Source organism: Microvirga makkahensis (genome assembly GCF_009830105.1).
Lineage (GTDB): Bacteria > Pseudomonadota > Alphaproteobacteria > Rhizobiales > Beijerinckiaceae > Microvirga > Microvirga makkahensis.
Window position 1 is genome coordinate 1 of record NZ_WURB01000013.1, and the last position, 57,505, is coordinate 57,505.

Genomic DNA, 57,505 nt, shown 5'->3' on the forward strand with positions numbered 1-57,505 from the left:
TCATCGTGTTCGAGAGCGTCTATTCCATGGACGGCGATGTGGCACCCATCCGCCAGATCTGCGACCTGGCCGAGCGCTACAACGCCATGACCTATCTCGACGAGGTCCATGCAGTGGGCATGTACGGGGCACGCGGGGCAGGTCTTGCGGAGCGGCTCGGGGTCATGCACCGCATCGACGTGATCGAGGGCACCCTAGCCAAAGCGTTTGGCGTTATGGGCGGGTACATGGCCGGTGCCGCTTCCGTCATCGATGCCGTGCGCAGCTATGCGCCGGGCTTCATCTTCAGCACGGCTCTGCCGCCGGGCGTGGCCGCCGCCGCAACAGCCTCCGTGCGCCATCTCAAGACGTCACGTGTCGAGCGTCAGGGACAGCAATGCCAAGTCGCGCGGCTCAAGGATGCACTGATCAGTGCCGACCTGCCCCTGCTTGCCACCCCCACCCACATCGTGCCGGTGATGGTGGGGAACGCGGAAGCCTGCAAGGCGGCTTCCGACCGTCTGCTGGAGAAGCACGGCATCTACATCCAGCCGATCAATTATCCCACCGTGCCCCGCGGCACCGAGCGCCTGCGCATCACCCCAGGACCGCTTCACACGAGCGCGCATGTCGAGGCACTTGCTACGGCTCTCGTCGAAACATGGAAGGCACTCGATCTGCCCTTCAGTGGTCTCGTGCTCGATGCACATGAGCGCAGGTCGGCAGCTCGGCCAATGGAGCGAAGACAGTGATCCGCAATGTTCTTCTCCTTCTCACGGTCGTATCCACGGGAGGTCTCTGGTATGTATTGGTGGAAGCGGAAGGACAGGCGTCAGCTTGGATCTCAAGAGCCAAAGTACCAGGGACCTCAAGTCCGTCTCCCGAGCCTCCACCGTCAGTTCAGACCGCACTCCTCCAGAAGAGCCCATCCCCAGTCGCCGTGATCACCGCTCCTGTCCGCGCAAGGGTGATGCCGATTACCCGGACGAGCGTTGGCTGGATCGAGCCAACCGCGCGAGTCACTGTGCGGACCCGCATCGACGGAACCATTGTTGAGCGGCGCATCCATGACGGCGCAGAAGTTGCAGCCGGGGACCTTCTGTTCCGCCTCGATGATCGCGAGCTTCAGGCGCAGATTGCCCGCGGTGAGGCAGCCCTGGCCCGCGACCAAGCTGTGTTGGCCAAAGCGCAGGCCGCACTCAAACGGACTCAGGAGTTGCTGTCCCGATCGGTCGCCACCCAGGCCCAAGCCGAAGAGGCCGCCGCCGAGGTCAGGATCGCTGCCGCCAATGTTGCCGCAAGCGAAGCGGCCCTGTCCATAGATCGGACCAGGCTGGCGCATACCAGGATCATTGCTCCGATCAGCGGACGTGCCGGCATCGTGCAAGGGAGCGAAGGTCAGGTCGTGCGCAGCTCCGACCTGTCCGGCAATGGGCTGGTCACCATCACACGAATGTCGAACCTGCAGGTTTCGTTCTCCTTGCCGGAGCGCGACCTTCCTTTGTTGCGCGCAGCCCTCGCAGGCTCCGGGAACACAGGCCGCGTGGCGGTTTTTTCCGGTCAGGATGGTCAGGTCTCGGCAGAGGCGGATCTGACATTCATCGACGCGTCGGTCGAGGTCAGTTCAGGCACCATTCTTGCCAAGGCCACCCTGAAGGCCGACGAGGAGCTGTGGCCGGGTCAGTATGTTCGGGTTCAACTGACGCTCGGCAAGCATCCCGAGGCGGCGGCCGTTCCGCTCGTCGCTCTGCAGACGGGACCTCGTGGCCATCACGTCTTTGTCGTTCGACCGGGCGGTATCGTCGAGCTACGGCAGGTTAAGCCTCTCGACACCAACCAGGACGAGGCCGTTATCGCCGAAGGACTCACTCCCGGCGAGCGCGTGGTGGTCGAAGGCCAAGCACGCCTGCGCGACGGCAGCCTGATCATCGAGACAGCCCCAGCGCCGCTGGCGCAGGCCCCCCGCACCGCCGATGCCCGATCCGTGCGCCCATGAATATTCCGGGCTTTTTCATCAGTCGTCCCGTTGCCGCACTCCTGCTGACGGCAGCCCTGACCCTCGCCGGGCTTGTGGCCTACCGGCATCTTCCTGTCGCTGCCCTGCCCCGCATTGACATCCCCACCATTTCCGTCTCGACCGCGTTGCCCGGTGCCACCCCCGAGACCGTGGCGACCACCATCTCGACGCCGTTGATCAGAGAATTTTCGGCCATCCCGTCTGTTCGGGAGATCAGCGCAACCAACATTCAGGGCGCGTCCGCGATCGTTCTGGAGTTTGCGCTTGAGCGCGACATCGATCTGGCGGCGGCCGACGTGCAGGCCGCCATCGCCCGCACCCAGCCGCACCTGCCGGTCGAGATGACGGGCTCGCCCGTCTACCGCAAGCTGAACCCGGCGGATGCCCCGGTCGTGCTGATCGTCCTGAGAAGCGATACGCATCTCCTCCAGCAGCTCGACACGTTCGCTCGCACCGTGATCTCACCACGCCTGTCGGCCATCGCCGGCGTCGCTCAGGTCACCATGTCCGGCAGTCAGAAGTATGCCGTGCGCGTCCAGCTCGATCCCCTGACACTCGCAGCGCGTGGCATCGGCGTCGACGAAGTGGAGCGCGCCGTCCAGGCCGCCAATGCCCATACGTCTGCTGGCGTCATCAGGAGCCCCGACCAGCATTTCAACCTCGAGGTCTCGACCCAGCTCGGCGATGCACAGGCTTGGCGCGATCTCATCATTGCACACCGGAATGGTCGGCCGCTTCGCCTGGGAGATGTGGCCAGGGTGATCGACTCCGTCGAGGACGATCAACGCGCCAGCTGGCACAACGGCTCACCTGCGCTGATTCTGGCGGTACAGCGCCAGCCCGATGCCAACACAATTGAGGTAGTGGACAAGGTCCGGGCTGCCCTGCCCCGTATCCGGGAGGAGCTCGGGCCTGGCGTATCCCTCACCACAATGAACGATCGTTCAATCTCGATCCGCACCGCCCTCGACGATGTCACTTTCACCCTGGTGCTCACCATCGGTCTTGTCTGTGCCGTCCTTTATCTCGGCATCGGCCGTCTCACCACGACCTTCATCCCAAGTGTCACCATTCCGGTCTCGATTGTAGCCACCTTTGCGGCCATGTACGCCCTCGACATGTCCCTGGACAACATCACCCTTCTCGCCCTGACCCTCTCCGTCGGCCTCGTAGTGGATGATGCCATCGTGGTGACCGACAACATCGTGCGCCGCATCGAGGCCGGAGCGCCTCCTCACATAGCAGCCCTGAAGGGAGCCAAGGAGATCGCCTTCACGGTCATCTCCATCACAGCATCCCTTATCGCCGCATTCATTCCGCTCCTGCTGATGGACGGGGTGGTCGGACGCATCCTCAGCCCATTCGCCATCACAGTCTCGGTCGCTCTGGCGATCTCCGCTCTGGTGTCCTTAAGTCTCACGCCAATGCTCACCGCTCGTATGCCCGGCACCAGGGGGCGGGTGGCCGGCCGCCAAAACCTCGCGGATCGTGCGATGTCAGGGCTGACACGCGGCTATGGCGTATGTCTGGACTTGAGTCTGCGGGTCCGCCCGTTGATGCTGATCCTGTTTCTTATCAGCCTTATCGGCTCCGGCTGGCTGCTCCGCACCATTCCGAAGGGTTTCCTCCCACAGGAGGACATCGGACAAATTCTGATCTCGACCCGCGCACGCCAGGACGTCTCCTTCCCGGCCATGGTCGAGTTGCAGCGTCAGGTCGAGCAGGTGCTGCGCACCTCCCCGCATGTGAGCGAGATAGTCTCGGAGATCGGAGCAACAGGGACCACAAGCCTCAACGAGGGGCGGCTGTCTGTGGAGCTGAAAGCCAAGGCTGAGCGGCCCTCATTGGCGCAAGTGCTAGCGGATCTGCGGCGGGATCTGGATCAACTGCCCGGTATCGAGAGCCTTGTCACAACGGCCCAGAACGCCCGCATGGGAAGCCAGTCCGGCCGGGGTCCATACCAGATGACGGTGCAGGCCCAGACCCTTACCGAGCTTCAGCACTGGTCGGCGCGGCTGGCTCACCGGATGAGCCAGGATGCCATGTTCGTTGGCGTCAGGAGCGATGCGCAGGAGACAGCCCTTCAGGTCGCCATCCGCGTCGACCACGACAAGGCCCGCCAGTTCGGGATCACGTCCGAGCAATTGCGCTCAACCCTGCGCACCGGCTTCGCCGCCCGGCAGGCAGCGACGATCCATGGCGATACGGACAGCTACCGGGTTCTGATCGAGTTTGATCCTCGTGTCGCTCGAACCATGAACCCGCTCGAACTCGTTAGCATTCGGTCGGCAAGCGGCGTCTTGGTTCCGCTCTCGTCCTTCGCCACGATTGAGCGAACGGCGGGCCCGCGCTCCATCGCCCAGCTTGGGCAGCGGCCGGTGGCGACGATCTCCTTCGATACACCGGCTGGTATTGCGCTTAGCGAAGCCGTAAACCGGATCGATGCTCTTAAATTCGAGGAAGGCGTTCCTGCCACTGTGACGACTGGCTTTGCCGGAACAGCTCGCGTCTTTCAGGACATGGTGCACAATCAGCCGCTGCTGCTCGCGGCAGCGATCCTGACGATCTATCTCGTCCTGGGCATGCTGTATGAAAGCCTTGTCCATCCAGTCACGATCCTGGCAGGTCTTCCGGCTGCCGCCTTTGGGGCGGTCGCCGCTCTCCAGCTAGCTCAGATGGAACTGAGCATCATGGGGCTGATCGGCATCCTGTTGCTGTTCGGGATCGTCAAGAAAAACGCCATCATGATGGTTGATCATGCGATCGTGCGTCAGCGTGAAGGTCTGTCCCCATCCGCTGCGATCCGGGAGGCCTGCCTGATCCGCTTTCGTCCGATCATGATGACCACTGCCGTGGCTTTGGCCGGCGCCATTCCCATTGCTGTCGGCCATGGCGCCGGCTCCGAGTTGCGTCAGCCGCTTGGGATCGCGGTGATCGGGGGCCTGATCGTGTCGCAGTTGCTGACCCTCTTCATCACACCTGTGCTGTATCTTTACCTGGAGAGGCTCGCCGGGATTGGACGGCGACTGGTCTGGATCAGCAAACGACACCCTGCATAGCTCAGCTAGTGAAGGTCTTGCCTCGGTCAATCTTGCACATTCCGGCCGCAGGCGAGAAAGGCGGCGGCCAGCGGCGAGCCGCGTAGGTTGCGCTCATCACCGCCGGACCGCCGCCGCAGCGGTGGCCCCTCTCGGCGTGGCGCTGTTCGTATGGAAGGCCGCGCGGCAACCGACGAACGCCACGCCTGCGACGCCGAGCCCGATGTCGCGTTAGGGGGGCTCGGGGGCGGCTCGGCAACCCTGCCTCCGCACAGAGGAAGCCCGTCGTCGTGAACCTGTGGGCGAGGTGGTGCCCAGCGTGTCGGCGCGAGATGCCGATGGTGGCGGGCAAGGCCGCAGCCAGGCACGACGTCACGTTCCTGTTCGTGAACCAGGGCGAAGGGCGGCTTCGGTCAGTGCAATGTCGGCGAGATCTCGCGAGAAGCGCTGACGGCCAGCAGTCAGCCGGATCGTCGCGGAGCAGTATTGAGGAAGAGGCCATGCGGCGGCTTGTGCCGAATGGCCTGAACCGAAGGCGAGAACAGCGCATCGACGTAGGGCGGGTCGCAGATCGGCTTGCCTCCCTTCCCGGGACCTGGCGTCGGCACACTCCTTGACTTGGATCCCTTGACTTGGATCGCCCTAAATCACATATTTCAGAAAATACTGAAACTTCAGGACTTCCCGTGAACCTCCCTCCCCTCGTCCAAACCTTCGTGCTCCACTTCGGCGAGATGGGCTCCCGCTGGGGCATCAACCGCACCGTCGGCCAGATCTACGCCCTGCTCTACCTCTCCAAGGAGCCGCTGAACGCCGAGGACATCGTCGAGCGCCTCGGTGTGTCCCGATCCAACGTCAGCATGGGGCTCAAGGAGTTGCAGGCCTGGAATCTCGTGCGGCTCCAGCACAAGCCGGGAGACCGGCGCGATTACTTCTCGACGCCCGACGACATCTGGCAGATCGTCCGGACCTTGGTCGAGGAGCGCAAGAAGCGCGAGATCGACCCGACCATGACCCTCCTGCGCGAAGTGCTCATGCAGGAACCGGCCAGCACGGAGGAGCGCCATGCGCAGGAGCGCATGCGCGAAATGCACGACCTCTTCGAGCTGCTCACCGGCTGGTACGCCGACGTGCAGCGGCTCGACACCGAACGCCTCGTCCAGCTCCTGACGCTGGGCTCGAAGGTGCAGAAGATCCTGGAGATGAAGGATCGACTCTTCGTCGTACCGGGATCGAAGAAGAGCCGCCGCGACGACCCCAAGGACAAGTAGCATGTTTGATCAGTTCGACGCCCTTCTCCTGGCGCGGTTCCAGTTCGCGTTCACGGTCTCCTTCCACTTCATCTTCCCGTCATTCTCCATCGGGCTGGCGAGCTATCTCGCCGTGCTGGAAGGGCTGTGGCTGTGGACCGGGCGCGAGGTCTACCTCAACCTGTTCAAGTACTGGCTCAAGATCTTCGCCCTGGCCTTCGCCATGGGCGTGGTCTCGGGCATCGTCATGTCCTACCAGTTCGGCACCAACTGGTCGGTGTTCTCCGACAAGGCCGGACCGGTCATCGGGCCGCTGATGGCCTATGAGGTCATGACGGCCTTCTTCCTGGAGGCAGGCTTTCTCGGCATCATGCTTTTCGGCATGGGGCGTGTCGGCCGGAGGCTGCATTTCGCCGCTACCCTTGCGGTCGCCGTCGGCACCTTCATCTCGGCCTTCTGGATCTTGTCCGCCAACTCCTGGATGCAGACTCCGGTCGGCTACACCGTGAACGAGGCCGGGCAGTTCGTGCCCCAGGACTGGTGGGCCATCGTGTTCAACCCCTCCTTCCCCTATCGCCTTGTGCACACGGTGCTGGCCGCCTACCTCACGACCGCGCTGGTCGTGGGCGGCGTCGGCGCCTGGCACCTCCTGCGCGAGCGCACCAACAAGGGCGCCCGCGTGATGTTCTCGATGGCCATGGGCATGGTGGCGGTTGTCGCCCCGCTCCAGATCCTGGCCGGCGACATGCATGGCCTCAACACGCTTGAGCACCAGCCCGCCAAGGTCATGGCGATGGAAGGGCACTTTGAAAGCCACCCGGATGGCGCACCCCTGATCCTGTTCGGCATCCCCGACCAGGAGGCTGGCACGGTGCGCAACGCCATCGCAATCCCGAAGGCGTCCTCACTCATCCTCAAGCATGACCTGAATGCGCCTTTGGCTGGCCTCGATACGGTCAACCGCGCCAACTGGCCCTATGTGCCCGTGGTGTTCTGGTCGTTCCGCATCATGGTGGGCCTGGGCTTCGCGATGCTTGCCCTCGGATTGCTCAGCCTGTGGGCGCGCTTCCGCGGCCGGCTCTACGACTGGCGCCCGCTGCATTGGCTGGCGCTGGCCATGGGTCCCGCGGGCTTCGTGGCGGTGATCGCCGGCTGGGTCACCACCGAGGTCGGACGGCAGCCCTTCACGGTTTATGGCCTGCTCAAGACAGCCGCGTCGGCCTCACCCCTTGAGGCTCCGGCCGTCGCCGCCTCGCTGCTGACCTTCATCGTCGTCTACTTCATCGTGTTCGGAGCCGGCACCGGCTACATCCTCAAGCTCATGGGCAAGGCCCCGCATCCTGGCGAGAGCGGACCCGAGGCCGGACGCGAGCCGATCCGCACCGCCGGCATCACCCCGGCGCCCGCCGTCAACCCGGCCCGCACCCTCGGCGCGGAGGCTTAAAGCATGATCCCCGTTCCTGATCTCCCCACCCTCTGGGCCCTTGTCATTGCGTTTGCGGTCTTCGCCTACGTGGTGATGGATGGCTTTGATCTCGGCATCGGCATCCTGTTTCCGTTCTTCGCCCCGGGACCGGAGCGCGACAGCGCCATGAACTCGGTCGCCCCGGTCTGGGATGGGAACGAGACCTGGCTCGTGCTCGGCGGCGGCGGCCTGATGGCGGCGTTCCCGCTGGCCTACGCGATCATCCTGCCGGCGCTCTACGCACCGATCATCGCCATGCTGCTGGCGCTGATCTTCCGCGGGGTCGCCTTCGAATTCCGTTGGCGCGATCCCGGTCACCGTCGCTACTGGGACTTCGCCTTCACCACGGGCTCGGTCGTGGCGACGCTGGCGCAGGGCATCACGCTCGGCGCCCTGCTCCAAGGCATCGCGGTCGAGGGCCGCTCCTATGCCGGCGGATGGTGGGACTGGCTGACGCCGTTCAGTCTGCTGGTCGGGGTCAGCCTCGTGGTCGGCTACGCGCTTCTTGGCGCAACCTGGCTCGTGATGAAGACCGAGGGCATGGTCCAGAACCACAGCTACCGCCTTGCCGGCAGGCTCGCCATCAGTCTGATCGTGTGCATCGGGCTCGTCAGCGTGGCGACGCCCTTCCTGAGCGGCGCCTATTACGAGCGCTGGTTCGCCTGGCCGCAGGTGCTGTTCACGGCCCAGGTGCCGCTGCTGGTGGGTCTGTGCTCGGGAACGCTGCTGGTGAGCCTGGTGCGCCGCTGGGAGTACTGGCCGTTCCTGCTGACGCTGGGGTTGTTCGCCCTCTGCCTGCTCGGGCTGGGCATCAGCATGTTCCCGTACGTGGTGCCGAACGCGGTCACCATCCATGAGGCCGCGGCCCCGAACGTGAGCCTCCAGTTCATGCTGGTCGGCGCGAGCGTGCTGATCCCGATCATCCTCGGCTACACCGGGTACTCGTACTGGGTGTTCCGCGGCAAGACCGGACACGAGGGATACCATTGATGACCAACGATCTTGAACAAGGCTCCGCCCTGCGCCGCTGGCTGTGGTTCGTAGGCCTTTGGGCCGCCGGCGTCGGCACGACGGCGGCCGTGGGCCTCGTCATCCGGTTCTGGTTGAAATCGTAATCGGACACTTCGCAAGAGCTCGACGTCACAACGAATGGAAGCCCAGGCATGAAGGATCAGACATGACCGCGAACGTTGGCGCAAAGGATGCCATTCTCAAGTACGGCCTCAGGTGCCGGTGCCCCGAGTGTGGGCAGGGCCGTCTGTTCAACGGCTTTCTCACGCTTGCACCTCGCTGCGAGGCATGCGGCCTCGATTACTCCTTCGCCGATCCGGCTGACGGACCCGCCTTTTTCGTCATGATGACGATGGCCATCCCGGCGACGGCATTCGGCGTGTGGATCGAATTGGCCTACGAGCCGTCCGCGTGGGTGCATCTGCTCACGACCTTGCCGTTCATGCTGCTGAGCTGCATTCCACCGATCCGTCCCTTCAAGGGCATGCTCGTCGCGAGCCAGTACTTCCATAAGGCCGAGGAAGGCCGCTTCGCCGCTCCTCGGGAAACCACGGCCCAGGGTGGATTGGTGCCGGTGGAGACCATCGCCGCTCGGGAAGAGCCATTTTTGACCTGAGCGACGTGATCACTTAACGCGACGTCGTTCTGCGTATACCGGCCGCTTTCCGCAGAAAGGCCTGGGGGAGCGTCGTCTCAGTCGAGGATCCGGCATAGATCAAGCCTGACTGACTCCAGGGAGGTGCCTGGGAGGAGAACGTGGCTTCGAGCCTTGCGCCATCCGCGCAGGCGTAATGAACCGATTGATGCTCTTGGGCAGCCCCTCCGGCGGCGCCTGCCGGGAACAGTACGGTCACTTTCGCCTGAGCCAGAACAGGGGGTACGCTGTGCGCGAGACAAATCCTTACCTGAATCTGCGGCAACGAGCTGCTGGCTATTCTGCACATGATGAAGCGTGAGGATTATCGCATGAGATTCGGTAGTTCATAGAGGAGGCGGAGGGGTTCACTTCGTAACGAGCGGCAGCCCGGCGGATCGAGCTGCCTGTCTCGACCGCACGCACAATGCACCGGCGCACGTCCTGGAACCATGCTGCCGTCAGGCGAGCCTCTGTGCTCGCGCCCCTGGCCGACGGGGCGTCAGATCTTCCGGTTCCGTTCAACCTCGAACCGCTCTAGAGCATCGGACCTGAACGTGGCCCCACCTTCGGGATCCACTCCGATGCTCCACTTTTTGAAGAGCGCATCGTTCGACGCGACCCTCCGGGTCCGCACGAGGCGCTAGGTCGAGAAACGCGTGCACCTAATCCAAGAATTCGCATCCCAGACGCGCGAGGGACTTGTCCACCCATGAACGGTCCACCGTTCCGGCTTCTGTCGCTTCCATCTGACGGTTCTCCGCCTCGTGCTTGGCCTTCGCTGCAACATAGACGTTTTCGACCTGATCCTGCGGCACCACAACGATACCGTCGCAATCGCCGAGAACCAGATCACCCGGTTCAAAGATCATCCCGTCGATCGAGATGGGGAAGCCAATCTCGCCGGGACCGTCTCGATACGGCCCTCGATGCGTCACTCCCGCTGCAAACACCGGAAGGTTGCGCTCGTACAGGGCCGCTGCATCGCGGATCGCACCATTGAGGACGAAGCCGGCAACCCCGCGCCGGATCGCATGCGCCAGCATCAATTCGCCCATGAGTGCATTGGTGAGGTCGCCTCCCCCGTCCACAACGATCACGTCGCCGGGGGCTGCAATGTCGATCGCCTTGTGGAGCATTAGGTTGTCGCCTGGGCGCGTCCTCACCGTGAGAGCCGGGCCGGCGAGCACCCCGCTTCGGTGCATTGGCCGTATCCGCGGCCCGGCAGCGCTGATGCGCGACATGGAATCGCTCACATTCGCCACGGGCAAGGCCCTGAACCGTTCCACCACCTCGGGGCTCACTGTTCGCGCGTTGCGTCGGATTCTGAACCCGATCGTCATGGAAGGCTCCCTCAGGCTTCGTCACGGTATCTCCGCCCGCAGCCGATCATGCTTCTCCGCTCACCACGCCGGATGCGACGAGGTCCGCGTAACCGGCATCGTCATATCCGATCTTGGAAAGCAGTTCCCGGTTGTGCTCGCCGAGCTTGGGCGCTGGCTTTCTCACCGAACCGGGCGTGCCACCGAACCGGGGCACGACGTGGTGCATCGGGAGCGCACCCATCTCGGGATCGGGATAGTCCGCGACGACCTCGCGCTCGATGAAGTGTGGATCCTCCAGGATCTGCGCGGTGTCGTAGATGGGGCCGATGGTAACTTCCGCCGCCTCGAAGAAGGCGACGTTCTCCGCCTGCGTCCGCTCGGCGATGAAGGCACCGATGATGGCGTCCAGTTCCTCGGCATTCCTGACGCGGTCGGCGTTTGTCCGGAACCGGGGATCGTCGATGAGGTCCGTCCGACCAATCGATCGGAACAACCTCTCGGCCATCTTCTGGATCGAGGCCGAGAGGCTGACGTACCTCCCATCCCTGCAGCGATATGCATTGCGCGGGGCCGAGTTCGTCGAGCGGCTCCCCGTCCGTGGCTTGACCTTGCCCGTGAGGCGGTAGTTGGCGGACTGGGGGCCAAGGATGGAGAAGAGCGGGTCGAGCAGCGGCAGGTCTATGACCTGCCCTTGGCCGCCTCTCATCTCGACCTCGCGCAAGGCGATCATAGCCGCCGAGGCGCCGTAGATGCCCGCAACGCCATCGGCCAGATACATCGGGGGAAGAACCGGCTCCCGATCGGCAAAACCGTTGATTGCGGCAAAGCCGGAGATTCCCTCCACCACAGTGCCAAACCCGGGGCGCTGGCTATAGGGGCCGTCCTGGCCCCATCCCGAAATCCGCACGATAACGAGCTTAGGATTGAGCGCCAGCAATGCGTCGGGGCCAAGGCCCATCTTCTCGAGCACGCCCGGCCGGAAGCTCTCGACGAGCATTTGGACGGACGGCACGAGCTTCTTGATGATTTCGGACGCGCGAGGGTTCCTCAGGTCGAGACAGAGGCTCTTCTTGTTGCGGGCGTAGATCTTCCAATGCGTGCTGACGCCCTCGGTCTTCCAAGCCCGCAGCGTGTCGCCCTCGGGCGGCTCGACCTTGATCACCTCGGCTCCGAAGTCCCCTAGCATCTGCGTGAGTACGTTGCCCGCGAACAGCCGCGAGAGGTCGAGGACCCGCACGCCGTCCAGGGTGCCGCGCGCCTCGGGAGTGTAGTCACGCTGGTGAAGTTTCGAAGAAGCCATGTCAGCGCCCTCCCCCGGCACGGGCCGGATCGAGTTGCTCGGCGAGCGCGACGACGGCCCGTGCGCTGACGAGGAAGGGTTCGTCGATCATCTGGCCATCGACGACGAAGGCTCCGACACCCTTGGCGGCGGCCTCCTCGGCGGCGGCCAGGATGCGACGGGCCTTCTCGATCTCTGCCGGGCGCGGCATGAAGCATTCGTTGGCAATCGGCACCTGCGTGGGATGAATGCAGCTCTTCCCCGCGAACCCGAGGCTGCGGGCCTCCTCGCATTCCTCGCGGTACCGCTCCGGCTTCGCCACGACGGCATAGGCCCCGTCATAGGCGGGAAGCTTCGCCTCCGCCGCCGCAAGGCGGATCGCCATGCGGACGTAGTTCAGGGCGCCGGGATCAGACCGATCGATGCCGCACGGCTCGAAGAGGTCGGCATAGCCGATCTGGAGGCCGACGACGCGTGGATCCGCTGTCGCGATCTCGGCCGCTAGGCGCAGTCCCTTGGGAGTCTCGATATTGGCAAGGATGCCGACGGGGCGCTCGACGCCCGCTGCCGCCTCGAGACGCGCAAGCACGCGCGCCGCCTCCCGGACCTCCTCGCCGCTCTCGACCATCGGCAGGTTGAGGACGTCGAGGCCGGGGCCGACGATTACCCCGAGATCGTCCTCGAAAAGCCCGCTGGCCAGACCGTTCGCGCGGACCACGACGACCTTCCGGGCATCCGCCGGACGGTTCCGCAGGAAGTTCCCGACCGCATCCCTCGCCTCCGCCTTGCGGTCCTTCGCGACCGCATCCTCAAGGTCAAAGGACAGCGCGTCGGCGGCGGACGCGGCGGCCTTCGCGAAGAGCTCCGGTCTGGAACCGGGCACGAAGAGCTTGCTGCGCATCAGGTGTTGCATGGGAGTTTCCCGAAGTCGCTGGGTGTCGACATGACCGCCGGACCGGAGATGGGAGACCGCAAGTGCGGTCATGGTCGCCCGCCCGGCCCGGCCATCAGTTCACGTGCCGTTATTTCAGGAGGCCGAGTTCCCCCAGCGCGGTCCTCATCATGTCCTGTTCTCCCTTGAGGAAGGCCGCGTATCCGTCGGAAGGCTCGTAGGCGGGGATCCAGCCGTACCGCTCGAGGCTCGCCTTCCATGCCTTGGTCTCGACCATCTTCCTGATCGCGTCGCCAAGTTCCTTCATCTCGGCCTCGGAAGCTTTCTTGGTGGTCATCAGCCCACGCCAGGTCCCGTAGGCGACGTCGACGCCCTGTTCCTTCAGCGTCGGGACGTCGAGTCCCTCGAGACGCTCAGGAGACGAGACCGCAATTGCGCGGAGCTTACCGGACTCAATCTGCGAGGCGAACTCGGGAACTCCGCCGACACCGACGGTGACGTGCCCGCCGAGAATCGAGGCGATCTGCTCGCCACCGCCGGCATAGTTGATCGCGTTGGTCTTGCTCGCGTCACCTGAGACGGCCTTGGTGACCTGCCCCGCGATGATGTGGTCGATGCCGCCTGCCGATCCAACGGCCCATGTCACGCTGGCGGGATTCGCTTTCAGCTTGGCTGAGAGGTCGGCCATCGTCTTAATATCGGAGTTCGCCGGGACCACCAGCATGCTGTATTCCTTCAACAGCAGGGCCACGGGTGCGGCATCCTCCAGGGTTACGGGCGGCTTGTTCGCGAGGATGGCACCGACCGTGGTCGCGCCGATCGTCAGAAGCGTGGGGCCGCGCTTCTGGCCTGAAACGAGCTGGGCCAGACCGATGGTGCCCCCGGCGCCGGGAACGTTCAGGACCTGGATGTTGGTGGCCAGTCCCGCCTCCATGAGGGCATCCCGTACCGCACGGGAAGTCTGGTCGAAACCGCTGCCCGGATTGGCCGGGGCGATGATCTCGAGACCCTTGATCTGGGCCTGGGCCGGAGCGGCGGATACCATGGCCAATGCTGCGAGTGCGAATAGGGCGGTTCGGCGGTGCATGCGCGTCATGCTTTCTCTCCCATCTATGCGGGGTCTGTTCGTCAGACCCCTTTTGAGCTGGCTGCGGGTGGGCGCTCCAGTCCGGTCAGAATACCGACCTCGGATACGATGGGAAAAGCTGGCCTTTTCCACCTTAAGAAGATAGTTTTTCCATTTAATGGATACCGAATTCCTCAGGACCTTTGTGATCGTCGTCGAAGGTGGCTCGATTGCGGAGGCTGCCCGGCGCCTCCATCTGACGCCGGCCTCTGTTGCCTTACGCATGCGCACGCTCGAAAAGGAATTCGGGACGCGCCTTCTCGTCCGATCCGGCCGAACGGTGACGCCAACAGAAGCGGGTCGGGCTCTGACCGAGCTGGGACGCAACCTGCTTCGCGACGTCAGCAACCTCAAATCAGCTCTGACGACCGAAACGCCTGCAGGAGAGATCCGGATCGGTGCGGTTCCAACCGCCATTACGGGATTGATGCCGAGAATCCTGACGGCTGTGCAGGAAGCTTACCCCGGGCTGGAGATTCATATCGTTCCTGGCCAATCGGCTGAGCTCCATTCCAAGGTGCTGAGCGGCGAGGTGGACGGAGCCATCATCATCGAGCCCTACTTCGCCCTGCCCAAGGCCTGCGGGTGGGCCGTGCTGCGAGAGGAGCCTCTCCTCGTGATCGCACCTTCATCGATGGGCGGTCTGGACGCTCATACGGTTTTGGCGACCGAGCCATTCATCCGCTATGGCCGCAGCTTCTGGGGTGGCCGCCTGGTGGACAATTATCTCACCCAGGCCAAGATCCGCCCCCGGGAACGGTTCGAGCTTTCCACGCTGGACGCAATCGCAGTCATGGTTGATCGGGGGTTGGGGGTGTCGCTCGTCCCCGACTGGTCGCCCCCTTGGCCAGAAGGCCTGTCTTTGGCGAAACTGCCCCTCCCGTTTCCGACCGAGCCGAGGCGGCTTGGCTTTCTCTGGATGAAGGGCTCGGCACGGATCCGCCTCCTGCGGATCTTTCTTGAGCAGGCCATCGTATCACTCTCGTGAGCCTTCAGGTCTCGTGCCGTGATGTCAGCTTGGCTCTCCATCCTCGTCCGGCCCTGCTCGTTAGCGCATCGTGCGAAAAAGTGGACCCGGATTTTCCCTGACGTGGCCCTTCGTGTCGCGTCGAACGATGCGCTTTTCAAAGAATGGAGCATCGGAGTGGATCCCGAACGTGGGTCCACGTCCAGGTCCGATGCTCTAGGAGCCTATCATGTTGTCTCTTGAACAGGCTGAAATCGCTCGTTCACGCTTCAAATCCGCATGAACGAAGCGCAGCGCGAGATGACCCTGGCCCCTACGGAGACATGGTTGCATTGATGGCCGCGGCAACGAGGCTATGTGGTGGTTGGCTTGACCCCTGCATCAAGCGTGCCGATGACCGCCCGGTTAACTTCGCCAACTATGATGGCAGGCGTCATGGGCTTGGAAATGAAAACAGCATTCGTCGGAAGGTCCCCATGTTCCGGCTCTGTCACTCCGGACATGATGACGACCTTGATCTTCGGATGGCGGCTGTAAATTTCGCGGGCCAAATCGTAACCAGTCGCGCCTGGCATTCTCACGTCCGTCACGACGGCCAGTACGTCGGGACGGGCGCCGAGATGTGTGAGGGCCTCATCGGCGTGCGCGGCCTCCAGAACCCGGTAGCCCTCGTCTTGGAGCACATCGAGCAGGAATAGCCGGACCAGAGGGTCGTCCTCCACGACGAGAACGGTCTTGGCATCCAACGAAGACGATGCAGTAGGGTCGGCAAATGCTTTCGAGACCCGCCTCTCGCGGCGACTTCTCCTGTGTGTCAGTTCCGCAGGAAGCCGCTCCCCGGTATTGTTGATCCTCCCGACAACCCATGCAATGGCCTCCGCCAGACTAGGGAGTGCCTGGCGAACCGGATTGGTACAAGGGCCAAAACCCGCCGCCACGGACCAGGCACCGCTGAGCTCGGAAAAACCGGCCTCTGACAGCCAAGTATCATCAGCACCCACAGTCCGGCTCGGATCTGGAACTTGAACAAGGACGGCAACGAGCCTCCCTCGCCACATGACGAGGAGTCCCTCGCCATCAGCGATGTCGGTGGCAACGCGCATACGTTGATAGGTTAGGTTCACGTCCATCGCGGGAATAGCATACGCCGATTTCGGAGGTGCACATTCACATGCATCAATCGACCGACGGAACCGGACTTCGCTTTCGACGGGAGCACCGTTGCTGCGTATTTTTGGGCTGACAACATTCCGCGAATCACGGACCAGGAAAATGGTCCTCGCCCGACCATCGTTATCCGGGCATCTTCCTTTGCGATTTCTTCCGGCCCGATCATCTGGGAGCCAGGTTCGCAGTGCTCAAACGGGTTATTTTTCGCAAGCCAGGAGAGGATTTGAACTAGCGCGTCCGCCAAATGACGCGGTATATTTATGGCCGCGCGCAGGTGACATCAGAGGTAGTCATGACCTCCATCCACTTACGGGACATGACGCTCGAGGAACGCACCACGATCGAGAAGATCGCTCACTCCCGCACAGCTCCGGCCTGCATGGTGGAACGAGCACAGATTATTTGGCAAATCAGTTCTGGAGTTGCGCCGGCCAGCATTGCAAATCGACTGCACATCGATGTCGATACCGTTTACAGGCGCATTCAGAGATTCAACATGATGGGTCTCGATGCACTTAAGGACAAGCCTCGCTCCGGCCGCCCTACGCTGTATACCGCCGATCAGATCGCTACTGTCCTCGACACAGCGCGCACGAAGCCATCCGCGCTGGGACTACCGTTCGACGCTTGGACGCTGGATCGTCTCGCAGGTTATCTCCATCAACAGAAAGGTATCGCGATCCAACGCAGCCGGATTGATGAAATTCTTCTGCGCGAAGGACTGCGCCGGCAAAGAAGCCAGAGCCGGAGCTCTGTCGGGCGACACCCCACCTCTTCTTCCCTCGCAAACGCGAATACCAGGGAAACCAAGCACGAACTGGCGAAGCACCTTTCATCCAGCAAAGATACTGATGCGCAGTGACAGGCATCGAATCTAACCACGTTGCGCAGGATCGCTGTGGTAGCACAAATCATATCAACGCGTTCAGCTGCCACAACCCGTCCGCTCTCCAGCGCATAAACCGCGTAGACATTACCGTGCCAGAGCATCAGACGTGAAAAGTGGCCCCACTTTTGGGATCGATCCGATGCTCCTTGTAGTTGGCGCATCATCTGGTGCGACCCGAAGGGTCAGGTGAGTGAAAATCCGATCCCGGTTTTCGCACGATGCGCTTAGAACCGCAGAACTTACCGGATGAGCAGCGGTAACCGGCTCGGTCCTGCTGCATCGTATTCCGATTCTTTTCTTGACAGCATTCAGGTCACAGGAGCATTTTGGTTGTGCGAGTCCGGTATCCCAAGATCTTCAGTTGCAAGCCGATTGAACTTTGGAAGTGTGAGAAGAGACCGGTAAAACAAGCCCGAATATTGTCATGGGCTTGGACGTATATCTGCATCGGAAAATTCAGGATCGTCAAGTCGCGTGCACTGCGCGTTTGTACCTAAGCGAGCATATAGCTCCGAAGGATACACGCTTGCTCTCCCGCCCAGCCCATCCTGAACGGATAAACCGATGCGCTGACTATTACTCTGCGGAAGGGTCAAAGCCATGAAGCGTGCCCTACTGATCGGAATCGACCAATATCCCGACCCGCGAAATAATCTGAACTCCTGTATCGCGGATACCCTGGCGTTCAAGAACCTGCTGATGGGAAGCTATGGGTTCGACGCTACCGACATACGATTGCTGCACAACAATGCCGCGACACTCGCCAATGTTCGGGCGGGTCTCGACGATCTCACACGTGGGGCGTCGGCTGGAGACCAGATCATATTCTTTGAATCTTCTCACGGCTATCGTTATCCGCAGGGTGATACGATGGTCGAAGTTCTCTGCCTGTATGACGCATTCCTGTCTGATTCAGAGCTTGCCGCGCGGACTCAGGCCATCCCACCTGGAGTGCTCACTGTGGTTCTGGATGCATGCCACTCCGGCGGTATGGACAAAGTGTTCTTCGCTCCCGACGGCCCTGTCGTGGCGCAAACCAAGGTCTGGCAGCCTCCTCTCAATGAAGCGGCCAGCAAGGCCGCACAGATGCAACAGATCACCCGATTCAAGTTCTTCGGACGCTCGATCGTCTCGCAGCCTGCTGATGTGGCGAAGAATTTCTCGACCGGCGAGGCCGCCATCGACAGATTTAGCCAGTGGCCGGACGCCGTCCCGCTACGGAAAGGTTCCGGTAATAGCGCAAAGTATGCGGACAGCATTCGCAATCGTTGGATGCGTAAATCGTACAAAGCAGGAGCGGTGGAGCTGAACGGCGCATTGTTCACCGCCTGTCGAGCGGACCAGACTGCAGCGGCCGGAACGCCAGCGACGGATAACCTGTCGGCATTCACTTATGCCCTGCTTGATCAGCTTGACACGACGATCTCCCTGAACAGCCTATGCGCCCGCACGGCGTCGCGGCTGCAGGAACTCAACATGTCCCAGATACCGGTCGTGGACACTCCGGCGACGCAAACGGACCTGGCTGACAGGACGTTCATCACGATGCAGCAGGTCGGTACTCCCGTCCCATCCGATATTTGGGAGCAGATATTCGGAGTGCCATCGCCAACATCGGCGCCGCCCCCCGCACCCCAGCCGCAGCCTCAAGACCAAATACGGGCCCTGTTCGACCAGATCTTCGGCAAGTCAATACAGCAAGCGGCCTAACGTTCATCAGTAACGGAGGTGCCCGAGATGGATCGTACCCTTCCAGACACGGACACGAACAAGGAGAAGTCTGGACAGCGCAAGGCAGCTTCCCGGCGCAGGAAGAAGGAGACACACATGAGCATGACAGCAGCCCCTGCAGATCCCGTCGTTGCGTTTACGGGCACAACAACCTCATCATCTGACCCACTCGCTCCCCTCAAGAGCCAGATCGTCGCGGCCCTAAGCTCGCCCGGATCGAAGTCGATTATCGGCCCGTCCGCCTCCGGGCAATTCGGCGGAGCTCAACGTGATTCCGCGATTGCTGCGTGCTCACTGTTCGGCTCCCTAGCAGCATCGCTCGCCCAGAACCCCAACTTGATCTCTCAGGTACAACCTACCATCAGTAAGGCATATACGACACCAGCCCTGCAGGACTCGAGCAGGATGACCGACAAGGCCTGGTGGAACGATGTGCTGTCTGTTGTTCAGCAAGCGGCACCGATTGCTCTGCAGATATTCAACGCTGTTAGCGGTGGTCGGAAGGACTTCAACGCCGTCGTCAACAGCCCAGCCGCGCAGCGGCATGCCAATGACAAGGATTGGCAGAACTTCGTCGCGGATGTGCTGACTCAAGTAACGCCTATGCTGGTTCATGCGCTTCGTGGCACAAAGGACTTTACCCAGCCTGGAGCCGTGACACTCAACATCCGGCCGCCAGCCAATATCCAGGGTGATCAGAAGGGCTGGTTCGACGATGCCATGTCATTCGTTGGCGACGCCCTTCCGGTGGTACTGCCGATCGTCATGTCACTGATCTAACTAATCAATGAGAATCATCATGAGCGACAGCAGGAATCCGCAGAACAATCTCAGCAACTGGGCTGACCAGTTGCTGGAAAGGATTACAGCTGCCGCTCGTGAGGCTATTGAAGAAGGAGGGCCGGCCCCATCTGGTCCGGCCTCTCCAGATTCTAGTCTGTCGTCCAATCCAGCCAGAGCACCGCACGATAGTCCCATCTATGAGGCCATTGCCGAAGGGCTTGCTCATTTGAGGCAACCAGCTCTCGATGGGTACAGCACTGAGGACGTGAGACAGGCACTAGACAGAATCTTCCCGAACAAAAGCGGGCCACCTTCCGCAGAGTGGCTAAGGTGGCTCCATCACCGGGTGAGCGAACTCAGCGGTGGGCTCACGGTCGTGCGCGATGACGAACATCCGGCGGCTTCGGGAGGCGTTCTGTTTAGAGTTTATTATGGGAAGCTGGAAGGCACGCTCCTGAACCGGAGGTTCGTTCTGTCGCCTGCCGGCGTAGAGTACACAAGCTAGGACCTCCCGCGAAGCGAGGGTACGGAGTCGCAGCGGTGGCGCGTATTCAGGAATGATGCCGTCCGTTCGATGGCACTCCAGTGGGTAATCCCTTGTACGATGAGCCAAGGCCACACAACGAAACGTGTCCAAGGCGAATGCCTCCTCGCCCGGTCTAGCCTCTGCCGGGATCGAGCACCGGTCTCGAACTGATATCTTGGAGGAAGTCATGGCTTATTGGGTAGAGGTGCAGCTTGATAAGGTCATCTGCCGGGATCCGGAAAGTGTGACGACAGGCGACTTGTTCTTTTCACTTGTGCAGGTCGTCACCGACAGTGACACGCGGATCATACTAACGCCTCTGAGGCGCCTCAGGTCGAATGAGTCTGCGACGTATTTCGAGAGCGTGTACAAAGGTTTCGTCAACGAACCGGCGATCGGCTTGGTCATCAGGGCCTGGGACAAAGACGTCAACCGGGACTGGTGGGAGAACAGCATCGCGGTCAGGCAAGCTATCGACTCCGCCGAGAACGCTCTCAAGAACACGCCTGCATTCGGCACCGTGGTGGGTGCGGTCCTGAATTTTGCAGCGGATTTCGCTCTCGGCGTGGTCGATCAGATCGTAATGCGGGACTCGGACGACGAATTGGTCAACTACACCGAGATTCTCCCTCTTGCCGGAGCTGGATACGGTTCAGCCAACAAGCACACGCAACAGCACGAGATCAAGTTCCGTCGCAGTGATCCGACAGGCTACAGCGACTGGGACTACTCACTCTTCTTGACGATCTCACATTATCAGACAGAGCCGAGCTTCGGGACAACGACGCCGCCGACATGGGAGAACTTCTCGGAGCCCTCCAAGCCATCACGTCCGCAGAATTGGATCGGCACCTGGTCGTCTCCCGAAGCAGGACCGGTAGTTTCGGCCGTGATCAAGAAGGGCTCGCGGAGTCATCTTCTCGATGTCTCGATCACCGAGAACGTGAATGGCCGCGATGTCGTCACGACCACGAACGATGTACCCATCTCACGGGTCTTCCTTGAGGCAGGGCACCGGACTCTGGAATCGGACGGAAGTCCCTACTTTGATGAGTGGCTGGGTGATCGGGGTTTCAATCTGTCCCATGCAAGGGCCGCCACGAGAGCGGACGCGCCCATGAATCGCTTCAACGATCTCGCGCTCCTCACGAGTAGGTCCTTGGCCAGGGAAAGCGAACCCGTGACACGATTCAGCCTCGAAAGATCACACGGCACCAGAGTTGTGGCACGAGAAACGCTCTATGGTGCAGCATTCGAGCCCTCACGTGTCGTGTTCAAGCAGCAAATCGGAACCGATTGCATTGTTCTGAACAACAGAGCCGTCCTTGAGGCCTATCGCCTTCTCCATGATGGCCAGGACGTCGGCGATGTCGCTCTCCGCTACCTGCGCCCGGTCACGAACATTCTGTTCCGGGAGACCGGTTCTGAGGTAGCAGCTTATCTATTCTGGGTTGTGACTGATATTCATTGAGGACATGAGTGGCCGCAATTCCATGATTCTGTTGTAGGGAGTGCGGCTGCAGGGGAGATCTGTCGGCTCGAACCTCCCGCTTGCTAATCGGGAGGTTCGTCGCGGGCAAAGGCCGGGCCCGCTTTCGCTGACGGGGACCTCCGGTTCGCATGACCCGCTGAAGAAACCATGATCATTCTTGTGGATGCCTCGGGTCAACCATACACCTTCCGGCAGCCAATGAACGCCGGCTCCTAAGCGACGAGGCAGACCAAGCGCTAGCGCACCATGCGAAGAAGATCCGACCCTTCGCACCAGACGATGCTCTAGCGATGTGATGGAGCGCCGGATTTGCCTCGAAAAGGGCAAGTCCGCTTTTCACGCCCGATGCTCTGGGCGGCCTTCGATCTGCTATATGTTTCCCGGGTACGATGGAAAATGACCATATGCAGGACTACATACCCGGAATCCCGGCTGAGGCGCTGAATGCGCTCAAGATTGTAGAGGAGCTGTTCGACGGCTCTCTCTTGGCCGTCTATCTCCACGGATCAGCCGTCTCGGGCGGTCTGCGGCCACGGAGCGACGTGGATCTGCTGGTTGTCACCGAATGTCCGATGACGGATGTCATGCGGAGTGACCTTGTAACCTCCCTATTGCGGATCTCCGGCCGCCATCCCGCCAGCCCGGCCGGCCCGCGCTGCATCGAGCTGATGGTATTCCTGAAGTCCGATCTTTCGGCATCGGCCTATCCGGCGCGCTCCGAGTTCGTCTACGGCGAATGGATGCGGGAAGCTTTCGAGGCCGGCGATCTTCCAGAGCCCGTTTCGAATCCTGAACTGACCCTGGCGTTGGCGCAGGCCCGGCAGGAGGCGAGAGCCTTGATCGGTCCTGGGGCGGAGGAGCTGCTGCCACGAATCCCGGATGCCCACGTCCGCCAGGCTATGAGCGATGCACTTCCTCCACTGCTCGACAACCTGGCAGGCGACGAACGGAACATCCTGCTCACACTCGCCCGCATGTGGCGGACGGCGACCACAGGCGGGTTCGTGCCGAAGGACGTCGCCGCCGAATGGGCTATCCCCCGCCTGCCAGAAGACATTGCGGAGGTGCTGATCTGCGCACGAGACGCATATCTCGATAGAATCAATGACACCTTGAAGGCCCGCCAAGTAGAGGTGCGGCGAGCGGCAAGCTACTTGCATCAACAGATAACACGAATGCTGTGACCGCTAAGGCCAAGGTTCATTGCGGGAGCTTCGCTTCAGGAACTCTGCAAAGCAAGATCGCATCGCTCATCCTACCTGCCGAACCACCACAGGTTGGAACGAAAGCAGGCTGATCGGACCCAAGCCGCCTCTCAAGGCCAATGAGATCCGGTCCATTCGGGTCAGGCTCCGGGTTGCGCGGCGCGCGAGAGCACTGTTCGGTATGCTGCGAATCGACGTCGACGATGCCCTTCTGATTGCGGAGCAGGGCGAGATCCAAACGCCAGGGGCGGCATACCTATGAACCGCCTCACCTCGGCAGTCATGAGACAAGGTCTGGAATCAGACCTCAAGCGGTCACACGGTATATCGCGAAGGAATGCCAGAAGGTGACATTGCACGTAGCGCTGAATGGCTCCTTCTGGACACCGAAAGGATCCAGATACCGCGGCCGCTAAGCTGCTGAGAGCAATGAACCAAGCACAAAGCCAAGCGTTGACTGCCATTATTCCCAGTGCCGGAGTGCCAGTGCCCCGCTTCTTCTTCGACACCTATGACGGCAACCTCCTCATCCCCGACGAGCAGGGGCAGGAGCTGGAAAATATCGAAGCTGCTAAACTCGTAGCTCAGGAGGCCCTGCCCAACATGGCCAAGGACAAGCTCCCCGACGGCGACCAGCGCGTCTTTCTCGTCAGCGTCAGGGATGAAGCCGGACAGGTGATGGTGCGTGTCGCTCTCTCGCTGGTCGTGGATTATCCGTCCAATCCCGAGGATTGAGGCTGCTCTCAGCTCATGCAACTGGCTTGGATCTCAGGCCAGCTCGATAGCCCCAACCTCGCGGCCCTTGCGCCCCTCCACGATCGCGACGAGGACCCGCTGCCCCGGCTCCAAACCGCCAAGGCCAGCCCGCTCAAGCACCGAGACGTGAACGAACAAGTCCTTGCTCTCGCCCTCCACGGCAATGAACCCGAACCCTTTTGCCCCGTCGTACCATTTGACGGTTCCCAGGGTGTCCGGCACCGCGGCCGGCGAACCTCCCTGACGGAGGCGATTGGAAGATTGCCCCGGCGCGCGAGGGCCACGCCGAGCTGGCTCGGGCTCGGCAGTGCTGGTGTCGGCACTGACGATTTCATTGACCTGCGGGCCCTTCTGCCCCGAACCGACCTGGACCACCAGGGTGGTGCCGGACGGTAGGGTACTGTGGCCTGCCGCCTCAACCTGCCTGATATGCAGGAAAGCTTCGCCCGATCCGTCCGTCAGCTCGACGAAGCCAAACCCCTTGTCAGGATTGAACCACTTCACCCGAGCCTCGGCCTGGCGTTCGGAGGATGCTCGCGAGGCCTGGGGGCGCGGCGTCCGCTCGTAGGTCGGCTGTGGAGCGTAATCGCCCCAGGGATCGGCTGGTTGCGCGCCGAACTGGCGCTGGCGATTGCGGTGCTCGTTACCCCGGCCCATAGGTCTTGCCTTCTGTCATCGATCGTTTAATGCCTGCCGAGAGACGTAACGTTTCAATCGAAGAAGAGCAAGATGGTTGCCCGCCGCAGATGATGTCTCGGATGAGGTATCCAGAGATCGGCGTCCTCATGCCACCTCGCGGCTGCTCTGTTGGCCTTGGACAATGAAATCCGTGCCACCGCCCAAAATCATGCTAAGGTCCGGCCTCGCCAAGAGGGCAGGAGCCCTCTTTTTCAGCCGGCCCACCATCGACTCTGGCATGCGCCAGGTCTGTGCTTCAGGTCCGCCGGCCCGTTCACAGCATGGGATTGGATACCGTTTTGCAGGTACTGGTACGCGACAACAATGTCGATCAGGCACTCAGGGTGCTCAAGAAAAAAATGCAGCGCGAGGGCATCTTCCGCGAAATGAAGCAGCGCAAAGCATATGAAAAGCCCTCCGAGCGCAAGACTCGCGAGAAGGCCGAGGCGGTCCGCCGCAACCGCAAGGCCGCCCGCAAGCAGGCCATCCGGGAGGGCCTGATCGCCGCCCCTAAGCCCAAGCCTCGCTTCGCCAGTCCGCGCCGGCCTGCCCTTGCGCCGAATTCCGGAACTCGGGCTCCGACGGCGGAGCCGAGAGCCCCGCAGATCGAATCGTAAATCCGGGCATTCGGCTCAAGATTTGCCAGCGGCGCACCGGACCTCGTGCGCCGCTTCGCGCTTTGCTTTCAGCAGGAGCGCATCGCAGGTTCTCGCATCAGCCGATCATCTCGATGACGATATGGCGGATTTCCTCCCGGGTCAGCCCGGACGGTTGCGGCTTGGGTGCGGCTTTGGCCGGTGGAGCGGCCTTTATCGGCTGCGGCTTAAGAAGCGAAAGCTGGATCCAGGTAGAATGGATTTGGGTAGAAGTAGACATAGGTTTCCTGTTGCCGCGTCGGCTCAATAGCCGAGCAGCATCTCGTGTTTAAGGTTGTCGAAGGCAGAGCAACGACGGACAAGCGCCTGCCCGAGGCGGGCTAGGGTATAACAATCGATTGGAACGGAAAGCGGGCTCGGCGCTCGATCACGAGCTTACGAAGAGCAGGCCGAACATGTCGGTTGATCAATTCAAGATGGAGGACGGTTTAGCCTTTTACAAGCCCGAACTCCATCTTGAGGACGATAATTTTCCTTCATGCCCGCGTGCCTTGTATTCGCCTCAAGTGAGCACTAAATACCCTTCTATCGACATTTGGCCGGACAATCGGGCCGTACCGCCTTGGCCTGCCGGGCGCACGTTCAGACACTCTCCCAAACATCGACGAACCGAGCGGGGCCGTGCTGTGGCACGTCCAGTCGCTCACGTGCACTGACGCATACCTAAGGACACTCCCATGATTACGGGCACCGTTAAATTCTACAATGACCAGAAGGGCTTCGGCTTCATCCAGCCGGACAACGGCGACAAGGACGTGTTCGTCCACGCCACCGCTCTCGAGCGCGCCGGCCTGCGCGGCCTGCGCGAAGGCCAGAAGGTGGCCTTCGACACGGCTGAGGACCGCCGCTCCGGCAAGGTCGCCGTCAACAACATCCAGACGGCCTAAATCGCCGTCACCATCAGGCGGCGCGGTGTTCCACGCCGCCTGATACAGCCGCCCTTCGGGAGCGGCTTTTTTGTTTTCAACTGAAGGATTTCCCAAATGGCCAAGGAAGAACTGATCACCTTCGAGGGCGAAGTCGTCGAGATCCTGCCGGATGCGCGCTATCGCGTGAAGCTTGAGAGCGGACACGAGATCGTCGCCTATACTGCGGGCAAGATGAAGAAGAACCGCATCAAGACACTGGCCGGCGACCGCGTCACCGTCGAAATGTCGCCCTACGATCTCGACAAGGGACGCCTCATCTTCCGCCACAAAGACAGCGGGTCGGGCGCTCCCCGTCCGGCAGGCGCGCGCCGTCCGCAATTCCGCCGCCGCTAAGCGGCGGTGCGGCTGAGCATTTCAGCCGAGCAAAGGTTTACAATGCCTGAAAAGACTTGGACATTCGAGGCCGGCGACTTGGTACCGGAATGGCTCATGCGCCAGACCAACTGCGTGTTGCGGTTCGGCCGTGACGCGGTTGTTGTCGAGAGCAACAGCGAGTTCCAGATCTACCCGGCCAGCGCCATGGATGCCGACGATACGATGGTGCTGGCCGAGATCATCGACCAGCAGTTCGATGCGGAAGTCGAGCATACCCTCCCTATCAAGGCCCATACGGCGCCCCGGATGATGTCGCTCAATTGATCGTAGGATAATTGTCTTCATGAGCCACAACTATTCCGTTGGCCAGTTGGTTCGTGCCGCTGGCGCACACTTCGCTGATCGCACGAGCGGCATCTGTGAAGTCATTCGTCTGATGCCCGAGAGCAACGGGGAGTTCGGCTACAGGATCAAGAACACCGCAAGCGGGACCGAACGGGCCGTCGGCGAGTCACAGATCCGCGCTGTTGCGGTCGGACAAAGCATTCCGGCACCGGCCTCGGATGAACACTAAGCCACCTTTGATGAAGCCATCGACCATGCAGCGCGTCCGCTCGACTCTATTTGACCTTCTGCTGGCCCTTTGGACGGGACTGTTCGTGCCCGTCTTGGCCATTCTGTGGCTATGTGGCTCTCCCGGGCGCGGCGTCCGGCTGACATCCCGGGTGTGGGCTCACGGCATTCTCGTCAGCCTGAAGTGGCTTGTCGGCCTGACCTACATCGAGCGGGGTCAACACAATATCCCTGATGAACCCTGCCTCATCATTGCCAATCACCAGTCGACCTGGGAGACGCTGGCGTTCCTGATCCTGTTTCCGGATGTGGCGATTGTCGCGAAGCAGGAACTGCTGACGATTCCTGTCTTCGCCTGGTTCCTGCGCAAGTCGCCGATGATCCTGATCGATCGGGAGAGCGGCTCGAAGGCGGTCCGCAAGATGGTGGAGGAGAGCCAGGCGGCGCTGGCTCAGGGCCGTTCCGTGCTGATCTTCCCTGAAGGGACCCGAAAGCTGGCCTCCGAACCGATCGAGTTCAAGCGCGGGGTGGAGCTACTCTACGCGAAGCTCGACAGGCCCGTTCTCCCGGTAGCTCTGAACTCCGGCCACTTCTGGGGTCCCGGCCGGCCGTATAAGCGAGCGGGGACAATCTCGGTTTCCTACCTCGATCCGATTCCTCCGGGTCTTGCCGCCCGCGAATTCATGCGCCAAGCGGAGCAACTCCTGGAGGCAGAGAGAAGGGCCTCATGGCTCCAGGCGGCCTGAGGCCTCACTCCGGCAATTGCTGAGTGCCACGGAATGGCAATGCCCAATTGCTTCCTGGCGCGGAACCGAAAGACGTTTAGAGGTCCGCTTATCTCCCACGATTGCGGCCTCTAGACCTATTTCGGTTCCGTGCCAGAGCCCCACGAGCATAGGCCAATCCGCGCTTCACGGCATGAAGAAATCACAGCCGATCGGAGATAAGAGGAGCGCACGCCTCATTGAGGTATCGACACCTCCCCAGACGAGGGAAGAGATTGCGATCGTGCCGGACGAGCACTTGCGCGCCTGGACCCGTTGGGCTTCGGTGATTTCAGCTTCATCCGTTCTGACGATTTCGCCTCAGACGCCTGTTGCGCAGGAGACTTTGGCGCCGCCGGCGATGCACTCGATTTCGCTCCCGCTCAATAAGGGCGGAAAGTCTACTTCGCGTCGCGCACCGAAATCCCTGACCCCTTCGGACCGTCTGCTACGTGAGGCTTGCTGCTCTCAGACTACCATCTCGGGAGGGCCAGAAGCGGACCTTCGCGGAGGAGCTGGATGAATCTGGGTCTAGGTCCTCGGCCGCTCCCTGTTCTCGAGCCACCGTTCGGCCGGTGACGCGAGCATTGTGGTTGAGACCACGATGGCTGCGCCGAGGCACAGAGACGGCGACGGAACCTCTCCGAAGAAAAGCCAGCCTGCAAAACCTGAGAAGATGATGGACAAGTACCCGATCGGAGCCAAAAGCCGCGCCTCTTGCTTCTGATAGGCCTGAAGCCAGCAATATTGTCCCATCTGTGCCAGGACGCCGACGAGGATGATGTTCGGCGCCTCGGTCCAGGGGATCGGTACCCACACGATGGCAGCGGGGACGGTCGTCAATACGGTCAGGCCAACCGTGTAGAACAGCATGAGCACGACGGTGCTCTCACCGGCAAGGCGCCTCGTCTGAACAACCGCGAGAGAGCCGAAGAATACCGATCCGAAGGCCGCGAGGAGTCCCATGTTCCACGGGATCGCGTCCGGCTGCACCATGATGATGACCCCGAGGAAACCGAGTGCCGTGAAGACATAGCGGGTCTTGCTGACTGTCTCTCCAAGCATGAAGGCTGCCATCACCAAGAGCACGAGCGGGCGAGTGAATCCGATAGCCGTGACCAAAGCGAGGGGCAATGCCGCGAAAGCGGCGAAATTGAATGTCAGTGCGATGGAGTTGAACCCGACCCGAGTGAGATGACTTCGGATGTTGGACAGGTTCGCCAGCTCGGCCCGGTGACGCCACAGCAGCGGCGCTACCGAGATGAACCCGACAAGCGAGCGCAAGAAGACGAGCTGGACGGCCGGATAAGTTTGGCCCTCGGACTTGACGACGGCCTGCATGGTGGTGACCAGCGCCATGTCGAGCAGCAGCCAGCCCGCGCTCCTCCATAGCGGAACCGGAGACGGGAGCGCGCTGGTGTCGGGTTGCGCCGCCATGTCTCTCACGGGCTATCAGGCGGGTTGAACCAGATTCGCCAACAGGCGGAAGGCGCCTGGAACCAGCTTATCCAGTTGATGGTGCAGCGCGAGCGCCACATGGGTATGGCGTCCCCGCCCGATGCGAGCCGAGATGAGCGAACCCTTGAGCGGGTTCTCGCCTGGATCGTTCAGGGCAAGAAGTTCCTCATAGACGGGGTCGTACTCTGCCGCGAAATAAAGCCCTCTCTCCTTGTCCCAATCCTGCCAGTCTCCCGCCTCGATCCGGTTCGGACATGTGAGCAGAGAATTCTCCGGCTTCAGAACCGTGACCGGAGCGGAGGGATCGGTCACGCGCCACCGGAGCGACGGCGAACCGATGGCAAGGCGGCGTGGCGGCGTCTGATCGGGGTCCCAACCATCCGTGGGACGGTGGTAGAGGGTCACCAGATGTCCGCCCTCCTCCACGAAGCGATGCAGGTGCCCCCTCGCAGCCCGGAGGTCCCGCCGCAGCCCGAACGCGAAGATGCCGACGACGATGGTCGTAAACTCCGAAAGGGAGCCTGTCTTCAGATCGGCTTCGGCGAGATCCGTCACGGCGAGTCCGAGGCGGCGCATGTGAGCGCCGACATTGTCGCTTCCGCCTCCCACATATCCGATGCGGGTATTGGGGGGGAGAGCGACATCGAGCGTCAGAATCGTGAGTTCCGCCGGTGCTGTGAAAGATGCGGATCCGATATGGGGATAGGCGACAATCTGGAGCTGGCTTGCCGGCCTGCCATCGACGATCGGGATGAGCTTGACAACCCCGGTGTCTGCCCTTTGTGGCGGATCGACGATCCAGTCGCCACTCTCCATTCGGATGCTCCAACCTTCGGGCACCTGCCACCCTGCAGGATCGGCCCCTATGGCTTGAACCCGGATACCGTATGGACGATCTTTGGCCTTGATAACCGCAATGGCGGGATCGAGGGACAGGGATTGCCGAGGGCCGATCTTCAGAGGCTCCTCAGGATCCAGATGAACTCGGATGGTGCGTCCTTCCACGTCGCCCGAAACAATGACCCCGATCTCGCCATTGCCGCCCATGGGGTCGTAGGCCTCAGGGTAGTCGCCCGTATAGGATGCCGATGCCGGAATAGTGATCCCATACTGGACATGTCCCGGCCCTCCGGCCGTCTTGACGGCTTCTATCCCATCGGGAAGACGAGGTGAGACCCTGAAGTTAGCAAGACCCGGCGCATCGGCGTGAATGTCCAGGGTTATCCGCGCTCCGGGATGGCACCGGCCATCGAAGGCTGTGCGCGCCGCATTCGCATGCACCTCGAAGAGGGTGGCATCGATCTCGCGCAGCTTGCGGTCGAGGCGATGTCCCACCTGATGGATGATCTCCCGATTCAGATCTTGTTTTGCCGCCTCGATCAGGAGCGCAGCCTGGCCGACCGCCTGGCTGATCCGCTTGCGGTCCGGAAACGCCGCAATGGCGGCATCAATGCGATCCTGCGCCTCCCGCAGAGAAGCGGCCGCGGCCTCCGTCAGCCCCGGTGTGGCCGCAAGGTCCGCGAGGCTTGCAGGCAGGTGATCTCGAATGTCGCTCTCAGCCTCCGAGGACCCGCAGGCCCAAAGCTTCAAGTGAAGGCTCCACTGGTCCACGGAATCGTCGCGCCATATGCCCATGCCCTGGGACGCATGCGCCGACCGGGACCACTCACCGAGCTGCCGGTACGCCAAACCGGTGACCTCGTCGCCTCCGGCGATCCGGATGCTGAGTGTCGCGGGTGGCGGGGGCACTTCGTCGTCATACGCGTAGCCCGCTCCCGACCATGCCGGCAGATAGAACTTGGAAACCTGCCACGGCCGAAGGCCCAAACCCGCATGTTCCGGAAAGGCGGCGGGATCGGCTGCCAGGACGAATGCTCGTTCGGCTGCCCGGGTCATCGCCCGATGATGGCCATGCTGCCCCGGCACGTCCAGGAAGGTTGGAATGACGATGTCCGGCCGGTACTGCCGATAGGTCCGAACGAGCCTCTCCACGATGCGTTCCCTGCCCCATCGCCGGAGCGTATCGTCCCCGTTCTTGGAGAAGCCGAAATCATGAACCGGATCGTCCGGCCCGTGGCCCAACCACGCCACATCGGCATCCATGCGGCGAGCAGCTTCCGCCATTTCTGCGGTCCTGAGCACCCCAAGGGCCCCTCCCCGCTCCGGCCCGAGAGCGTTCTGGCCGCCCTCTCCCCTTGTCGAGCAGGCCACGACGACCCGCATGCCATAAGCAAACCTCAAGGCCGCCAGCAGGCCGTTGGCCTCGTCGTCCGGGTGCGCCCCGGTGTTCATCACGGTTACGACGGACCGCAGCCGGCTTAAGGAGCGATGAAGGCGGACAAGGGCCGGCTGATGGACCGCACGAGCAAGACGTCTATGGTCGTCCAACAAGAGAAATCTCCTCGTTCGGCTGCTCCCGGTGGGCCACATGGGCGGTATCGAGCCGAGGCGTCATCGCGTCCAAGAGCGGCAGGGCGGCAGCGCCGAGGGCGGCTGTGAGCCGGCCCGTCCGCCCGTGGATCAGACGCGCTTCGGTCCGGTTCCTGCGACGTGCGACCGAAAGGGGCAGCGGCTGCATGGTTTGGACGAGTTGCTCCAGAAGGCTCAGTGGAAGGGCGCCGCCAATCACGACAGCCTCGGGATCGAAGAGGTTTTCGAGCATCGCGACCTGAGGCGCCAGATAACCGGCCGCCTCCTCGATCCATGCTTCGACGACAGGATGCTTGTCGTGATGGAGCCGTTCAAGCTGCGCATAATCGACGTTCTGGATCCCGGCCGCGTTCAGCCGCTCGCCAAGGGCATGAAGCGACGCATAAGCCTCCAGGCAGCCGTGCTGCCCGCACGAGCAGAGGCGCCCGCCCTTCTCCACCAGCACATGTCCGATCTCGCCTGCGTTGCCGTTGGCGCCGCGATACGGGCGGCCATCGATCATGATTCCCAGGCCCAACCCTTGCCCGAAATAGATCAGGCAGAAGTCTTTCAGGTCCTTGGCCGCCCCATGAAGACGTTCGCCGACGGCCGCGGCGGTGGCATCGTTCTCGAGCGTGATGGGCGAACCCAGCACTTGCCCGATGCCGGCAACCGGGTCGAAATCCAGCCACCCCGACAGGGTCGTCGGCCCGACGGAGGTCATGCCCTCGACATTGAACGGACCCGGCATGACGACTCCAACCCCAATAAGCTGCGGGACAGGAGGCCTCAGCTGCGCCTGCGCCGCCTCGATCTCCGCCTTGATGGCTGGGAGCACGGTTTCTGGATCGTTGCGCCGGATCGGCAAGGTCCGATGGGCGCGGACACGGCCGCCGATATCCACGAGCAGGGTCGAGATATGCTCCGCGGCAATCTCGATTCCAGCGGTCATGCCGCCGTCGGGATTGACCGCAAACTGGATCGGCGGCAGGCCGCGCCCGGCCCTGAGCCGGCCGGTCCTGATGAGCAGGCCGTCTGCGACGAGATCGTCGACGATGTTCGAGACTGCCTGAGTGCTCAGATGCGCATGGCGCGAGATCTCCATCCGCCCGACCGGACCGAGCTGCCGCACGACATCCAGCACCACACGGCGATTATGAGAGCGGTTGCGCTCCGGATTGCTTCCGATTGTCGACGGTGTCCCGCCTGTGGATTTTCTCGGCATCTCCGCCACTCCATACGGGTACGATGCCGCGGGCCAAAAAATAACTCAAGTGAATTATCTTATTGACAGGTTCCTCGCTCTAGAGGAGCCTTGAGGCCGGAACGGTCCTTCCAAAGGCCGGCACCAGAGAAATGTCGGCGCCCTGCGCCCGCAATAATGGAGAGGGATATGCGTTTTCGTCATCTGCTCGCGAGCGTCGCCATCAGCTTCGCCACCCTGGCTGCTTCCGGCGCCAAGGCCGTCGAGATCGAGTACTGGCAGTACGTGTTCGACACGCGCGTCAAGGCGATGAACCAGTTGATCGCCAAGTTCCAGGAGGCCAACCCGGATATCAAGGTCAAGCAGACCACCTTCCCCTATGCGGACTACCAGACGAAGGTCGCTGCTGCGATTCTGGCGGGCCAGGGACCGGACGTGGTGCAGCTCTTCTATGGCTGGACCGACAATTTCATCGCCGGCAAGATGATCCGCCCCCTACGTGCCGAAGCATTTCCGGCCGCCGATATCGAACGGGATTTCTTCCCGATCGTGAGTGCGATGAAGCGCGGAAACGACTATTACGGCCTGCCGACGGCCGTCCGCTCACTGGCATTGTTCTACAACAAGAAGGCCTTCAAGGATGCGGGCCTCGATCCCAACAATCCGCCCAAGACCCTCGACGAGCTCGTCGCCGCCGCCGAGAAGACCACCAAGCGCGACGGCAGCGGTAACATCGTTTCCGCCGGCATAACGCTCGACATGGCCGGACAGGATCATCATTGGTGGCGCGAGGTGCTGGTCCGTCAGTTCGACGGCGCTCCCTATACGAATGACGACACCAAGGTCGCCTATAACGACGAGGCCGGCCTGAAGGCCCTGACCTTCTACACGGACCTCCAGAAAAAGCACAAGGTCGGCCAGGTTGGCTTCATGGACGAAGGGCAGGCCGCCTTCCGCGCGGGCCTTGCCGCCATGACCATCGACGGCACCTTCCGCCTCGGCTCCTTCAACACGATCAAGGGCTTCGAATGGGGCGTGACCGAGCTTCCCGCCAATGCCGAAGGCGTGCGCAGCAACTACGCCAGCTACTTCGCCAACGCGATCACCACGAAGGCCGAGGGCGAGAAGCTCGCGGCCGCCGAGAAGTTCCTGGCCTATGTCTCTTCGCCCGAGGCCATGAAGATCTGGCTGGAGGTCGTGGGTGAGCTGCCGGCCCGCCGCACCGCGGCTCTCACTCCCGAGAACATCGGCCACCCGGTCTACGGCCCGTTCCTCAAGGGGCTCGAATATGCCCACACGACCCAGTTCAAGGACGAGGCGGCCCAGCGTCAGGCGGCCATGGACATGGTCAACCGGGTCCTGATCCAGGGCGAGGAGCCGAAGGCATCGCTCGCCAAGGCGGCCGAGGACGAGCAGGCGATCATCGACCGCGCCAAGCGCTGAGACGAAGTCAGCGAGGATCAAACATGTCCGTTGACGCACATCGGGAGGCCGCCTCAGGCGGCCTCTGGTCAAGGATGAGCCTCGGCCGGAAGCAGGTGATATGGGCGTGGGGCTTCCTCGCGGTTCCGTTGCTTTTCTATGCGGTGATCCGCTTCTGGCCGACCTTCCAGGCCTTCTACCTGTCGGCCACGGACTGGTCTCTCATGCGGCCGGCCGCTTTCGTCGGGCTGGAGAACTACAAGCGACTGTTTGCGGATCCCCTCTTCTGGCAGGTGTTCCGCAACACCTTCATGTACCTGATCCTGGGCACGCCGATCAGCCTGCTGATCTCGTTCGTCGTGGCCTATTATCTCGACCGGGTGCGGTTCATGCACTCGTTCATCCGCGCGCTTTACTTCCTGCCGTTCCTCACGACGGCGGCGGCGATGGCGTGGGTCTGGCGCTGGTTCTACCAGCCGGTGCCCATCGGCGTGATCAACGACATACTTTCGAGCTTCGGAATCCCGCAGCAGCCGTTCCTTCGCTCCACCTCGCAGGCGTTGCCGGCCGTGCTGGCGCCCGCCGTTTGGGCGGGTCTCGGCTTCCAGATCATCATCTTCCTCGCCGGCCTGAGAGCGATCCCCGTCACCTATTACGAGGCCGCACGCATCGACGGCCTCTCGGAAGGTGCGATTCTTCGGAGGATCACCATCCCGCTGCTCAAGCCGACCTTGGTCTTCCTGGTCGTATTCTCCTCCATCGGCTTCCTGCGCATCTTCGATCAGGTCTACAACATCAATACGAACGACCCCGGCGGCCCTCTGAACTCGACCAAGCCCCTCGTGCTGATGATCTATCAGACGGCGTTCAGCTCCTACGAGATGGGATACGCGGCCGCCCAGACGGTTGTCCTGTTCCTGATCCTGCTCGTGATTTCACTTGTTCAACTGCGCCTCATGAGAGACCGCTGATGAGAGCTGTCGCATCTTCCCAAGGTCTCCCCATGCCACGGATCAGGCCCGGCAGGATCGTCGCCTGGACGCTCCTGTTCATCGGTGGCGTCATCATGGTGACGCCCCTCCTCTTCATGCTGTCGACCTCCCTCAAGGACGCCTCGCAGGTCTACGATCTGCGCGTGATCCCGGAAGCGCCGACGCTCGACAACTATATCGAGATCCTGAGCGACGGGCGATTTACGCGCTGGTTCGTCAATTCGATGATCGTGGCGGTCGTCGTCACCCTCTCGAACGTCTTCTTCGACAGTCTGGTCGGCTACACGCTGGCGAAGTTCCGGTTTCGGGGCCGATACTTCGTCTTCATAGCAATCCTGTCCACCCTGATGATCCCGACCGAGATGCTGGTACTGCCCTGGTATCTCATGGCCAGTCAGTTCGGTTGGCTCGACAGCTACTGGGGCATCATGTTCCCGGGCATGATGACGGCTTTCGGCACGTTCCTGATGAAGCAGTTCTTCGAGGGCGTGCCTGACGACTTCCTGGAAGCTGCGAGGATCGACGGTCTCAACGAGTTCACCATCTGGTGGAAGATCGCCATGCCGCTGGTGACCCCTGCCCTGTCGGCGCTCGCGATCTTTACCTTCCTCGGCAACTGGACGGCCTTCTTCTGGCCGCTCATCGTGACGACGAGCGCCGATCTTTACACGCTGCCCGTCGGGCTCTCCAGCTTCGCGGTCGAGCAGTCCATTCAGTGGGAGAAGATCATGACCGGTGCGAGCATCGCGACGCTGCCGACCCTCATCATCTTCCTGTTCCTTCAACGCTACATCGTCCGAGGCGTGATGCTGGCCGGACTTAAAGGCTGAAGCCCATGACAGCAGGCACCTACAAAGACACCTCCGCCTTCCCGGATCCGGTCTACAAGGAAACCGTCCTTCGTCCGCTGTTCGACGGGGCGAAGGATCACCACATCGAAGGTTTTCGCCTCATCGACCGCGCTCACCTCGTCATGCTCCATGAGACCGGCATCCTGACCATTGAGCAGGCTCGCCCCATCGCCCAGGCGCTCGAGGCCATCGACCGGGAGGTCGACGTCAGCACCCTAACCTATACCGGCGAGGTCGAGGATTTCTTCTTCCTGATCGAGAAGGAACTGCGCAAGCGCCTGGGACCGGACCTCGCGGGCCGCCTTCACACGGCACGCTCGCGCAACGATATCGATCACACCCTGTTCAAGCTTGGCCTTAAAGATCGGATTGATCCTCTGCTGGAACGCCTGGTCCGGCTGGCCGAGACCCTGGCATCGGTGGCGGAGCGAGAGAGCAATACGCTCATTGTCGCCTACACCCACGGGCAGCCGGCGCAGCCGACCGTGTTCGGCCATTATCTTTCCGCCGTCCTGGAAACCCTGCTGCGCGACATCGCCCGGCTGGAGGCCGCCCGCGATATTGTCGACCGCAGCCCCATGGGAGCCGCCGCCATCACCACGAGTGGCTTTCCCATCGACCGGGACCGGATGGCCCGCCTCCTCGGCTTCAGCCGCCCCCTGCAGAACTCCTATGGGTGCATCGCGTCCATCGACTACATCACCTCGACCTACTCCGCGATTCAACTGATTTTCCTGCATCTCGGCCGTTTCATTCAGGACCTGCAGTTCTGGACGAGCTTCGAGGTTGGCCAGATCTACGTTCCTAACGCGTTCGTGCAGATCAGCTCAATCATGCCGCAGAAGCGCAATCCCGTTCCCATCGAACATATGCGGCATCTGGCGTCGCAAACCGCCGGACGGGCGCAGGCTATGCTCACCATCATGCACAACACACCGTTCACGGACATGAACGACAGCGAGGGCGAGAGTCAGGGCTTCGGCTATGGCGCCTTCGAGAGCGGCGCGCGCGTCCTCGACCTGCTCGCGGCTCTCGTTCCGGCCCTGCGCATCAATCCCGACAGGGTTCGCCAGAACATCCGCCGCAGCTGCATCACGGTGACAGAACTCGCCGACAGCCTGGTGCGCCTGGAGGGATTGTCATTCCGCGAAGCACACGAGATCGCAGCGGAAGTCTCCCGCTCCGTTGTTGCTGTCGAGGGAGACATCGCCGCCGATGGCTACGAGGTCTTCCAGGGGGCTTTCGAGCGCTGCACGAATCGTCAGACGGGGATCGACAAGGCCCAATTCGCCAAGATCGTCTCACCGGAGAACTTCGTCGCTGTTCGCGACCGGTTCGGCGGGCCAGCCCCAGGGGCGCTGTCTCAGGCGATTGAGGGATACAATCAGGAGATCTCCGCGATCCGCAACCGCATGCAGGAAACGGCACAGCGCGCCCGAACCTCTGCGCAGGATCTTCAATCCCGTTTCGCTGCACTTCTTGGAGGCCGCTAATGGCGACCATTGAACTCAATGGACTCATCAAACGCTACGGTCAGACGACCGTGGTCCATGGGATCGACCTGTCGATCCAAGATGGTGAGTTCGTCGTGCTGGTCGGCCCTTCGGGATGCGGAAAGTCCACGACGCTGAGGATGATCGCAGGGCTTGAGGAGATCAGCGGTGGCGAGATCCGGATCGGCGGGCGCGTCGTCAACGACTTTCAGCCTAAGGACCGGAACATCGCCATGGTGTTCCAGAACTACGCCATCTATCCGCACATGACCGTAGCCGACAACATTGCGTTCGGCCTCTATCGCTCCAAGCTGTCGAAGAGCCAGAAGCGTCAGCGCGTCGAGCAGGTCGCCGAAATGCTCGGCCTGTCGCAGCTTCTGGAGCGCCGTCCGTCAGCCCTTTCGGGTGGACAGCGTCAGCGCGTCGCCATTGGACGGGCGATGGTCCGCGATCCCGCCGCATTCCTGTTCGACGAGCCCCTCTCCAACCTCGATGCCCAGCTCCGTACCCAAATGCGCATCGAGATCAAGCGGCTCCATCACCGGCTCGGCACCACTTCGGTTTTCGTCACCCATGATCAGGTCGAGGCCATGACCATGGCCGACAGGATCGTGGTGATGCGCGACGGTCGAATTCTCCAGGTAGGAACCCCTCTGGAGCTTTACGAGAAGCCCATTGACGTCTTCACCGCGCGCTTCATCGGCAGCCCGACCATGAACCTGCTGCCCGCCCGTCTGCGGGACGGCGGGGCGGATCTGGCGGTCGGCGGCTCGGTTCAGGTTCCGTCTGCATCGGCGACGACATCCGACATCCTGGTGGGCGCCCGCCCACAGGATCTCGTTCCGACTGCCGCCGGCTCGCAGGGACTGACCGTGTCGGGCACGGTTGCCGTCGTAGAAACCTTGGGTTCTGAGACGCTCGTTTACATCGAGAGCGCGGGCCAGACCGTCATCGGCTCAGCACCGGGCCGGCAGATCCCGCGGATCGGCGATCACCTGACCCTCCATGCCCCCTTGGAGAGGCTCTACTACTTCGACAAGGTAACAGAGAAAGCATTGGCAGCCCAATGAGCGGAATGCTCTCCGAGCGCAAGGTTGTATGCCTTGGGCGGATCTATTGTGACATTATCTTCACGGGCCTGCAGGAAATGCCGGTGCTCGGCCGGGAACGCTTTGCTCAAGACGTAACGATCGTGGCTGGCGGCGGCGCCTATATCACGGCGGCCCATCTCGCCTCTCTTGGCCGTCCGACAGCGCTCCTGACCCGTCTGGGAACAGACCCCCTGTCACGAGGCCTGGATCCGGAGCTTGAGGCCAGCGGAATCGACCTCTCCTTCGTCGAACGGTCGAGCGATGCCGGCCCCCAGCCGACCGTCGCCCTGGTCAAGGACGGAGAAAGAGCCTTCGTGTCCCGGCGCGCGGGCGGCTCCCGCCCGTCGACCCTGGAGCAGGCCCTCTCGGCGCGTGACGTCGCTCATTTGCACATCGCGGAATTTGCTACTCTCAAGGACAACCCGGACGTGATCGCCTTCGCGCGAAGCCTGGGCCTGACGGTCTCACTCGACCCGAGCTGGGACGATCAGCTGATCCGCCGAGACGCGGACCTCTTCGAGATCTGTGCAGGAGTTGACATCTTTCTCCCCAATGTCGAGGAGGGAAAGGCGCTGACCGGAGAAAGCTCGGCGGAGGCTATCCTGCGCAGCTTACGAGAGAGATTTCCTCTGGTCGTGCTGAAGCGCGGTGAACATGGCGCAATGGCGTCGGATGGGTCGACCTGTCTTTCGGCCGAAGCGCGTCCCGTCAAAGTAGTCGACACGACGGGAGCAGGTGACGCTTTCAACGCCGGGTTCCTGCATTCCTGGCTCAGAACCTCGGATCTTGGGAGGAGCCTAGCGGCTGGGATCGAAGCGGGCGCGCTCTCCGTCCAGTCAGCAGGCGGAGCTCCATCACGCCTGGCCTGAGGCGAGCTCTGGAACGCCTAACCCAAACTGCTTCCGGACGAGTTCGCTGAAGGGCCCGGGTCCCTGGATTCCCCTTTGACGGCACTGGCTATGAGCCCGGCCACAATCCGGCGCTGCGCGAATGCTGCCAACTCGAGCACCGGCGACGTCGCGATCAGCGCCGCGGCAGCCAGGCCCCGGCTCAGCCGCTCGAAGGATGGCATGGTATAGACCACAACCAGCAATATGCGTGTCTCGCGCTGCAAGCCTGCAGGCGATCCGCTCACCACTGGAGTTGCGCCATTTGGGAACGGCCAGGCTTGTTTTTCTCACAATATGGCAATATGACTCCCAAATCGTGAGAATTTTGGGCATCGAATGTCAGGCGCTGAACGGGTTTTGGACGTACTGGAGACGGTCGCGACCGCCAAAGAGCCACTATCCGCAAAACGGGTCAGCGAGCTGGCCGGCATTCCGCTGTCGAGCGCCTATCGGCATCTCACCTCGTTGAAAGAAGCCGGCTTCATCGTCGATCTCGGACGCGATGTAGGTTACGGCCCGGGCCCGGTCTGCATGCGGATCGCGCAGAATTTCGATCGGACATCGCATGTTCTGGCCGTGGCATTGCCCGAGATGCAGCGCCTGTCCCTGCGAACGCAGGAGAGCGTCGGCCTGATGAAGGCGCTGGGTACCGAAGTCTACTGCGTCGAGATGGTCGAAAGTCCGCTGTCCCTGCGCTGTTCGTACAGCAAGGGACGCTCGCAGCCGCTGAGCCGTGGCGCTTCGGCGAAGGCCCTGCTGGCCTTCCTTCCCCAATCTGTGCAGGACGAAGTCTGCGACCGGCTCCTCGGTGAGGATCCTGATGCGCGTTCGACCCTCCTCCGGGAGTTGAGGGCGATCCGCTCGAACGGCTATGCCGAGAGCGAAGGCGAAATCGATCCCGGCGTCTGGGGCGCGAGTGCGCCGATCTTCTCCCAGGGCGAGCGCCTTGAAGGCAGCATCAGCCTCATGATCCCGAGCACGCGCGTCGGCAATCGGCGCGATGAACTCATCAAGCAAACCATCGAGACGGCGAGGGCCATCTCAATGCGTCTCCACCAAGCATGAATGTCAACAACAGAGGGGTATCACATGACTTTACTACGTAAGCTGGTTCTTGGCGTCGTCGGAGCACTGGCCTGTGCGAGCGTTGCGCAGGCGCAGACACCTGACACGCTGCGGGTCGCGACCGATGCGACCTTCATGCCGTTCGAGTTCCAGAAAGACGGCAAGCTGACGGGTTTCGATATCGAACTCGTCGAGGCGGTGGCACAGAAGTTGGGCAAGAAGGTCGAGTGGACCTCCATCGACTTCAAGGGTCTCATCCCGGGTCTGCTTGCCAAGCGCTTCGACATGGCCGTCTCTGCCATCTACATCACTGAAGAGCGCAAGAAAGTCGTCGACTTCACGGACTCCTATTATCCAGGCGGCCTCGTGATACTCGTGAAGAAGGACAACACAGCAATCAAAGGTCCAGAGGATCTCGAAGGCAAGAAGGTATCGGTCCAGGTGGGAACCAAGTCAGTTGCCTATCTGCAGGAGAAGTTCCCGAAGGTGGAGCGTGTCGAAGTCGAGAAGAACCAGGAGATGTTCAGCCTCGTCGAGATCGGCCGCGTCGACGCTGCCGTCACCGGCAAGCCCGCCGCGAAGCTCTTCGCCCAGAGCCGTCCGGGCGTGAAGGTGATCGACAAGCAGCTCACGGTCGAGGAATACGGCATGGCGGTTCGCAAGGATCTGCCTGAGCTGACGAAAGAGCTGAATGGGGCCCTCGCCAAGATCAAAGCCGACGGCACCTACGACAAACTCGTCCAGAAATGGTTCGAGGCTGGCAACTGATCCCTTAACCGCAAACGAGTGTGTCCCGGATGAATCTAGATTTCACCCCCGTCTGGCAGGGCTGGCCCCAGCTGATGCACGGCGCCGTCGTCACAATTGAGATAACGGCCGCCTCGCTCCTGCTCGGCTGTGTGCTCGGCCTTCTCGTCGGCATCGCCCGGCTCGATCCGAGCAAGAAGCTGATCTATGGGCTTGCGACGGGTTACGTCACCTTCATCCGGGGCACGCCGCTCCTAGTGCAACTGTTCCTCCTGTTCTTCGGCCTGCCCCAGTTCAACATCCTGTTGCCCGCATTCGCCTGCGGTGTGCTCGGCCTCGGCATCTACTCAGGTGCCTATGTGTCGGAGATCGTCCGCGGCGCCATTCAGTCGATCGACCGCGGCCAGATGGAGGCCGCGCGCTCGCTCGGAATGTCCTACCGGCAGGCGATGCGCATCATCATCCTGCCTCAGGCGGTGGTCCGCATGATCCCGCCGCTCGGCAACGAGTTCATCGCGCTCATCAAGAACTCGGCCCTGGTTTCACTGCTGACCATTGCTGATCTCATGCACGAGGGACAGAAGATCATTTCGGTCTCGTACCGCTCCCTTGAGGTCTATCTGGCCATCGCTTTCGTGTACCTGATCCTTACCAGCCTGACCGGCCTCCTGCTGCGCCACATGGAAATGCGCCTTCGCGCTGGGGGAGTTGTGCAATGAGCAGTACCGCAAGTCCTATCGTGGCGGTGCGCGGCATCGGTAAGAGCTTCGGCGCGCACCGGGTCCTGTCTGATGTCGCCCTGTCGGTTCAGCCGTCCCAGGTTGTCGTCATCATCGGTCCATCCGGCTCGGGCAAGAGCACGCTCCTGCGCTGCTGCAATGCGCTCGAGGTGCCCCAGGAAGGATCGATTACGATCTGCGGAACGGACCTGGTCAAGAACGGTCAACTCATCCCCGATCGCGAGCTCAACGCCCTGCGGATGCAGGTTGGCATGGTGTTCCAGTCGTTCAATCTGTTCCCGCACCTGACGGTCCTCGAGAATGTCACCGTCGGACCGCGCCAGCTGCGCAAGATGTCGAAGAGCCATGCCGACGCTCTGGCGCACGAACTTCTCGCCAAGGTTGGCCTTTCCCAAAAGGCAGCCGCCTACCCGGCGACGCTCTCGGGCGGCCAGAAGCAGCGGGTGGCGATCGCCCGTGCGCTCGCCATGCAGCCGCGCGTCATGCTGTTCGACGAGCCGACTTCGGCCCTCGACCCCGAACTCGTGGGCGAGGTCCTGCAGGTGATGAAGGCGCTCGCCCGGGAAGGCATGACCATGATCGTGGTGACGCACGAGATGGGCTTTGCCCGCGAGGTCGCCGATGTGGTCATGGTCATGGATGCCGGGCAGATCATCGAGGCCGGCCCTCCCGAGCAGGTGTTCAGCGCCCCGCAGAACCCGCGCACGCGCTCGTTCCTCCAGGCCGTCATCTCGCGAGACTGAGCTCTCATGACATTCAAGAAATCTGAGGCGGCGCCTGCGGGTCTGCCAGGCGACCAGGGCGAGGTCGGGCCGGTCTTCCGCGTCAAGGATGTAATACGCCCCCTCGCTTCCAATATCCGGGGTGGATCTGTCCTCATCGGCTTTGCCAGCGACGAAGGCGTGCGCCGCAACTTCGGCCGTGTCGGAGCCTCTCAGGGGCCTTCCGCCATCCGTCGTGCGCTCGAACGTCTGCCGGTACATCACCCCGTCGAGATCGTCGAGGCGGGAGATATCGCCTGCACGGATGGAGACCTTTCAGGCGCACAGGAGCGCCTCGCCGATGCCGTTGCGACACTGCTCGACCGCGACATGCGCCCCGTCATTCTCGGCGGCGGACACGAGGTAGCCTATGGCAGCTTCCTCGGTCTGGCGAAGCATCTGAGCGGCCGGCTTGCCACGACAAACATCCTCGTGGTCAATCTCGATGCGCATTTCGACCTGCGTCTCGCACCTGTTCCGAACTCGGGCACACCGTTCCGCCAGATTGCCGAGTTCTGCTCGGCGCATGGCACCGCGTTCAATTATCTTTGTCTCGGCATCAGCGAACTTTCCAACACGACGGCGCTGTTTGAGCGGGCCCGTCAGCTCGGTGTCGAGTACCGTCTCGACGAGGAGATGCGGCCAACCGACAGCGCAGAGCTGCGCGCAAGGCTGGCGCAGAAGTTGATGGCGGCGGATACAGTCTATCTCTCGATCGATCTCGACGTGTTGCCTGCCTCGGTCGCCCCTGGCGTGTCGGCGCCAGCGGCGAGCGGTGTGGCGCTCGAGATCATCGAGGATCTGGTCGATGACGTCATATCCTCCGGCAAGCTCGCGCTATCCGACATCGCGGAATTGAACCCGGTTCTTGATCGCGACGATCAGACGGCGCGTGTCGCAGCCCGCCTAGCCTATCGGCTTCTTCTGGGTCGCGGACGCAAAAGCATCATCCGTTAGGCAGCGAACTCGATGGCCTTGGATCCTCAAGGAGATCAACGGGCTTGATAGGCATGATCAGGGCAGGTTGTGCGAGGACGGCACTCTGCTTAGGGACTACGTGCCGGGCAGACATTCGACCGTTTTCGCAGATGCGCCAAAACGTGACGTTACCAAAAGCGGAACACAAAGCGGGCACCGAGTGACACAAGTTGGATGGCCGCAAACGTCACCAAAGCAGTCATTTGCTACAAGCACCTGATTCATCGTTCCCGGTCCTGACGGAGTTGCACGACCCGGAGGTTGTTGGTTGTACCTGGGATTCCGAAGGGTACGCCCGCGACGACGACGATGAGTTCGGGGGGACGGGCCAAGCCCTCAACCCGCGCATGCGCCTCGGCCTGCTCCACCATCTCCTCATAGGTGTGGATGTCCTCTGATCGAACGCTGTGAGTGCCCCAAAGAAGGCACAGACGCCGTGCCACACTCTCATCCAGCGTGACGGCCAGGATTGTCACATCCGGACGGGTGCGGGCGACGCGGCTCGCGGTGGTGCCGCTCAAGGTGTACGCGACGATGCAGGAAGCGGAGATCGCCTGAGCCAGATCGGCCGCCGCGCTGGCAACGGCATGGGGCGGGCTCTCTTCGATCTCTGATCTGAGAGCCGTGACGATGGACCGGTAGGCCTTGTCCTGCTCGGTTCTGCTGATGATGCGGTCCATCATCGAAACCGCCTCAACCGGGTACTGCCCCGAGGCGGATTCGGCCGACAGCATCACCGCATCGGCCCCATCATAGATTGCCATCGCAACGTCGGAAGCTTCTGCCCGGGTCGGTGTCGGGGCGCCGACCATGGAATCGAGCATCTGGGTCGCAATGATCACGGGCTTGACTGCCAAACGGCAGATGCGCACGAGTTCCTTCTGACGGCCGGGCACCTCCTCCGGCGGGATCTCGACGCCAAGATCGCCGCGGGCGACCATGACCGCGTCGGACAGGCGGACGATATCTTCGATGTGGTCCAGCGCCGAAGGCTTCTCGATCTTTGCCAGAAGCCCGACACGATCACCGATCAGGGCACGGGCCTCGATCAGGTCTGATGGCCGCTGGACGAAGGACAGGGCGACCCAGTCGACACCGAGTTCAAGCCCGAAGGCGAGATCCGCCCGGTCCTTCTCCGTGAGAGGCGACATATTCAGCACCGTGCCCGGCAGGTTGACGCCCTTCCGGTTGCTGATCCTGCCACCGGTCACGACCCTGGCCTCGATGGAGTCGGTGTCGAAACCCGTCACCTTGGTCCGGACCCGGCCATCATCGATGAGCAGGTCCTGCCCCGGGAGGATTGCCTCGAAGATCTCCGGATGCGGGAGAGGGATCGAGGTCCTGTCGCCTTCCTTGCCCTCAAGGACGAACCGGACCGTCTCGCCCTCGGCCAAGGCCAAGGCGCCGTCCTTGAGCGTGCCGATCCTGATCTTCGGACCCTGCAGATCCTGAAGGATGCCGATGGGCCGTCCGAAATCCTTCTCGAGCGCACGAATTGCGGCGTGGACGGCGGCATGGTCCTGGTGGGTGCCGTGGCTGAAGTTCAGCCGGAAGGTGTCGACCCCCGCAAGGAAAAGCTCCCGCAACTTGTCCGGCGATGCGCTCGCCGGTCCGACGGTCGCTACTATCTTGGCATGGCGTTGTCGGCGCATGGTTCAATCGGCGCGTCTGGCCGCCTCCTCGGTGATGAGTATCGCGCGGAAGTCATTGACGTTGGTAAGGGTCGGCCCAGTCACGACGCCGTCGCCGAGCGCCTCGAAGAAGCCGTGTCCGTCGTTCTCGGCAAGGCTCCTCTTGGCACTGATCCCCTTGGCCCAAGCACGAGCGATGCTGTCCGGTGCGAGGTAGGCCCCGGCAATCTCCTCAAGACCATCGACCCCATCCGTATCCCCCGCGAGAGCATGGATCTCGGGGTGACCGTCGAGCGTGGTGGCCAGCGCCAGCAGGAACTCGACATTGCGCCCGCCGCGCCCCTGTCCTCGCAGCGTGACCGTCGTTTCGCCGCCGGACAGTAGGACGCATGGCGGGGTGAAAGGCTGACCCCGCCGGGCCACCTGGAGCGCGATGCCGGCCATGACCTTGCCGACGTCGCGGGCTTCCCCCTCAATGGCATCCCCAAGGATATGCGAGGGAAGACCATGCCGGGCCGCCACCGTGGCCGCGGCCTCCAGCGCCATCTGGGGCGTCGCGATCATCCGGACGTCAGCTCGTGCGAGGCGCTCGTCTCCGGGCTTGATCGTCTCCCCCCGGCCGCTGGTGAGGACTTCCAGAACCGCCGGTGGCGGCTTGATCCCATAGCGATTCAGGATCTCGAGCGCATCCGCACAGGTGGTGGGATCCGGCACCGTCGGTCCGGAGGCGATATTGATCGGATCGTCACCGGGAACGTCGGAAACCAGGAGCGTGACGACCTTCGCAGGATGGCATGCAGCGGCCAGCCGCCCGCCCTTGATGGCGGACAGATGCCGGCGGACACAGTTCATCTCGCCGATCGTTGCCCCGGAGCGCAGCAGGGCCTTGTTCACTTCCTGCTTGTCCTCCAGCGTCAGGCCATCGATCGGCAGCGGCAGGAGCGCCGAGCCGCCACCCGAGATCAGGCACAGCACAAGGTCGTCGGGTCCAAGATCGGAGACGAGGCTGATGATCTCGCGCGCAGCCTCAAGGCCGGCCCTGTCCGGTACCGGGTGGGCCGCCTCGCGGACCCGGATGCGGGACGTCGGCACGGCATGGCCGTATCGTGTGACGACAAGCCCCGTCAGGTCGCCCATCCAGTGCTGCTCGAGTGCCCGCGCCATGGAAGCCGCGGCTTTGCCGGCACCAATGACGACAGTACGCCCCGGCGGTGGGTCCGGCAGGTTCGGAGGCACGCACCGAGCCGGATCGGCGGCCGCGATGGCGGCCTCGAACAATGATTGCAGGATTGCACGTGGCTGGAACATCGCCGCTTGTCCTTGTCGGTCTTTCCCTCGAACGCCGTAGTTTCGGCATCCGTTACCAGATTGGCTGCCGCCGGACCACCGGGATCCGGCTGATGCAGCGACGGAACGAGTGTTCAATCCTCCTCGACGAATACCTCGTCACGCTTGCGCCGGATCGAGGGCAGCAGGGCGATGACGATGCAGGCAAGTCCGAGCGCGAGGAGCGACGCGGAGAGCGGGCGCGTCAGGAACACGGTTGGGTCTCCCTTGGAGATGATCATCGCCCGGCGGAGATTCTCCTCCAGGAGCGGTCCGAGCACGAAGCCGAGCAGCAGCGGTGCGGGCTCGCAGCCGAGGCGGATCAGGACGTAGCCGAGGATGCCGAACACCACGATGGCATAGACGTCGAACGGATTGCTGTCGATGGAGTAGCAGCCGATCGAGGCGAAGATGACGATGGCCGGGAACAGCACCCTATAGGGAATGGTAAGCATCTTCACCCAGAGCCCGATCAGCGGCAGGTTCAGGACGACGAGCAGCAGGTTGCCGATCCACATCGACGCGATGATGCCCCAGAACAACGCTGGCTGGTCCGTCATCACGTTTGGTCCCGGTGTGATGCCCTGGAGAATGAAGGCGCCGATGATCAGGGCCATGACCGGGTGGGCCGGAATGCCGAGCGTCAGCAGCGGGATGAAGGAGGTCTGAGCGGCCGCGTTGTTGGCCGATTCCGGTCCGGCGACGCCCTCGATGGCGCCCCTGCCGAATTCCTGCGGCTTCTTGGAAAGGCGCTTTTCGGCCGAGTAGGAGGCGAACGACGCCAGGACGTGCCCGCCGCCCGGCAGGATGCCGAGGACAGAGCCGAGGCCGGTTCCGCGGAGGACCGGACCGGCGATGCGGCGGAAGTCCTCCCGCGTCAGCCAGAGGTTCTTCACCTGCGAGACGCCGACCTCGCGGTTCGTTTCCACCTCAAGGTTCCGGAAGATCTCGGCGACGCCGAACATCCCGACGGCGAGAGAGACGAAGTTGATGCCGCCATAGAGTTCCTGGAAGCCCATGGTATAGCGTGCCGTGCCGCTGGTCACGTCTTGGCCGACGGTGCCGAGGAGGAGCCCCAGCACGATCATCGCGAGCGCCTTGATGACGGAGCCGTGCGCGAGTGAGATGGAGACGAGAAGCCCGAGCACGAGCAGCGAGAAATACTCGGCGGCGCCGAAATTGAGCGCTACCCTGGCAAGCGGCGGCGCCGCGATGGCGAGGATCAACGTCGCCACGGAACCGGCGAAGAACGAGCCCAGTGCGGCAGTGGCGAGCGCGGGTCCGGCACGGCCGTTGCGGGCCATCTGATAGCCGTCGATGGCCGTGACCGCCGAAGAGGACTCACCTGGCAGGTTGATCAGGATGGCCGTGGTAGAACCGCCGTACTGCGCGCCGTAGTAGATGCCGGAGAGCATGATCAGCGCGGTCACCGGTGAGAAGGAAAAGGTGATCGGCAGCAGCAAAGCGATGGTCGCCGTGGGGCCGATGCCGGGCAGCACGCCGACGAGGGTGCCGACGAGAACGCCGACGAAACACCAGAAGACGTTCTGGAGTGTGAGAGCCGTCTCGAATCCGAGGGCAAGATGGGACAGAAGTTCCATGGTTTTCTGTCTCCTCAGATGACTTCGAACGGACCGAAGACCGGGCCGATGGTTGGCAGCACGACGCCAAGCCCGAGCTTGAAGATCACGTAACAGAGAGCCGACAGCGCGACCGCGATCCCGAAAGCTGCGAGGACCGAGTTGCGCCGTGAGGCGAGCGCGGTGACGAGAGTGGCAAGGAACACGACAGGCACGAGGCCCAGCATGCGGCCGTAAGCGCCGAAGAGGATCAGTGCGAATGATACCAGGACGATGCCGCGCCAGGGTATCGGGCGCCCGCCCTCGTGCTCGTCCGGATCCGATCTGACGAGCATGACGCCGATGGCGAGCGCGCCGAGCATGAAGGCGAGGGCGAGCGGAATGAAGCCTGGTCCCATTCGGATCAGGCGGCCCATGTCGTAGCTCGTCGCCTCCCAGGCGAAGGTCGCCGCGATGACGAGAAAGATCGCTCCCGCGATCAGATCCCGACGCGACCGGAGCAGACGCGTCCCTGTATCCGTTTGATGCGTCATCGGTTCCCTCCCGAGGAACGGCCCCGTTCATCGTCCGTCGTGCAGGTGAAGGACCGGCAGGGCTCACATGTCGTTGACGTCTGTGGTTGTCCTGCCCGGACGATTTCGGCTCGGGCAGGACATGGCGTAGCCAGTGTGCAGGCGTTCGGTCGCCTGTCAGATGTTGGAGCCGCGGATCGCCTCGCAGACGGCGTCCGTGACCTCCTGCGTAGTCGCCTTTCCGCCGACGTCCGGCGTCTTCACACCCTCCGCCGTCACGGTCTCGACGGCGCGCATCAGCCGCGCGGCCGCTGTGCCCTCGCCGAGATGCTCAAGCATCTGGGCTGCTGTCCAGAAAGTGGCGATCGGGTTGGCAATCCCCTTTCCGGTGATGTCGAAGGCGGATCCGTGAATGGGCTCGAACATCGAGGGATAACGCCGTTCGGGATCGATGTTGGCGGTCGGCGCAACGCCAAGGCTGCCCGCAAGCGCGCCGGCGAGATCGGACAGGATGTCGGCGTGCAGATTGGTGGCGACGATGGTGTCGAGGCTCTGGGGCTTGAGCGTCATGCGCACGGTCATGGCGTCGACCAGCATCTTATCCCAGGTGACGTCCGGAAATTCCTGCGCCACCTCGGCGGCGATTTCGTCCCACATCACCATCCCGTGGCGTTGGGCGTTCGACTTGGTGACGACGGTCAGGTGCTTGCGCGGGCGCGACTGCGCCAGCCGGAAGGCATAACGCATGATGCGGGTGACGCCGACGCGGGTGAAGATTGAGACTTCGGTCGCCACCTCCTCAGGCAGTCCGCGGTGCGAACGTCCGCCTTGGCCGGCGTATTCGCCCTCGGAGTTTTCACGTACGATTACCCAGTCGAGATCGCCAGGGCCTACTCCAGCAAGCGGCGAGGCGATGCCCGGCAGGATCCGGGTCGGCCGCACGTTGGCGTATTGATCGAAGCCCTGGCAGATCGGCAGCCGCAGACCCCAGAGCGTGATATGGTCGGGCACATCCGGGGCGCCGACGGCGCCGAAGAAGATGGCGTCGAATGACTTGAGCTGCTCGGGGCCGTCCTCGGGCATCATGCGGCCGGTCCTCTTGTAGTAATCAGAGCCCCAGTCGAAGTGTTGGACCTCGAGTGTGAAGTCGCCGCTGCGCTGCTGGAGCGCCTCCAGGGCTTGGAGCCCGGCGGCGATGACTTCAGGACCGATCCCGTCGGCCGGAATGGCGGCAATCTTGTATTCATGCATGGAGGCGATTCCGTTGAGCACAGTTGCATCAGGGGCGCGGGGCGAGGCTGATCCCCGCCCCGCGCGTTTCTTCAGAAACAAGGGATTACTTCGTACTGGCGTTGGCGAGGAGCTTGCCCCAGCGGGCGAGCTCCGATTGGAAGCGCTTGTCGAGAGCGGCAGGCGTCGCCATGTCGGCAGACACAGGCGCCGTGCCGAGGGCCGCGAAGCGTTCGATCACCTTCGGATCCTTGAGAGCCTTCTGGAGCGAGGCTGACAGCTTCTGGCGGATAGCCTCGGGCGTTCCCTTGGGAGCCCAGATGGCGTGCCAGGCCGAGATTTCGAAATCCTTGATGGCGGTCTCGGCGAGGGTCGGGACCTGGGGCAGGATCGCGATCCGCTCCTTCGTGGTCACGGCGTAAGGCTTGATCTCGCCGGCCTTGATCTGGTTTGCGGTGTTGGTGGTCTGATCGCACATGAGATCGATCTGGCCACCGACGAGGTCGTTCATGGCCGGTCCCGTGCCCTTGTAAGGCACCACCGTCAGTTCGATGCCAGCGGCATCGGTCAGGAGCCGTCCGCAGAGATCCGACACCGCGCCGACGCCGGCCGTGCCGAAGGTTGCGCCCTTGCCCTCGCCCTTCAGCCAGGTGAACAGGGCCGTCACGTCCGCCGGTGCAAGATCCTTTCGGCCGACGAGCGTCATCGGCACGTCGGTCACGAGGCCGACCGAGTCGAAGTCCTCTCCCGGCTTGTACGATAGATCGGGATAGAGTGGGCCAAACGTGGCAACGCCGATGTGGTAGAGGAGCAGAGTGTACCCGTCCGGGCTCGCCTTGGCCACCCGGCCGGTCCCAAGCGAGCCGCCGGCGCCGCCGACGTTCTCGATCAGCACCTGCTGGCCGAGGTCGACCCGCATCGCCTCGGCCACGAGGCGGGCGACGGTATCGCTTGGGCCGCCTGCGGCCGCCGGGACGAGGATAGTGATGGGCTTGCTGGGATAGCTGCCTTGCGCCATGGACGGGCCGGAGAGCATCGTCGCTGCCGCCATCAGGGCCGTCGCGAAAAGTCGCTTCATGTGTTCCTCCTTTTGACTGTCGTTCAGGCGGCCCATCTTGCCGAGGCCGTCACATCTTGCATTTCACCTTGCATGCAAGCTGGAATGGATGTGGACATGAACGAAATCTTTTGTCAATGATTTGTTAGGCGCGAAAGGATGCAACATGAGCGGACGCAAGGGGGCAGCGACGAAGCGGCAGGTGGCAACGCAGACGGGCAAGGTCGCCCGGGCAGCAGCGGAGGGTCGCATGCCGTCCGGCAGCCCCGAATCGGAGCAGGCCTCCGAGGGGCGTGTCGAGGCGGCCTACCGTTACCTGCGGAACGCCATCCTCTCAAATGACCTGCCGGCCGGCTTTCAAGCCGCCGAGAACGAGATTGCAACGCAGCTCGGCATGAGCCGTACGCCGGTCCATGAGGCAATGGCGCGGTTACAGGAGGAGGGCTTCGTCCAGATCCTGCCGCGCAAGGGCATTCTCGTCCGGGCGCTGACCCCAGCCGATCTCCTGGAGATCTACGACGTTCTGATCGCTCTCGAAGGTGCTGCGGCCGAACTGCTAGCAGCAGAAGCCGACCGTGCCCTGTCCTCCACCCTCGCCGAATTGCAGGCGAGTACCGACGCGATGGCGTCGGCCCTGCGGACCGACGACCTCGATGCATGGCGTGTGGCGGACGAGCGCTTCCATGACATGCTCGTTGCCGGTTGCGGCAATAGCCGCATCAAGCGAATGATCGCGACAGTGGCCGGCCAATCGCACCGGGCCCGGCGGCTGACGCTTCACCTTCGCCCAGCGCCTATCAATTCGGCCACCGAGCACCAAGCAATCGTCGACGCTATTCGGTCCGGCGATGTCGCAGCCGCCGGAGAAGCCGCCCGTGCCCACCGCCGTCATGCGCGTAGTCAGCTCGTTCCGATCCTGAAGCGCATCAACTTCCGGCAACTCTGATCGAATTCTTCCTTCACTGGACCAACCAAAGCCTCGAAGGACTGGCCTGAGACCAAGAGCCAACGTGTGAGACGTCCGCTTGGCACCACGTACCAGACGCCCGCTTTCCCGAATTCGGCGGAGCTTGGTTTCCGTTCAGGTCCGCCGAATGTCCGCACGTAAGGGCTCCCAGATCGAGACGTCGCGCGGCTGGCTGAGAAGTTTCGGAAGGGCCTGGTGCCAAGCATCACGATAGGGGCAGCCGAACTGGACCGCGAGGACATCGTCGTGGCTCTCCCAAGCCTCAAGGAGCATGGACCGGTTCGCCGCCTCGGGATCTTCGTGCAGGAATGCCTGATGGAACATGGGTTCGCTGCTCATTGCGTCGAGGACACCCTAGTGCGCTGACACAGCTATCGTCGGCCAGGATAGTGATTTCTCCAAGGGGGGCTTTCTGCCGTCAGCCTGCAAGGGGCGGATGTCGAGTGCACCGGCATGATCCGATGCACTCGTGCGACATCGCTCAGGCCAGGAACTGATCCCGGATTGGCAGGCGTCGGATCCGCTTGCCTGTCGCGGCGAAGACCGCATTGGCGAGGGCTGGCGCAACGGGCGGCACACCCGGCTCGCCTACGCCGCCAAGCGGTTGTCCGTAGCTATGCGATGCGACGAGATGCACATGAATCTCGCGCGGCGCCGTATCAATCCGCGTAACCTCGTAGCTGTCGAAGTTGTTCTGCTCGACCCGGCCATTCCTGAACGAGATCTCCGAACTCGTTGCAAGCCCTGCTCCCATGATCACTGCGCCCTCCATCTGGGAGCGGATGCGGTCGGGATTGACCTGGGGGCCGCAGTCGATCGCGATATTGATCCGCGGGATGACGAGCCTGTCTCCGTCGACTTGCACCTCAGCCGCAACGGCCACGTAGCTCACGAAGCTGTAGTGGCCTGCAATGCCGAGCCCGTGGCCCTGCGGCAGGCTCCGTCCCCAGCCGATGCCGGCAGCGGCCGTCTCGACGACCTGCCTCAGACGACCTGTATCGATCGGATAGAGTTTTGGATCCTCGCCATAGTTCCAGGCGTCACCAATGTCCGTCGGGTCGATGATGCGGGCGGGGCCAATCAGGTCGAGAAGGTAGTCCTTCGGATCGCGTCCGGCAGCATGCGCCAACTCGGCGACGAATGACTGAATCGCGAACGCATGCGGAACGTTGGAGACCGACCGGAACCAACCGATCCGGGTATGCGCCGTCGCCTCGGGATTCTCCATGCGCACGTTCGGCACCGCCAATGGCGCATTCACCAGCCCCATGCCGAGCTCAAAGGGCAGTTCGTGTTTGGGATCGGGAGCGAAGATAGAGCCGATCGTTGGTGCTGCACTGCGATGCAGCCAAGCGACCGGCATTCCGCGTTCGTCGAGACCGGCCTCAAGCCTCTCGACAGAGACCGTGTGATAGTAGCCATGGTGCAGATCATCCTCCCGGGTCCAGGTCACCTTCACGGGAGCACCGCCCATGGCCTGACTGATCAGGCCGGCTTCGAGAACGAAATCCGGCTTGGACTTGCGACCGAAGCCGCCTCCCAGCAGCGTGACGTTGACGGTAACGTTCTCCTCGGGAATTCCGAGACGCTCCGCCAGGCGGGTGCGGGTGGCTTGAGGAGCTTGAACGCAGGCCCACGCCTCGCACTTGCCGTCCTTGATCTGGACGAGCGCGGCCGGCGGCTCCATCGGCGACTGTGCCAGATGGGGGATGTAGTACTCGGCCTCAACCCGCTTCGACGCTCTGGCCATGGCGGCGTCGACATCGCCCTGCCTGCGGACCACCTTGGCTGGTTTGCGTGCCGCGGCCTCCAGCTCGGCGCGGTAGGTGTCCGAACTATAGCTCGCATGCGGACCGTCGTCCCAGACGATCTTCAACTTGTCACGCCCCTGCATGGCAGCCCAGGTGTTGCGTGCAACAACCGCAACCCCGCCCAACGGCTGGAACTCGGATGGAATCTCGGGCGGCGCGATCTGTACGACCTTGACAACGCCCGGGACCTGCAACGTCTCGGCATCGTCGACGCTCCTGACGCGTCCGCCGAAGACAGGGGGACGGGCGACGACCGCGTAGAGCATGCCGTCGGCTCGCGCATCGATCCCGTACACAGCCTTGCCGGTCGTGATGTCCTGATTGTCGATCAAGCCGATCCGGTCCTTGCCGATATAACGGAAGGCAGACGGGTCCTTCAGCTTGAGCATCTCGCGTGCCGGGACCGGCTGAGATGCGGCGGCGGTGGCGAGCGCGCCGTAATCGAGCCTCCGACCGGTTCGTTCGTGCAGCACCACATGCTCCCGCGCGCGGACTTCCTGGACCGGAACACCCCATTGCGCAGCCGCCGCCTGCTCAAGCATCGTGCGGGCTGCAGCCCCGGCACGCCGCATTGGCATGAAGAAGTGGCGGAGCGAGCGCGAGCCGTCCGTGTCCTGGTTGCCGTATCGGGGCTCGTCGCCCTGCGCTTGTGCCACCCGGACCTTGGACCAATCGGCGTCCAGTTCGTCCGCTACTACCATCGCGATCGAGGTACGAACCCCCTGGCCCATCTCCTGACGATGGCAAGTGACGGTTACAAGGCCATCCGGACTGATCGAGACAAAGATCCTCGGATCGTCACGCCACCCATTCGGCATGCCGTCCGCACCGAACTTCTTCTCCTGCGCACTGGCATCGGACGGCCAACCGATGGCGAGCACCAGCGATCCAGCAGCAATTCCGGCTAGGAACCCACGCCGGCTGACGTTCGCGACCGCCAATTCGAGTTCATCGTGGTCTGTCATCGACGACCTCCATTGCTGGCTTGCTTGATGGCAGCACGAATGCGCGGATAGGTTCCGCACCGGCAGATGTTGCCGCTCATCATGCTGTCGATGTCCTCGTCGCTCGGATTCGGGTTGTCCTTGAGGAGTGACGCGGCCTGCATGATCTGGCCAGGCTGGCAGTAGCCGCACTGCGACACGTTGAGGTCTCTCCAAGCGACCTGGACGGGATGGTTGCCGTCCGGTGACAAGCCTTCGATCGTCGTCACCGCCGTTCCCAAGGCGGCTGCCATAGGAGTTACGCAAGCCCGAACTGCGGTGCCGTCGAGATGCACGGTACAGGCTCCGCACTGGGCAACACCGCAGCCAAACTTCGTGCCGGTCAGACCCAGTTCATCACGCAAATACCACAGGAGCGGCATGTTCTCGTCGCCGTCGAATGACCTGTCGGCGCCGTTTACGACCAGTGTCGCCATGGTCTTCTCCTCTGTCACCATTCAAAACGTATCGATACGATGACGCACTGACCGCCCTAGGCTGCAATCGGTCTAACAACCTAGCGTACAAGTCGCTTTCAGCACCGCTGATCGTGCCCAGTGACTTGCCCTGCGGAGAGGGTCTCGAAGGAGCAAAATAGGGCAAGCCGGACGTTCGACGACCCTACTGAGTCGGCCCGAGTTCGCGCCGGGCCTCCTCCACAGCAGCGGAGCAGCCCGAGGCATCGCCCTCGCGATTGAGAGCCTGTGCCCGACTGAGAGCCGCCCGTGCTCTCATAGCATTATCGCCCCCGGCCAGCGGGGTCGCCGCAGCGGTCGCCCCGACGTCATGTTCCGGAAGCTTCTGCACCGATGAGCCAGGCGGGGTGGACTGCTTGTCGGCCTGCATGGCTTGAGATTCGCGGGAGGCAGCAACGGCCTGCCCGCCGGAGGACAGGGCTGCGCTTTTCGAGACGGCCTCGTCGACACGAGGCTCCAGTGCGCGGATAGCATCACCACAAGGGGATGCCAGCACGGGCCCGGCGACAATAAGGCCGGAAGCTATAACGGTACTCAAGCCTAGCTTTTTCATGGTTCCTGTCCGTTTGGTGATGGTGAAAACTCCGATGATGCCCAAACGGTTGCGAAGCCGCACGAATTGAAAAGGAGGTTCTAGGGTTCAAACCCAATCAGGCCCTTGAAATTCATGGGGCACAATGATTCAGGGAGTTTTCGCTGAAGGAAGCCCTCGGAGATGTCGCGTTCGTTGTTCTGGCTGTCGGATGGAGCATGTATAGTAATTCAGTTACACTTACCGAAGAGCTAGCCTGGAGCGCATCGGGTCGATGACCGGCGCATGGTCTCCGGGATCATCCACATGCTCAAATGCGGCGGCCGCGGGGCGGATTGTCCTGCCAACTACGGCCCGGCAACACATCCGACGTGATGGGCGTGGACCTGCTAATCAGCCATACGGCCGGAATGAAGCGGGTGGTCGCCGATCGTGGCTACGACTCCAACTGCATCAGGGCCACACTGCGCGAACAGGGCACGATGCCCGTGATCCCCGGCAAACGTAACCGTAAGCGCCCGATCCAGTATGACGAACGTCGTTACAAGAACCCCTGGCGCGTCGAGGCCATGTTCTGCCGCCTCAAAGACTTCCGCCGGATCGCCACCCGCCACGATAAGCTCGCCCGCAACTTCCTCTCAGCCGTGAGCCTTGCCGCCGCTGTAGCCTTTTGGCTTTGAACCGTTATTCTACTCAAGCTGAGGAGTGAAGGATGGCCGTCAAACGGATTATCGCGAATATCGCCGCAACTCACCCTGATGCTGCTCGCACGTTCTACAGCGACATATTGGGCCTAGAAGTTGCGATGGACCATGGCTGGATTGTCACGTTTGCCGCGCCGTCTGTAGAGGGTCGGCCACAGATCAGCATAGCCAGCGAGGGAGGCTCGGGAACTCCCGTTCCTGATCTCTCTGTGGAAGTCGACAATCTCGAAGAGGTGCTACACCGCGTCGAAGTGGCGGGTCTCGTTGTCGAATATGGTCCGAAAGACGAACCATGGGGAGTAAGGCGCTTCTATGTCCGTGATCCATTCCGGCGCTTGATCAACATTCTTAGCCACAAGCGCCCCACAGTGAGCGCCGACTGAGTCTGAACCCTAGCCCGATTGTTCAATCAGGGGCGTCCGGCAGCTCGAAGAAGTCATCTGAGGGCCATTTAACGGTGCAAAACGGCGCTGTGCAGAAATACGGCTCCTCATGTGTGCGCGCGAGAACTCGCCGCGAATTGCACATGACGGGGCTTGTGAAGCTGTAGCAGAAGGCAAATTAAGCCGCCTCGGAAACAACTCAAGGCGGCTTAGAGGCACGTGGGGAAGTGCAGGAATATCCGAGAAAGGTCTGTTCACTGTGCAAAACCAGACCTTTCTAGCCTCAGCGCGCCATACACATCCTACGTTTCCTGCGGCTGTTCATAAAGTTACTCATCTACTGCCGCAATGTGGCCAAGTAACGTCTGAACTGAAATGGAATTCCTCGCAACCCTTGTCGTCGATGGTCCTGGATCCCTGCAACCACAACAAAACTCCTGCACGCTACTCGCGGCTGGGGGTTCTTGCTATGCAGCCGCAGCACGCCCCGCGCGACAGACGGAACGCGCATATTCCTTCCTCAAACCTGGAAGCCCCGCGGTCACAATCCACACAGCCCAATACCCTCCGGCAGCTTTGCAGACATGACGCCGAGGTAGCTGGCCTCCGTCGGTGGTGGGTACAGGTCTCACTTATCAGGAACGAATCTGCCGGCAGGGAATGCCGGAGCACGGCACTCCCTGCCGGGTCCGCACAGGACCGTGCATGTGGTTTACGCCGCCTTTGCCGGCTGCCTCTTCTCCTCCGCAAAGACAAGTTCCT

General features: G+C 62.4%; 53 protein-coding genes and 2 pseudogenes. 35 read left to right on the forward strand and 20 right to left on the reverse strand.

The features are described from left to right. The 8 genes from hemA to GR328_RS16785 form a co-directional block, all read left to right on the forward strand. Positions 1-731: 5-aminolevulinate synthase (gene hemA, locus GR328_RS16755; RefSeq protein ID WP_160885733.1), on the forward strand; the 731-nt coding region annotated here is incomplete at its 5' end. 188 nt (positions 732-919) lie between these two features. Further along, complete coding sequence (locus GR328_RS16760) at positions 920-1,975, forward strand: efflux RND transporter periplasmic adaptor subunit (protein ID WP_343039411.1); 1,056 nt, start codon at positions 920-922, stop codon at positions 1,973-1,975. Then, positions 1,972-5,055, forward strand: coding sequence for an efflux RND transporter permease subunit (locus GR328_RS16765; protein WP_160885737.1), 3,084 nt, complete (start codon positions 1,972-1,974; stop codon positions 5,053-5,055). Before GR328_RS16760 ends, GR328_RS16765 begins: the two co-directional genes overlap by 4 nt. Positions 5,056-5,720: 665 nt before the next feature. Next, entirely contained in the window at positions 5,721-6,305 is a 585-nt protein-coding gene (locus GR328_RS16770) for a MarR family transcriptional regulator (RefSeq protein WP_160885739.1), read from the forward strand. 1 nt (position 6,306) lies between these two features. Continuing rightward, the gene (locus tag GR328_RS16775; RefSeq protein ID WP_160885741.1) at positions 6,307-7,728 is read left to right on the forward strand and encodes a cytochrome ubiquinol oxidase subunit I; all 1,422 of its coding nucleotides are present in this window, start codon (positions 6,307-6,309) and stop codon (positions 7,726-7,728) included. A 3-nt stretch (positions 7,729-7,731) separates the two neighbouring features. Continuing rightward, complete coding sequence (cydB, locus tag GR328_RS16780; RefSeq protein WP_160885743.1) at positions 7,732-8,739, forward strand: cytochrome d ubiquinol oxidase subunit II; 1,008 nt, start codon at positions 7,732-7,734, stop codon at positions 8,737-8,739. Next, positions 8,739-8,864, forward strand: a complete 126-nt coding sequence (locus GR328_RS26890) for a DUF2474 domain-containing protein (protein WP_205790075.1) — start codon at positions 8,739-8,741, stop codon at positions 8,862-8,864. The genes cydB and GR328_RS26890 overlap by 1 nt, the downstream gene beginning before the upstream one ends. Before the next feature lie 62 nt (positions 8,865-8,926). Beyond that, positions 8,927-9,376, forward strand: a complete 450-nt coding sequence (locus tag GR328_RS16785; RefSeq protein ID WP_160885745.1) for a DUF983 domain-containing protein — start codon at positions 8,927-8,929, stop codon at positions 9,374-9,376. A gap of 683 nt (positions 9,377-10,059) precedes the next feature. Here GR328_RS16785 and GR328_RS16790 read toward each other — a convergent pair. The 4 genes from GR328_RS16790 to GR328_RS16805 all read right to left on the reverse strand — a co-directional run bounded on the left by GR328_RS16790 (position 10,060) and on the right by GR328_RS16805 (position 13,986). Next, positions 10,060-10,737, reverse strand: a complete 678-nt coding sequence (locus GR328_RS16790; RefSeq protein ID WP_160885747.1) for an RraA family protein — start codon at positions 10,735-10,737, stop codon at positions 10,060-10,062. A 46-nt stretch (positions 10,738-10,783) separates the two neighbouring features. Next, positions 10,784-12,019, reverse strand: coding sequence for a CaiB/BaiF CoA transferase family protein (locus GR328_RS16795; RefSeq protein WP_160885749.1), 1,236 nt, complete (start codon positions 12,017-12,019; stop codon positions 10,784-10,786). Position 12,020: 1 nt separating this feature from the next. Continuing rightward, entirely contained in the window at positions 12,021-12,911 is an 891-nt protein-coding gene (locus GR328_RS16800) for an HpcH/HpaI aldolase/citrate lyase family protein (RefSeq protein WP_246215932.1), read from the reverse strand. Positions 12,912-13,020: 109 nt separating this feature from the next. Continuing rightward, a complete protein-coding gene (locus GR328_RS16805) occupies positions 13,021-13,986 on the reverse strand; it encodes a Bug family tripartite tricarboxylate transporter substrate binding protein (protein WP_160885751.1) in 966 nt (321 codons plus the stop codon). A 148-nt stretch (positions 13,987-14,134) separates the two neighbouring features. Here GR328_RS16805 and GR328_RS16810 point away from each other — a divergent pair, with 148 nt between their 5' ends. Further along, positions 14,135-15,004 (forward strand): LysR family transcriptional regulator, encoded by an 870-nt coding sequence (locus GR328_RS16810; RefSeq protein WP_160885753.1) that lies wholly within the window; start codon positions 14,135-14,137, stop codon positions 15,002-15,004. 332 nt (positions 15,005-15,336) lie between these two features. On the opposite strand, the gene GR328_RS27445 is transcribed toward GR328_RS16810, so the two are convergent. Next, entirely contained in the window at positions 15,337-15,729 is a 393-nt protein-coding gene (locus GR328_RS27445; protein ID WP_246215933.1) for a response regulator, read from the reverse strand. Positions 15,730-16,445: 716 nt separating this feature from the next. Here GR328_RS27445 and GR328_RS16820 point away from each other — a divergent pair. From GR328_RS16820 to GR328_RS16845, 6 genes are all read left to right on the forward strand, one after another. Next, positions 16,446-17,015, forward strand: a complete 570-nt coding sequence (locus GR328_RS16820; RefSeq protein WP_160885755.1) for a helix-turn-helix domain-containing protein — start codon at positions 16,446-16,448, stop codon at positions 17,013-17,015. Between the two features lie 627 nt (positions 17,016-17,642). Next, positions 17,643-18,752: a caspase family protein gene (locus GR328_RS16825; protein WP_160885757.1), complete on the forward strand. Its 1,110-nt coding sequence runs from the start codon at positions 17,643-17,645 to the stop codon at positions 18,750-18,752. Between the two features lie 117 nt (positions 18,753-18,869). After that, the gene (locus GR328_RS16830) at positions 18,870-19,553 is read left to right on the forward strand and encodes a hypothetical protein (RefSeq protein WP_160885759.1); all 684 of its coding nucleotides are present in this window, start codon (positions 18,870-18,872) and stop codon (positions 19,551-19,553) included. Between the two features lie 716 nt (positions 19,554-20,269). Further along, positions 20,270-21,553 carry a hypothetical protein gene (locus GR328_RS16835; protein ID WP_160885761.1) on the forward strand — a complete coding sequence of 428 codons (1,284 nt, stop codon included), beginning with the start codon at positions 20,270-20,272 and terminating at the stop codon, positions 21,551-21,553. Positions 21,554-21,978: 425 nt separating this feature from the next. Beyond that, the gene (locus GR328_RS16840) at positions 21,979-22,758 is read left to right on the forward strand and encodes an aminoglycoside adenylyltransferase family protein (RefSeq protein WP_160885763.1); all 780 of its coding nucleotides are present in this window, start codon (positions 21,979-21,981) and stop codon (positions 22,756-22,758) included. Between the two features lie 507 nt (positions 22,759-23,265). Continuing rightward, positions 23,266-23,514: a DUF6894 family protein gene (locus tag GR328_RS16845; RefSeq protein ID WP_160885765.1), complete on the forward strand. Its 249-nt coding sequence runs from the start codon at positions 23,266-23,268 to the stop codon at positions 23,512-23,514. Between the two features lie 33 nt (positions 23,515-23,547). Here the strand turns inward: GR328_RS16845 and GR328_RS28050 are convergent, their stop codons facing one another. Continuing rightward, positions 23,548-24,192, reverse strand: coding sequence for a cold-shock protein (locus GR328_RS28050; RefSeq protein WP_160885767.1), 645 nt, complete (start codon positions 24,190-24,192; stop codon positions 23,548-23,550). Positions 24,193-24,512: 320 nt separating this feature from the next. On the opposite strand from GR328_RS28050, the gene rpsU reads away from it, so the two are divergent. The 6 genes from rpsU (at position 24,513) to GR328_RS16880 (ending at position 27,432) form a co-directional block, all read left to right on the forward strand. Beyond that, positions 24,513-24,830, forward strand: a complete 318-nt coding sequence (gene rpsU / locus GR328_RS16855; RefSeq protein WP_160885769.1) for a 30S ribosomal protein S21 — start codon at positions 24,513-24,515, stop codon at positions 24,828-24,830. Positions 24,831-25,546: 716 nt separating this feature from the next. Then, the gene (locus tag GR328_RS16860; RefSeq protein WP_160885211.1) at positions 25,547-25,756 is read left to right on the forward strand and encodes a cold-shock protein; all 210 of its coding nucleotides are present in this window, start codon (positions 25,547-25,549) and stop codon (positions 25,754-25,756) included. Positions 25,757-25,852: 96 nt separating this feature from the next. Beyond that, positions 25,853-26,131: a translation initiation factor IF-1 gene (gene infA / locus GR328_RS16865; RefSeq protein ID WP_091134704.1), complete on the forward strand. Its 279-nt coding sequence runs from the start codon at positions 25,853-25,855 to the stop codon at positions 26,129-26,131. Between the two features lie 42 nt (positions 26,132-26,173). Continuing rightward, on the forward strand, positions 26,174-26,437 hold the full coding sequence (locus tag GR328_RS16870) for a hypothetical protein (protein WP_160885771.1): 264 nt from the start codon (positions 26,174-26,176) through the stop codon (positions 26,435-26,437). A 19-nt stretch (positions 26,438-26,456) separates the two neighbouring features. Continuing rightward, positions 26,457-26,687, forward strand: coding sequence for a hypothetical protein (locus GR328_RS16875; protein ID WP_160885773.1), 231 nt, complete (start codon positions 26,457-26,459; stop codon positions 26,685-26,687). A 25-nt stretch (positions 26,688-26,712) separates the two neighbouring features. Continuing rightward, entirely contained in the window at positions 26,713-27,432 is a 720-nt protein-coding gene (locus tag GR328_RS16880; protein WP_160885775.1) for a lysophospholipid acyltransferase family protein, read from the forward strand. 549 nt (positions 27,433-27,981) lie between these two features. Here the strand turns inward: GR328_RS16880 and GR328_RS16885 are convergent. From GR328_RS16885 to GR328_RS16895, 3 genes are read right to left on the reverse strand one after another with little or no spacing between them, the layout of a single operon-like run. Next, positions 27,982-28,887, reverse strand: coding sequence for a DMT family transporter (locus GR328_RS16885; protein WP_160885777.1), 906 nt, complete (start codon positions 28,885-28,887; stop codon positions 27,982-27,984). Between the two features lie 15 nt (positions 28,888-28,902). Then, positions 28,903-31,299, reverse strand: a complete 2,397-nt coding sequence (locus tag GR328_RS16890; protein WP_160885779.1) for a PIG-L family deacetylase — start codon at positions 31,297-31,299, stop codon at positions 28,903-28,905. Further along, on the reverse strand, positions 31,283-32,542 hold the full coding sequence (locus GR328_RS16895; RefSeq protein ID WP_160885781.1) for an ROK family transcriptional regulator: 1,260 nt from the start codon (positions 32,540-32,542) through the stop codon (positions 31,283-31,285). Before GR328_RS16895 ends, GR328_RS16890 begins: the two co-directional genes overlap by 17 nt. A 156-nt stretch (positions 32,543-32,698) precedes the next feature. Here GR328_RS16895 and GR328_RS16900 point away from each other — a divergent pair, with 156 nt between their 5' ends. The 6 genes from GR328_RS16900 to GR328_RS16925 are packed head-to-tail and all read left to right on the forward strand — an operon-like array spanning position 32,699 to position 39,239. Continuing rightward, a complete protein-coding gene (locus GR328_RS16900; protein ID WP_425487045.1) occupies positions 32,699-33,964 on the forward strand; it encodes a sugar ABC transporter substrate-binding protein in 1,266 nt (421 codons plus the stop codon). Between the two features lie 23 nt (positions 33,965-33,987). Next, complete coding sequence (locus GR328_RS16905; RefSeq protein WP_160885785.1) at positions 33,988-34,914, forward strand: carbohydrate ABC transporter permease; 927 nt, start codon at positions 33,988-33,990, stop codon at positions 34,912-34,914. 32 nt (positions 34,915-34,946) lie between these two features. Then, positions 34,947-35,765, forward strand: coding sequence for a carbohydrate ABC transporter permease (locus tag GR328_RS16910; RefSeq protein WP_425487046.1), 819 nt, complete (start codon positions 34,947-34,949; stop codon positions 35,763-35,765). 5 nt (positions 35,766-35,770) lie between these two features. After that, positions 35,771-37,279, forward strand: coding sequence for an argininosuccinate lyase (argH, locus tag GR328_RS16915; RefSeq protein ID WP_160885789.1), 1,509 nt, complete (start codon positions 35,771-35,773; stop codon positions 37,277-37,279). Beyond that, the gene (locus tag GR328_RS16920) at positions 37,279-38,349 is read left to right on the forward strand and encodes an ABC transporter ATP-binding protein (protein WP_160885791.1); all 1,071 of its coding nucleotides are present in this window, start codon (positions 37,279-37,281) and stop codon (positions 38,347-38,349) included. Before argH ends, GR328_RS16920 begins: the two co-directional genes overlap by 1 nt. Further along, a complete protein-coding gene (locus GR328_RS16925; RefSeq protein WP_425487047.1) occupies positions 38,346-39,239 on the forward strand; it encodes a carbohydrate kinase family protein in 894 nt (297 codons plus the stop codon). Before GR328_RS16920 ends, GR328_RS16925 begins: the two co-directional genes overlap by 4 nt. 17 nt (positions 39,240-39,256) lie before the next feature. On the opposite strand, the pseudogene GR328_RS27460 reads toward GR328_RS16925, so the two are convergent. After that, positions 39,257-39,478, reverse strand: a pseudogene (locus GR328_RS27460) (hypothetical protein); the annotation flags it as partial. A gap of 139 nt (positions 39,479-39,617) precedes the next feature. On the opposite strand from GR328_RS27460, the gene GR328_RS16935 reads away from it, so the two are divergent. Genes GR328_RS16935 through hutG form a run of 5 tightly spaced genes read left to right on the forward strand, consistent with a single transcriptional unit; the run spans position 39,618 to position 43,530 of the window. Beyond that, complete coding sequence (locus tag GR328_RS16935; protein ID WP_205790077.1) at positions 39,618-40,325, forward strand: IclR family transcriptional regulator; 708 nt, start codon at positions 39,618-39,620, stop codon at positions 40,323-40,325. A gap of 24 nt (positions 40,326-40,349) precedes the next feature. Continuing rightward, the gene (locus GR328_RS16940; protein WP_160885795.1) at positions 40,350-41,093 is read left to right on the forward strand and encodes a glutamine ABC transporter substrate-binding protein; all 744 of its coding nucleotides are present in this window, start codon (positions 40,350-40,352) and stop codon (positions 41,091-41,093) included. 29 nt (positions 41,094-41,122) lie between these two features. Then, positions 41,123-41,791, forward strand: coding sequence for an amino acid ABC transporter permease (locus GR328_RS16945; RefSeq protein ID WP_160885797.1), 669 nt, complete (start codon positions 41,123-41,125; stop codon positions 41,789-41,791). Further along, entirely contained in the window at positions 41,788-42,555 is a 768-nt protein-coding gene (locus GR328_RS16950; protein ID WP_160885799.1) for an amino acid ABC transporter ATP-binding protein, read from the forward strand. Before GR328_RS16945 ends, GR328_RS16950 begins: the two co-directional genes overlap by 4 nt. Before the next feature lie 6 nt (positions 42,556-42,561). Then, positions 42,562-43,530 carry a formimidoylglutamase gene (gene hutG, locus GR328_RS16955; protein ID WP_160885801.1) on the forward strand — a complete coding sequence of 323 codons (969 nt, stop codon included), beginning with the start codon at positions 42,562-42,564 and terminating at the stop codon, positions 43,528-43,530. Between the two features lie 242 nt (positions 43,531-43,772). Here hutG and pyk read toward each other — a convergent pair whose 3' ends face one another. From pyk to GR328_RS16985, 6 genes are all read right to left on the reverse strand, one after another. Continuing rightward, positions 43,773-45,203: a pyruvate kinase gene (pyk, locus tag GR328_RS16960; protein ID WP_160885803.1), complete on the reverse strand. Its 1,431-nt coding sequence runs from the start codon at positions 45,201-45,203 to the stop codon at positions 43,773-43,775. 3 nt (positions 45,204-45,206) lie between these two features. Next, a complete protein-coding gene (locus GR328_RS16965) occupies positions 45,207-46,490 on the reverse strand; it encodes a glycerate kinase type-2 family protein (RefSeq protein WP_160885805.1) in 1,284 nt (427 codons plus the stop codon). A 113-nt stretch (positions 46,491-46,603) separates the two neighbouring features. Then, positions 46,604-48,109, reverse strand: a complete 1,506-nt coding sequence (locus tag GR328_RS16970) for a tripartite tricarboxylate transporter permease (protein ID WP_160885807.1) — start codon at positions 48,107-48,109, stop codon at positions 46,604-46,606. Positions 48,110-48,123: 14 nt separating this feature from the next. Further along, complete coding sequence (locus GR328_RS16975) at positions 48,124-48,621, reverse strand: tripartite tricarboxylate transporter TctB family protein (RefSeq protein ID WP_160885809.1); 498 nt, start codon at positions 48,619-48,621, stop codon at positions 48,124-48,126. A 156-nt stretch (positions 48,622-48,777) separates the two neighbouring features. Further along, complete coding sequence (locus tag GR328_RS16980) at positions 48,778-49,851, reverse strand: tartrate dehydrogenase (protein WP_160885811.1); 1,074 nt, start codon at positions 49,849-49,851, stop codon at positions 48,778-48,780. A gap of 85 nt (positions 49,852-49,936) precedes the next feature. Then, positions 49,937-50,908 carry a tripartite tricarboxylate transporter substrate-binding protein gene (locus GR328_RS16985; RefSeq protein ID WP_160885813.1) on the reverse strand — a complete coding sequence of 324 codons (972 nt, stop codon included), beginning with the start codon at positions 50,906-50,908 and terminating at the stop codon, positions 49,937-49,939. A 145-nt stretch (positions 50,909-51,053) separates the two neighbouring features. Here GR328_RS16985 and GR328_RS16990 point away from each other — a divergent pair, with 145 nt between their 5' ends. Then, entirely contained in the window at positions 51,054-51,833 is a 780-nt protein-coding gene (locus GR328_RS16990; protein WP_246215934.1) for a GntR family transcriptional regulator, read from the forward strand. Between the two features lie 135 nt (positions 51,834-51,968). Here GR328_RS16990 and GR328_RS26895 read toward each other — a convergent pair whose 3' ends face one another. The 4 genes from GR328_RS26895 to GR328_RS17010 all read right to left on the reverse strand — a co-directional run bounded on the left by GR328_RS26895 (position 51,969) and on the right by GR328_RS17010 (position 55,677). Next, a complete protein-coding gene (locus GR328_RS26895) occupies positions 51,969-52,178 on the reverse strand; it encodes a hypothetical protein (protein WP_205790079.1) in 210 nt (69 codons plus the stop codon). A gap of 157 nt (positions 52,179-52,335) precedes the next feature. Beyond that, positions 52,336-54,630: a xanthine dehydrogenase family protein molybdopterin-binding subunit gene (locus tag GR328_RS17000; RefSeq protein WP_160885817.1), complete on the reverse strand. Its 2,295-nt coding sequence runs from the start codon at positions 54,628-54,630 to the stop codon at positions 52,336-52,338. Beyond that, a complete protein-coding gene (locus GR328_RS17005) occupies positions 54,627-55,085 on the reverse strand; it encodes a (2Fe-2S)-binding protein (protein ID WP_160885819.1) in 459 nt (152 codons plus the stop codon). The genes GR328_RS17000 and GR328_RS17005 overlap by 4 nt, the downstream gene beginning before the upstream one ends. A 184-nt stretch (positions 55,086-55,269) precedes the next feature. Beyond that, complete coding sequence (locus GR328_RS17010; RefSeq protein ID WP_160885821.1) at positions 55,270-55,677, reverse strand: hypothetical protein; 408 nt, start codon at positions 55,675-55,677, stop codon at positions 55,270-55,272. A 162-nt stretch (positions 55,678-55,839) separates the two neighbouring features. On the opposite strand from GR328_RS17010, the pseudogene GR328_RS17015 reads away from it, so the two are divergent. Next, positions 55,840-56,336, forward strand: a pseudogene (locus GR328_RS17015) (transposase). Between the two features lie 32 nt (positions 56,337-56,368). After that, entirely contained in the window at positions 56,369-56,743 is a 375-nt protein-coding gene (locus GR328_RS17020) for a VOC family protein (protein WP_160885823.1), read from the forward strand. Positions 56,744-57,505 lie beyond the last annotated feature (762 nt).

Coding starts and splice junctions, on each gene's coding strand:
- GR328_RS16765 (WP_160885737.1), top strand. CDS start 1,972: ATGAATATTCCGGGCTTTTTCATCAGTCGTCCCGTTGCCGCACTCCTG.
- GR328_RS16775 (WP_160885741.1), top strand. CDS start 6,307: ATGTTTGATCAGTTCGACGCCCTTCTCCTGGCGCGGTTCCAGTTCGCG.
- cydB (WP_160885743.1), top strand. CDS start 7,732: ATGATCCCCGTTCCTGATCTCCCCACCCTCTGGGCCCTTGTCATTGCG.
- GR328_RS26890 (WP_205790075.1), top strand. CDS start 8,739: ATGACCAACGATCTTGAACAAGGCTCCGCCCTGCGCCGCTGGCTGTGG.
- GR328_RS16785 (WP_160885745.1), top strand. CDS start 8,927: ATGACCGCGAACGTTGGCGCAAAGGATGCCATTCTCAAGTACGGCCTC.
- GR328_RS16790 (WP_160885747.1), bottom strand. CDS start 10,737: ATGACGATCGGGTTCAGAATCCGACGCAACGCGCGAACAGTGAGCCCC.
- GR328_RS16795 (WP_160885749.1), bottom strand. CDS start 12,019: ATGGCTTCTTCGAAACTTCACCAGCGTGACTACACTCCCGAGGCGCGC.
- GR328_RS16800 (WP_246215932.1), bottom strand. CDS start 12,911: ATGCAACACCTGATGCGCAGCAAGCTCTTCGTGCCCGGTTCCAGACCG.
- GR328_RS16805 (WP_160885751.1), bottom strand. CDS start 13,986: ATGACGCGCATGCACCGCCGAACCGCCCTATTCGCACTCGCAGCATTG.
- GR328_RS16810 (WP_160885753.1), top strand. CDS start 14,135: ATGGATACCGAATTCCTCAGGACCTTTGTGATCGTCGTCGAAGGTGGC.
- GR328_RS16820 (WP_160885755.1), top strand. CDS start 16,446: ATGACCTCCATCCACTTACGGGACATGACGCTCGAGGAACGCACCACG.
- GR328_RS16825 (WP_160885757.1), top strand. CDS start 17,643: ATGAAGCGTGCCCTACTGATCGGAATCGACCAATATCCCGACCCGCGA.
- GR328_RS16830 (WP_160885759.1), top strand. CDS start 18,870: ATGAGCATGACAGCAGCCCCTGCAGATCCCGTCGTTGCGTTTACGGGC.
- GR328_RS16835 (WP_160885761.1), top strand. CDS start 20,270: ATGGCTTATTGGGTAGAGGTGCAGCTTGATAAGGTCATCTGCCGGGAT.
- GR328_RS16840 (WP_160885763.1), top strand. CDS start 21,979: ATGCAGGACTACATACCCGGAATCCCGGCTGAGGCGCTGAATGCGCTC.
- GR328_RS28050 (WP_160885767.1), bottom strand. CDS start 24,192: ATGGGCCGGGGTAACGAGCACCGCAATCGCCAGCGCCAGTTCGGCGCG.
- GR328_RS16860 (WP_160885211.1), top strand. CDS start 25,547: ATGATTACGGGCACCGTTAAATTCTACAATGACCAGAAGGGCTTCGGC.
- infA (WP_091134704.1), top strand. CDS start 25,853: ATGGCCAAGGAAGAACTGATCACCTTCGAGGGCGAAGTCGTCGAGATC.
- GR328_RS16870 (WP_160885771.1), top strand. CDS start 26,174: ATGCCTGAAAAGACTTGGACATTCGAGGCCGGCGACTTGGTACCGGAA.
- GR328_RS16875 (WP_160885773.1), top strand. CDS start 26,457: ATGAGCCACAACTATTCCGTTGGCCAGTTGGTTCGTGCCGCTGGCGCA.
- GR328_RS16880 (WP_160885775.1), top strand. CDS start 26,713: ATGCAGCGCGTCCGCTCGACTCTATTTGACCTTCTGCTGGCCCTTTGG.
- GR328_RS16885 (WP_160885777.1), bottom strand. CDS start 28,887: ATGGCGGCGCAACCCGACACCAGCGCGCTCCCGTCTCCGGTTCCGCTA.
- GR328_RS16895 (WP_160885781.1), bottom strand. CDS start 32,542: ATGCCGAGAAAATCCACAGGCGGGACACCGTCGACAATCGGAAGCAAT.
- GR328_RS16900 (WP_425487045.1), top strand. CDS start 32,699: ATGGAGAGGGATATGCGTTTTCGTCATCTGCTCGCGAGCGTCGCCATC.
- GR328_RS16905 (WP_160885785.1), top strand. CDS start 33,988: ATGTCCGTTGACGCACATCGGGAGGCCGCCTCAGGCGGCCTCTGGTCA.
- GR328_RS16910 (WP_425487046.1), top strand. CDS start 34,947: ATGCCACGGATCAGGCCCGGCAGGATCGTCGCCTGGACGCTCCTGTTC.
- argH (WP_160885789.1), top strand. CDS start 35,771: ATGACAGCAGGCACCTACAAAGACACCTCCGCCTTCCCGGATCCGGTC.
- GR328_RS16920 (WP_160885791.1), top strand. CDS start 37,279: ATGGCGACCATTGAACTCAATGGACTCATCAAACGCTACGGTCAGACG.
- GR328_RS16925 (WP_425487047.1), top strand. CDS start 38,346: ATGAGCGGAATGCTCTCCGAGCGCAAGGTTGTATGCCTTGGGCGGATC.
- GR328_RS16940 (WP_160885795.1), top strand. CDS start 40,350: ATGACTTTACTACGTAAGCTGGTTCTTGGCGTCGTCGGAGCACTGGCC.
- GR328_RS16945 (WP_160885797.1), top strand. CDS start 41,123: ATGAATCTAGATTTCACCCCCGTCTGGCAGGGCTGGCCCCAGCTGATG.
- GR328_RS16950 (WP_160885799.1), top strand. CDS start 41,788: ATGAGCAGTACCGCAAGTCCTATCGTGGCGGTGCGCGGCATCGGTAAG.
- hutG (WP_160885801.1), top strand. CDS start 42,562: ATGACATTCAAGAAATCTGAGGCGGCGCCTGCGGGTCTGCCAGGCGAC.
- pyk (WP_160885803.1), bottom strand. CDS start 45,203: ATGCGCCGACAACGCCATGCCAAGATAGTAGCGACCGTCGGACCGGCG.
- GR328_RS16965 (WP_160885805.1), bottom strand. CDS start 46,490: ATGTTCCAGCCACGTGCAATCCTGCAATCATTGTTCGAGGCCGCCATC.
- GR328_RS16970 (WP_160885807.1), bottom strand. CDS start 48,109: ATGGAACTTCTGTCCCATCTTGCCCTCGGATTCGAGACGGCTCTCACA.
- GR328_RS16975 (WP_160885809.1), bottom strand. CDS start 48,621: ATGACGCATCAAACGGATACAGGGACGCGTCTGCTCCGGTCGCGTCGG.
- GR328_RS16980 (WP_160885811.1), bottom strand. CDS start 49,851: ATGCATGAATACAAGATTGCCGCCATTCCGGCCGACGGGATCGGTCCT.
- GR328_RS16985 (WP_160885813.1), bottom strand. CDS start 50,908: ATGAAGCGACTTTTCGCGACGGCCCTGATGGCGGCAGCGACGATGCTC.
- GR328_RS16990 (WP_246215934.1), top strand. CDS start 51,054: ATGAGCGGACGCAAGGGGGCAGCGACGAAGCGGCAGGTGGCAACGCAG.
- GR328_RS26895 (WP_205790079.1), bottom strand. CDS start 52,178: ATGTTCCATCAGGCATTCCTGCACGAAGATCCCGAGGCGGCGAACCGG.
- GR328_RS17000 (WP_160885817.1), bottom strand. CDS start 54,630: ATGACAGACCACGATGAACTCGAATTGGCGGTCGCGAACGTCAGCCGG.
- GR328_RS17005 (WP_160885819.1), bottom strand. CDS start 55,085: ATGGCGACACTGGTCGTAAACGGCGCCGACAGGTCATTCGACGGCGAC.
- GR328_RS17010 (WP_160885821.1), bottom strand. CDS start 55,677: ATGAAAAAGCTAGGCTTGAGTACCGTTATAGCTTCCGGCCTTATTGTC.
- GR328_RS17020 (WP_160885823.1), top strand. CDS start 56,369: ATGGCCGTCAAACGGATTATCGCGAATATCGCCGCAACTCACCCTGAT.